Origin of the sequence: Bartonella sp. TT119HLJHH (assembly GCF_042193385.1) — a bacterium.
Lineage (GTDB): Bacteria > Pseudomonadota > Alphaproteobacteria > Rhizobiales > Rhizobiaceae > Bartonella.
The window spans coordinates 57,672-115,342 of sequence record NZ_JBHILS010000008.1; the positions used below are offsets into that span (position 1 = coordinate 57,672).

At 36.0% G+C, this 57,671-nt stretch carries 44 protein-coding genes, 1 tRNA gene and 1 other RNA gene (2 of these 46 cut by a window edge); 18 read left to right on the forward strand and 28 right to left on the reverse strand.

Annotated elements, in window-relative coordinates:
* From murG to ettA, 14 genes are all read right to left on the reverse strand, one after another.
* Positions 1-597, reverse strand: the 5' portion of a protein-coding gene (murG, locus tag ACFIJL_RS05770; protein WP_375623379.1) for an undecaprenyldiphospho-muramoylpentapeptide beta-N-acetylglucosaminyltransferase. 540 nt of this gene lie to the left of the window's left edge; 597 of the gene's 1,137 nt are visible here — the first part of the coding sequence; the start codon lies at positions 595-597; its stop codon lies off the left edge, out of view.
* Positions 590-1,744 (reverse strand): FtsW/RodA/SpoVE family cell cycle protein, encoded by a 1,155-nt coding sequence (locus ACFIJL_RS05775; RefSeq protein ID WP_375623381.1) that lies wholly within the window; start codon positions 1,742-1,744, stop codon positions 590-592. Before ACFIJL_RS05775 ends, murG begins: the two co-directional genes overlap by 8 nt.
* A gap of 142 nt (positions 1,745-1,886) precedes the next feature.
* On the reverse strand, positions 1,887-3,281 hold the full coding sequence (gene murD / locus ACFIJL_RS05780) for a UDP-N-acetylmuramoyl-L-alanine--D-glutamate ligase (RefSeq protein ID WP_375623383.1): 1,395 nt from the start codon (positions 3,279-3,281) through the stop codon (positions 1,887-1,889).
* A gap of 4 nt (positions 3,282-3,285) precedes the next feature.
* The gene (mraY, locus tag ACFIJL_RS05785) at positions 3,286-4,356 is read right to left on the reverse strand and encodes a phospho-N-acetylmuramoyl-pentapeptide-transferase (RefSeq protein ID WP_375623385.1); all 1,071 of its coding nucleotides are present in this window, start codon (positions 4,354-4,356) and stop codon (positions 3,286-3,288) included.
* Between the two features lie 22 nt (positions 4,357-4,378).
* Positions 4,379-5,800 (reverse strand): UDP-N-acetylmuramoyl-tripeptide--D-alanyl-D-alanine ligase, encoded by a 1,422-nt coding sequence (gene murF, locus ACFIJL_RS05790; protein ID WP_375623387.1) that lies wholly within the window; start codon positions 5,798-5,800, stop codon positions 4,379-4,381.
* Positions 5,797-7,248, reverse strand: coding sequence for a UDP-N-acetylmuramoyl-L-alanyl-D-glutamate--2,6-diaminopimelate ligase (locus ACFIJL_RS05795; protein ID WP_375623389.1), 1,452 nt, complete (start codon positions 7,246-7,248; stop codon positions 5,797-5,799). Before ACFIJL_RS05795 ends, murF begins: the two co-directional genes overlap by 4 nt.
* Before the next feature lie 23 nt (positions 7,249-7,271).
* The gene (locus ACFIJL_RS05800; protein WP_375623391.1) at positions 7,272-9,014 is read right to left on the reverse strand and encodes a peptidoglycan D,D-transpeptidase FtsI family protein; all 1,743 of its coding nucleotides are present in this window, start codon (positions 9,012-9,014) and stop codon (positions 7,272-7,274) included.
* Positions 9,014-9,418 carry a hypothetical protein gene (locus ACFIJL_RS05805; protein WP_375623393.1) on the reverse strand — a complete coding sequence of 135 codons (405 nt, stop codon included), beginning with the start codon at positions 9,416-9,418 and terminating at the stop codon, positions 9,014-9,016. The genes ACFIJL_RS05800 and ACFIJL_RS05805 overlap by 1 nt, the downstream gene beginning before the upstream one ends.
* Entirely contained in the window at positions 9,415-10,413 is a 999-nt protein-coding gene (rsmH, locus tag ACFIJL_RS05810; protein WP_375623395.1) for a 16S rRNA (cytosine(1402)-N(4))-methyltransferase RsmH, read from the reverse strand. Before rsmH ends, ACFIJL_RS05805 begins: the two co-directional genes overlap by 4 nt.
* Positions 10,414-10,676: 263 nt before the next feature.
* Positions 10,677-11,064, reverse strand: an RNA gene (rnpB, locus tag ACFIJL_RS05815) — RNase P RNA component class A.
* Between the two features lie 84 nt (positions 11,065-11,148).
* Positions 11,149-11,658, reverse strand: coding sequence for a lytic transglycosylase domain-containing protein (locus tag ACFIJL_RS05820; protein WP_375623397.1), 510 nt, complete (start codon positions 11,656-11,658; stop codon positions 11,149-11,151).
* A gap of 1,352 nt (positions 11,659-13,010) precedes the next feature.
* Positions 13,011-13,388: a hypothetical protein gene (locus ACFIJL_RS05825; RefSeq protein ID WP_375623399.1), complete on the reverse strand. Its 378-nt coding sequence runs from the start codon at positions 13,386-13,388 to the stop codon at positions 13,011-13,013.
* 2,594 nt (positions 13,389-15,982) lie between these two features.
* On the reverse strand, positions 15,983-16,921 hold the full coding sequence (locus ACFIJL_RS05830; RefSeq protein ID WP_375623401.1) for an ArsR/SmtB family transcription factor: 939 nt from the start codon (positions 16,919-16,921) through the stop codon (positions 15,983-15,985).
* A 665-nt stretch (positions 16,922-17,586) separates the two neighbouring features.
* Positions 17,587-19,236, reverse strand: coding sequence for an energy-dependent translational throttle protein EttA (gene ettA, locus ACFIJL_RS05835; protein ID WP_273790793.1), 1,650 nt, complete (start codon positions 19,234-19,236; stop codon positions 17,587-17,589).
* 162 nt (positions 19,237-19,398) lie between these two features.
* Between ettA and ACFIJL_RS05840 the strand changes: the two genes are divergently transcribed.
* Both ACFIJL_RS05840 and pncA read left to right on the forward strand, forming a co-directional pair.
* Positions 19,399-19,935 (forward strand): hypothetical protein, encoded by a 537-nt coding sequence (locus ACFIJL_RS05840; RefSeq protein ID WP_375623403.1) that lies wholly within the window; start codon positions 19,399-19,401, stop codon positions 19,933-19,935.
* A 46-nt stretch (positions 19,936-19,981) separates the two neighbouring features.
* Positions 19,982-20,590: a bifunctional nicotinamidase/pyrazinamidase gene (gene pncA / locus ACFIJL_RS05845; RefSeq protein ID WP_375623405.1), complete on the forward strand. Its 609-nt coding sequence runs from the start codon at positions 19,982-19,984 to the stop codon at positions 20,588-20,590.
* A gap of 446 nt (positions 20,591-21,036) precedes the next feature.
* Here the strand turns inward: pncA and ACFIJL_RS05850 are convergent, their stop codons facing one another.
* Complete coding sequence (locus ACFIJL_RS05850) at positions 21,037-22,089, reverse strand: DUF475 domain-containing protein (RefSeq protein WP_375623407.1); 1,053 nt, start codon at positions 22,087-22,089, stop codon at positions 21,037-21,039.
* A 360-nt stretch (positions 22,090-22,449) separates the two neighbouring features.
* Here ACFIJL_RS05850 and ACFIJL_RS05855 point away from each other — a divergent pair, with 360 nt between their 5' ends.
* Both ACFIJL_RS05855 and ACFIJL_RS05860 read left to right on the forward strand, forming a co-directional pair.
* Positions 22,450-22,989 carry a helix-turn-helix domain-containing protein gene (locus tag ACFIJL_RS05855; protein ID WP_375623409.1) on the forward strand — a complete coding sequence of 180 codons (540 nt, stop codon included), beginning with the start codon at positions 22,450-22,452 and terminating at the stop codon, positions 22,987-22,989.
* A gap of 390 nt (positions 22,990-23,379) precedes the next feature.
* Positions 23,380-23,559 carry a YegP family protein gene (locus tag ACFIJL_RS05860; protein WP_375623411.1) on the forward strand — a complete coding sequence of 60 codons (180 nt, stop codon included), beginning with the start codon at positions 23,380-23,382 and terminating at the stop codon, positions 23,557-23,559.
* 748 nt (positions 23,560-24,307) lie between these two features.
* Here ACFIJL_RS05860 and ACFIJL_RS05865 read toward each other — a convergent pair.
* Positions 24,308-24,619, reverse strand: coding sequence for a hypothetical protein (locus tag ACFIJL_RS05865; RefSeq protein WP_375623413.1), 312 nt, complete (start codon positions 24,617-24,619; stop codon positions 24,308-24,310).
* Between the two features lie 1,312 nt (positions 24,620-25,931).
* Here ACFIJL_RS05865 and ACFIJL_RS05870 point away from each other — a divergent pair.
* Positions 25,932-26,246, forward strand: coding sequence for a helix-turn-helix domain-containing protein (locus tag ACFIJL_RS05870; RefSeq protein WP_007347852.1), 315 nt, complete (start codon positions 25,932-25,934; stop codon positions 26,244-26,246).
* Here ACFIJL_RS05870 and ACFIJL_RS05875 read toward each other — a convergent pair.
* Positions 26,170-26,352, reverse strand: a complete 183-nt coding sequence (locus tag ACFIJL_RS05875; protein WP_273790801.1) for a hypothetical protein — start codon at positions 26,350-26,352, stop codon at positions 26,170-26,172. The two genes, ACFIJL_RS05870 and ACFIJL_RS05875, sit on opposite strands and share 77 nt — an antisense overlap.
* A gap of 1,671 nt (positions 26,353-28,023) precedes the next feature.
* Positions 28,024-28,100 (reverse strand) — tRNA-Ile (locus ACFIJL_RS05880).
* Positions 28,101-28,281: 181 nt separating this feature from the next.
* Between ACFIJL_RS05880 and ACFIJL_RS05885 the strand changes: the two genes are divergently transcribed.
* Positions 28,282-29,019 carry an SIMPL domain-containing protein gene (locus tag ACFIJL_RS05885; RefSeq protein ID WP_375623416.1) on the forward strand — a complete coding sequence of 246 codons (738 nt, stop codon included), beginning with the start codon at positions 28,282-28,284 and terminating at the stop codon, positions 29,017-29,019.
* A gap of 28 nt (positions 29,020-29,047) precedes the next feature.
* On the opposite strand, the gene ACFIJL_RS05890 is transcribed toward ACFIJL_RS05885, so the two are convergent.
* The 3 genes from ACFIJL_RS05890 to dnaG all read right to left on the reverse strand — a co-directional run bounded on the left by ACFIJL_RS05890 (position 29,048) and on the right by dnaG (position 34,455).
* Positions 29,048-29,509 (reverse strand): YcgN family cysteine cluster protein, encoded by a 462-nt coding sequence (locus tag ACFIJL_RS05890; RefSeq protein WP_375623418.1) that lies wholly within the window; start codon positions 29,507-29,509, stop codon positions 29,048-29,050.
* A 605-nt stretch (positions 29,510-30,114) separates the two neighbouring features.
* A complete protein-coding gene (gene rpoD / locus ACFIJL_RS05895) occupies positions 30,115-32,130 on the reverse strand; it encodes an RNA polymerase sigma factor RpoD (RefSeq protein WP_375623420.1) in 2,016 nt (671 codons plus the stop codon).
* A gap of 387 nt (positions 32,131-32,517) precedes the next feature.
* Positions 32,518-34,455: a DNA primase gene (gene dnaG / locus ACFIJL_RS05900; protein WP_375623422.1), complete on the reverse strand. Its 1,938-nt coding sequence runs from the start codon at positions 34,453-34,455 to the stop codon at positions 32,518-32,520.
* A gap of 134 nt (positions 34,456-34,589) precedes the next feature.
* Between dnaG and ACFIJL_RS05905 the strand changes: the two genes are divergently transcribed.
* From ACFIJL_RS05905 to ubiC, 4 genes are all read left to right on the forward strand, one after another.
* The gene (locus ACFIJL_RS05905; protein WP_375623424.1) at positions 34,590-35,807 is read left to right on the forward strand and encodes a mechanosensitive ion channel family protein; all 1,218 of its coding nucleotides are present in this window, start codon (positions 34,590-34,592) and stop codon (positions 35,805-35,807) included.
* A gap of 69 nt (positions 35,808-35,876) precedes the next feature.
* Positions 35,877-37,568 (forward strand): Na/Pi cotransporter family protein, encoded by a 1,692-nt coding sequence (locus ACFIJL_RS05910; RefSeq protein WP_375623426.1) that lies wholly within the window; start codon positions 35,877-35,879, stop codon positions 37,566-37,568.
* A gap of 857 nt (positions 37,569-38,425) precedes the next feature.
* Positions 38,426-38,677 carry a GlsB/YeaQ/YmgE family stress response membrane protein gene (locus ACFIJL_RS05915; RefSeq protein ID WP_375611967.1) on the forward strand — a complete coding sequence of 84 codons (252 nt, stop codon included), beginning with the start codon at positions 38,426-38,428 and terminating at the stop codon, positions 38,675-38,677.
* 909 nt (positions 38,678-39,586) lie between these two features.
* Positions 39,587-40,093 carry a chorismate lyase gene (ubiC, locus tag ACFIJL_RS05920; protein ID WP_375623428.1) on the forward strand — a complete coding sequence of 169 codons (507 nt, stop codon included), beginning with the start codon at positions 39,587-39,589 and terminating at the stop codon, positions 40,091-40,093.
* 676 nt (positions 40,094-40,769) lie between these two features.
* On the opposite strand, the gene ACFIJL_RS05925 is transcribed toward ubiC, so the two are convergent.
* Positions 40,770-41,222 carry a GatB/YqeY domain-containing protein gene (locus tag ACFIJL_RS05925; protein WP_375623430.1) on the reverse strand — a complete coding sequence of 151 codons (453 nt, stop codon included), beginning with the start codon at positions 41,220-41,222 and terminating at the stop codon, positions 40,770-40,772.
* Positions 41,223-41,500: 278 nt separating this feature from the next.
* On the opposite strand from ACFIJL_RS05925, the gene carA reads away from it, so the two are divergent.
* Positions 41,501-42,697, forward strand: coding sequence for a glutamine-hydrolyzing carbamoyl-phosphate synthase small subunit (gene carA / locus ACFIJL_RS05930; protein ID WP_375623432.1), 1,197 nt, complete (start codon positions 41,501-41,503; stop codon positions 42,695-42,697).
* Positions 42,698-43,568: 871 nt separating this feature from the next.
* Here the strand turns inward: carA and ACFIJL_RS05935 are convergent.
* Positions 43,569-44,789 (reverse strand): MFS transporter, encoded by a 1,221-nt coding sequence (locus ACFIJL_RS05935; protein WP_375623434.1) that lies wholly within the window; start codon positions 44,787-44,789, stop codon positions 43,569-43,571.
* Positions 44,790-45,554: 765 nt separating this feature from the next.
* Here ACFIJL_RS05935 and ACFIJL_RS05940 point away from each other — a divergent pair.
* Positions 45,555-46,394 carry a DUF1460 domain-containing protein gene (locus ACFIJL_RS05940; protein WP_375623436.1) on the forward strand — a complete coding sequence of 280 codons (840 nt, stop codon included), beginning with the start codon at positions 45,555-45,557 and terminating at the stop codon, positions 46,392-46,394.
* Positions 46,395-47,684: 1,290 nt separating this feature from the next.
* On the opposite strand, the gene ACFIJL_RS05945 is transcribed toward ACFIJL_RS05940, so the two are convergent.
* Positions 47,685-48,593 (reverse strand): cation diffusion facilitator family transporter, encoded by a 909-nt coding sequence (locus ACFIJL_RS05945; protein WP_375623438.1) that lies wholly within the window; start codon positions 48,591-48,593, stop codon positions 47,685-47,687.
* 757 nt (positions 48,594-49,350) lie between these two features.
* Here ACFIJL_RS05945 and ACFIJL_RS05950 point away from each other — a divergent pair.
* On the forward strand, positions 49,351-50,160 hold the full coding sequence (locus ACFIJL_RS05950; protein ID WP_375623440.1) for a TrmH family RNA methyltransferase: 810 nt from the start codon (positions 49,351-49,353) through the stop codon (positions 50,158-50,160).
* Between the two features lie 280 nt (positions 50,161-50,440).
* Here the strand turns inward: ACFIJL_RS05950 and mnmA are convergent, their stop codons facing one another.
* The gene (gene mnmA / locus ACFIJL_RS05955) at positions 50,441-51,664 is read right to left on the reverse strand and encodes a tRNA 2-thiouridine(34) synthase MnmA (RefSeq protein ID WP_375623442.1); all 1,224 of its coding nucleotides are present in this window, start codon (positions 51,662-51,664) and stop codon (positions 50,441-50,443) included.
* A 391-nt stretch (positions 51,665-52,055) separates the two neighbouring features.
* Here mnmA and ACFIJL_RS05960 point away from each other — a divergent pair, with 391 nt between their 5' ends.
* Entirely contained in the window at positions 52,056-52,331 is a 276-nt protein-coding gene (locus ACFIJL_RS05960) for a DUF1153 domain-containing protein (protein ID WP_273790817.1), read from the forward strand.
* A gap of 180 nt (positions 52,332-52,511) precedes the next feature.
* Here ACFIJL_RS05960 and ACFIJL_RS05965 read toward each other — a convergent pair whose 3' ends face one another.
* Positions 52,512-52,898 carry a flagellar export protein FliJ gene (locus ACFIJL_RS05965; RefSeq protein ID WP_375623444.1) on the reverse strand — a complete coding sequence of 129 codons (387 nt, stop codon included), beginning with the start codon at positions 52,896-52,898 and terminating at the stop codon, positions 52,512-52,514.
* A gap of 565 nt (positions 52,899-53,463) precedes the next feature.
* On the opposite strand from ACFIJL_RS05965, the gene ctrA reads away from it, so the two are divergent.
* Complete coding sequence (gene ctrA / locus ACFIJL_RS05970) at positions 53,464-54,165, forward strand: response regulator transcription factor CtrA (RefSeq protein ID WP_375623446.1); 702 nt, start codon at positions 53,464-53,466, stop codon at positions 54,163-54,165.
* Positions 54,166-54,388: 223 nt separating this feature from the next.
* Here ctrA and chpT read toward each other — a convergent pair whose 3' ends face one another.
* The gene (chpT, locus tag ACFIJL_RS05975; protein ID WP_375623448.1) at positions 54,389-55,027 is read right to left on the reverse strand and encodes a histidine phosphotransferase ChpT; all 639 of its coding nucleotides are present in this window, start codon (positions 55,025-55,027) and stop codon (positions 54,389-54,391) included.
* Between the two features lie 214 nt (positions 55,028-55,241).
* Here chpT and ACFIJL_RS05980 point away from each other — a divergent pair, with 214 nt between their 5' ends.
* The 3 genes from ACFIJL_RS05980 to ACFIJL_RS05990 are packed head-to-tail and all read left to right on the forward strand — an operon-like array spanning position 55,242 to position 56,508.
* On the forward strand, positions 55,242-55,838 hold the full coding sequence (locus ACFIJL_RS05980) for a DUF1134 domain-containing protein (RefSeq protein WP_375623450.1): 597 nt from the start codon (positions 55,242-55,244) through the stop codon (positions 55,836-55,838).
* Between the two features lie 27 nt (positions 55,839-55,865).
* The gene (locus ACFIJL_RS05985) at positions 55,866-56,252 is read left to right on the forward strand and encodes a hypothetical protein (RefSeq protein ID WP_375623452.1); all 387 of its coding nucleotides are present in this window, start codon (positions 55,866-55,868) and stop codon (positions 56,250-56,252) included.
* Positions 56,242-56,508 carry a hypothetical protein gene (locus ACFIJL_RS05990; RefSeq protein WP_375623454.1) on the forward strand — a complete coding sequence of 89 codons (267 nt, stop codon included), beginning with the start codon at positions 56,242-56,244 and terminating at the stop codon, positions 56,506-56,508. The genes ACFIJL_RS05985 and ACFIJL_RS05990 overlap by 11 nt, the downstream gene beginning before the upstream one ends.
* A 325-nt stretch (positions 56,509-56,833) precedes the next feature.
* Here ACFIJL_RS05990 and ACFIJL_RS05995 read toward each other — a convergent pair whose 3' ends face one another.
* A protein-coding gene (locus ACFIJL_RS05995) for a DegT/DnrJ/EryC1/StrS family aminotransferase (protein WP_375623456.1) crosses the window boundary here: on the reverse strand, positions 56,834-57,671 show its 3' portion. The gene runs 281 nt beyond the window's last position; the window shows 838 of its 1,119 coding nt (coding positions 282-1,119); its start codon lies beyond the right edge, outside the window — the gene reads right to left on this strand; the stop codon is at positions 56,834-56,836.

Here is a 57,671-nt window from a genome sequence, read left to right on the forward strand (position 1 = left end):
AAAAGCAGAAGCCCCTTGACTACCACCAAAAACCAAAAAATTAAATGGCTTTTCCCCCTCTGAAGAATGATAAGGAATTTTGGCCGCCTTCAACACAGCCTCACGGACAGGATTCCCCGTCAAAAGTATTTTATGAGCATAAGCGCCTTTTGGCGACAACAAACCACCAGCGATTGCACGCACAAAAATTGCCAACATCCGATTGGCACGCCCCATAACAGCATTTTGTTCATGAATAAATGTCACACGCCTCGTTAAAGCCGCAATAAAAAGAGGAGGAAAGCTCGGATAACCCCCAAATCCTCCAACAAGAACAGGACGTAATTTATAAAACAACGCCAACGATTGCCCCATACCCCTTAGCAAAGACCAAAACGTCTTTATCAGAGCAAAAGGATGGCGTCGTGTAAATGTTGCCGATGAAACGATATGAATATGCTCTTCATCAAAGCCCCGAACAAAAGGTCGTGCTCTTTCATCTGTTATTAAATGAACATCATATCCACGCTTCCTTAATTCAACAGAAAGGGCTTCAGCAGGAAAAAGATGTCCACCTGTACCACCAGCCACCAAAACAATAACTTTTTTATCATTCATAAGGAGTATCCAAGACAGAAGAGGAAGAAAAAGCTGAAAGACGCGCTTCTGGCCAACGACGTGTTAAACTAAGTAACATGCCCATTGAAAAGGCAATCGCTACCATCGATGAACCACCATAAGAAATAAAAGGCAATGTCATGCCTTTGGGAGGAATTAAATGAAGATTAACGGCCATATTAATAGCGGATTGAAAGCCAATCATCATTGCTATGCCAGTAATACCAAGACGTATAAAGGAATCACGTGTATTCATGGCGATATACAATGAACGCATAACGATAAAACCAAACAGCATCATAATGAATAAACAAAGAATAATACCATATTCTTCAGCAGCAACGGAAAATACAAAATCTGTATGGCTATCAGGAATGATACGTTTTACTGTTCCCTCCCCAGGACCTTGCCCAAACCAACCACCATTCAAAATAGCCTCACGTCCTACATCCACTTGAAAGGTATCTCCTTCACCTGTCAAAAACCCATTGATACGCTCACGCACATGATGCAGAAAAAGATAAGCTAAAACAATTCCTACAGCGCCTAAAATAAGAAAGAGAAAAATAATAGTAAGAGGCACACCAGCAATAAAAAACAGCCCCCCCCATGTTGCACTTATTAAAAGTGTTTGTCCAATATCAGGCTGCAAAACCAGAAGCACACAACAAATGGCATAAAGTACAATCGCTAACGTGTATCCCAGCATTCCCCTCCGCTGTATCTGTTCGGAAAAAAGCCAAGCGGACATAACCACAAAAGCTGGCTTCATAAACTCTGAAGCCTGTACAGAAAAACCAAAGAGCACAATCCATCGCCGTGCTCCCTTTAATTCTGGACCCCAAAATAAGGTTGCAACCATAAGAGCAAGCGTTACAATAAGCAAAAGAGCACATAAACGACGAATATTAGGAATTGAAAAAAAAGAAATGGTCACCATCGTAAAAAATGCTAAAATGCTGAAAATGATATGCCACCGAACAAAATAAAAACTATCAGCAATTCCGATTTTTTTTGCAATCGTGGGGCTGGCAGCAAAAGACAGCATAATGCCGATCCCCATTAAAATTAAACAAGCTGCAAAGATAGAGCGATCAATCGTCCACCACCAATTAGCAATTGGATCTCTATCTGCGCGCGTAACCATGATATCTGCCTTATCCGTTTTATAAATTGTTTCAAAGTGATATGGTTCCCCCGCCTGTTTAACAAACACTTTAAAAACTAAATTACATAAAAAAAGATTCTGGAGTCTTAACGCAAAAATATTTTTTTATAACTGATGCTTTTTATTGTAACTGCATCACAAAAGAGACAAATGCTTCGCCCCGTTCTTCATAATTTTTAAATTGGTCATAACTTGCACAAGCAGGTGACAAAAGAACCGTCACCTCTTTTGCCTTACAACCTATTGCGTCAACAGCTGCTTCACACACCGCATTTTTCAAAGTTAAGCTCATAGAAAAGGGAAAAGCAGATCCAATAGTGCGAGCAAATTCTTCCGCCGCGCTCCCAATCAAATAGGCTTTACGAATTTTAGGAAAAAATTCTCTAAGAGACTCAATTCCTCCCTTTTTTGCCTGTCCCCCAACAATCCAAAAAATATCATTAAAGGTGGAAAGCGCAGGAGCTGTTGCATCTGCATTAGTCGCCTTGCTGTCATTGATAAACAAAACTGCCCCCATTTTACGCACTTGCTGCATACGATGATCCAACCCTTTATAACTTGCTAAATGCTTGTTCATAAAGGGATCGGTTATTTTTAAAGCCTGCAACGTTGCCAGTGCCATAAGAGCGTTTTGCGCATTATGACTTCCGCGCAAAGCATCCATAGACGCGAGATCTGCAAGCATATGGCGCTGTCCTTGACGAACAGAAAAGAGTTTCGTTTCCTCTGCATAAAAACCATTTTCAACAGAATGATCTTTGGAAATTGCCTCAATTTGCTTCCCCTCATCAAGTAACTGTTGATATAAAACCCGACAAGCTGCATCATCAACGGAAATAAAAGCCTGTGAAGCCTGAGCAACCAGCTGCCTTTTGGTTTGCACATAACAAGCAAAACTTCCATGTCGATCAATATGATCAGGTGTGAGATTTAATAAAAGTCCAATGGTCGGCTGAAGAGAGGGAGTAAGATCAATTTGAAACGATGAACATTCAATCACATAGATACGTTTTTTAACAAAGGGCTTAAGCGTCAATATTGCCTTTCCAATATTTCCCCCCATCTGCACATCATAGCCCATTTTTTCCAACAAATGCGCAAGTAAAGATGTTGTGGTTGACTTCCCATTCGTCCCCGTAATTGCAATGAAAGGAACATCTTGGTCACACAAACCATAATGCTGTAAAAAATGATGGCGCGCACGAACAAACAACTCAATATCACCGATAATTTCTATATTTTTTTTTCGTGCTTTTTCAACAACCCAATGGGGTTGAGGATAATTTAAAGAAACTCCAGGAGCTACAATCAATGCAACAAATTCTGACCAGTCCTCATCGTGAAGGTCTCTTGTTGGAATATTTTGCCGAAAAGCTGCTTGCACACTCATAGGATTATCATCCCACGCCACCACTTCCGCACCGCCACTGATCAATGCTTGTGCCGCCGCCAATCCCGACGTCCCTAATCCAAACAGAGCAACTTTTTGACCTTTATAACACGCAACAGAAATCAAAATCTCACCGTAATTTAAGTGTTGAAAGACCAATAAGAGCAAGAACAATTGAAATAATCCAAAAGCGTATCACCACTTGGCTTTCAGTCCAGCCTTTTTTCTCAAAATGATGATGTATCGGTGCCATAAGAAACACGCGTTTTCTTGTTAATTTGAAATAACCAACCTGAATAACGACCGAAAAAGCTTCCACAACAAAAAGCCCACCAATAAGAGCCAAAACAATTTCGTGCTTCGTAGCGACCGCAACAGTCCCCAAGAGTCCTCCAAGAGCCAACGAACCAGTATCTCCCATAAAAATAGCAGCTGGTGGTGCATTAAACCACAAAAAGCCAAGCCCAGCCCCAACAACAGCTCCCAATAAAACAGCCAGTTCACCTGTTCCCGATACATAATGGATTTGGAGATAATCAGCAAAATTCATATTACCAGAAAGATAAGCGATCAGAGCAAAAGATAAGGCTGCAACCATCACAGGAACGATAGCAAGCCCATCAAGTCCATCCGTCAAATTAACCGCATTACCCGTCGCAACAATGACAAAAGCAGAAAAAGGAATAAAAAACCAGCCCAAATTGATAAGATAATCTTTTAAAAAAGGCAAAGCTAATCCAGATGAGCCAATTTGCAGAATGGCAAAAGCCGCAATGGCCGCAACACAAAACTCCAAGCTTAACCGTGCTTTCCCAGAAAATCCTTTGTCTGTTTGTTTTGTGACCTTAAGATAATCGTCATAAAATCCAATTCCCCCAAAAGAAAGCATAACCAATAGCGATACCCAAAAGTAAATATTCGATAAATTACCCCATAAAAATGCCGATACCACAATGCCGGTTAAAATCATCAATCCACCCATTGTAGGTGTTCCAGCCTTTTTAAAATGTGTTTGAGGACCATCAGCACGAATCGGTTGCCCCTTACCCTGCCGCAATTTAAGAGAAGCAATGATGCTAGGTCCAAACAAAAAGACGATAAGCCCCGAAGTAAGCATAGCCGCTATCGTGCGAAAAGTAATATAACGAAATACATTCACACCTGGAAGCCAATCACTAAACGAAGAAAAAAATAGCATCATGGAATAAAAAAACCTCTTAAAACTATGAAGAAACCGCTTTATAGCGATCAAGCAATGCAGTCACAATATTTGATGAACAAAGGCTATTGGATGATTTAACCATAAGCAGATCCCCAGAAGAAATTTCTGCTAAAAGAAGCGATAAAATTTTCTCAATATTTTCAGCATAATGAACCTTAACACCAGCAGACAAATCACTGACTAAAGATTTCATCGCCTCACCAAATAGAAAAACCGGATTAGCACCAGAAAGACGTATTGGTTTTATTAAATCACGATGAAGCTTTTCACTATACTCCCCTAACTCTAGCATATCCCCTAAAATAGCAATTCGCCGCCCCCCTTTCCCTACAGGTCCTGTAGCAAGAAGCTCAAGTGCAGCACGCATAGAAGCAGGATTTGCATTATAGCTTTCATCAATGAGATAAAATTCACCCCCATTTGATAAAGACAGTCGATAACGAACACCTCGCCCCTTTTGAGAAGAAAAATGGCGAAAAGAAAGAAAAACAGGCTCTAACTCAACCCCCATAGCATCACAAGCAGCAATAATCCCTAAACTATTTTGCACAATATGGCGCCCAGGAGCACCAATTTGGACCTCCCTATCCTGCCCCCCCATACGCACAATCATAGAAGAACTATCGGTTAGAAGACGTATATCATGCGCTTGATAATCAGCATCTTTAGTCTCACCAAAGCTTAAGATCTTTTTTACACCGCATTTCTTTGCTTTTTGAACGAGATAAGAAAAAAAATCACTATCCGCATTTAAAATAGCAATGCCTTCCTCATCCAATCCTTCAAAAATTTCAGCTTTTGCCTCTGCTATTTCTTCAAGATCTTTGAAAAAACCCATATGTCCTGCACAAATATGTGTAATGAGAGCAATATGCGGACAAACCAGTTTGACCAGAGGGCGAATTTCATCTTTATGATTCATGCCAATTTCAAAAATACCATAATCACTCTCCATAGGCATCCGCGCTAAAGTGAGTGGAACCCCCCAACAATTGTTTAAAGAAGCGAGATTCGCATGAACATTCCCAGCCGTTGCAAGTGCTTGTTTCAAAGCTTCTTTTGTCGTTGTTTTTCCCACTGATCCTGTTACCGCGATAATCTTAGCTCTTGAACGTTTGCGTGCTGCTTGTGCAAGTTTTTCTAAAGCTTGCAAAACATCAGGAACAACGATGAGTGGAGCAGCTATCTTTTCCATATCTCTCAAACGGTGTTCCGCAACGATAAGAACGCCTGCACCTCGTGCATAAGCTTGCGCAGCAAAATCATGACCATCAAGATGATTCCCCTTAATGCAGAAAAAAACATCACCTTCCGCAAGAGTACGACTATCAATGGAAACCCCAGAAAAAGTTTCTGGCAGACTTCCCATTACAACACCATTAACTGCAGCAACAAGTTCTTGCTTATCCCATAAAGCTGTCATTTCTTTCGGTCCTCTAGAGCTTCTATCGCTTTCAGACGATCTGAAAAAGGATAAGTTGTCTGCCCTATAATTTGGCCATCCTCATGACCTTTCCCAGCAATGATGAGTGTATCACCAGCTTTCAAAAGTTCCACCGCATAAGAAATAGCCTCACCGCGATCTGCTATCTCTATTGCTGTTGGCACAGCCTGTAAAATATCCTTGCGTATTTTTTCTGGCATTTCTGTGCGAGGATTATCATCCGTTACAATAACAATATCCGCTTTATCCGCTGCAATTTTGCCCATCAAAGGTCTTTTTCCTTGATCACGATCTCCTCCACAACCAAAAACAACAACCAAACGCCCTTGCGTAAAAGGACGAACAGAAAGCAAAACCTGCTCCAAAGCTTCTGGTTTATGGGCATAATCAATATAAACAGGCGCATTATTTTCTGTCTTTCCCACAAACTCTAACCGCCCAGGTGCCCCCTGCAAAGTTTCAAGCGCAGAAAAAACCTTACGAGGTGAAGCACCCGTTGCAATTGCTAACCCCGCTGCCATCAGCGCATTGGCTACCTGAAAATCTCCAGCTAAAGGCAAATCAAATGTATAGATATTGTTTTCCACACGACACTCAATACACTGTTTTAAGCGTTGATGTTCAACACGATTAATCGTGATAAATTGCCCCTTACGACCAATTGTCAAGACACGGCGGCGCGCTTGTGTAACAACATCAATAACCCTTTGTGAATAGACATCATCAGCAAAAATCAAAGCAGGAGCAGATTCAGGCAAAAGTGTATCAAACAACCTCATTTTAGCCCGCAAATAATCCTCCACACACCGGTGATAGTCCATGTGATCTCGCCCTAAATTGGTAAAGGCACCAGCCGTTAAACGGACTCCATCAAGACGTCTTTGATCAAGCCCATGCGAAGAAGCTTCAAGAGCTGCATGAGTCACACCTTCATGAGAAATTTCAGAAAGTAACCGTTGCAAAACGACCGGATCAGGTGTTGTGAGAGAACCATAAACATTCCGTTTAGGAGAAACAACACCAACTGTTCCTATACTCGCAGCACAAAATCCAACATGAGTCCAAATTTGCCGAAGAAAAGAGACAACAGATGTTTTACCACTTGTACCAGTTACAGCAACGACCGTTTCAGGCTGAGAACCGTAAAAACGTGCAGCTGCCAACGCTAAACTATGACGAACATTAGAAACACGTAAAATGGGAACAGATAAATCCTCAAGAACAGCATGACAATCTGTAACGATTGCTCGTGCGCCACGCTTTATCGCATCATTTATATAGTGTCTTCCATCACTTTTTTTTCCTTGAACAGCGACAAAAACATAGCCTGGCAAAACTTGTCGAGAATCGGCACTAATTCCTGTTATTTTCATTGCGGAAAGATTCTGATCTTCAAGACATTCTGTAAAAACTGTTCCAAACAACATAACGATGCACCTTTATATTCATTTTACCGTTGTTTAACGAAACTTGAATGGCTCTTTTTACTTAAAAGAGGCTCATATTCTTTTTTAAAATCTGGTTTTACACCAAGAAGACTAGCCGTGCGACGAACAATATTAGCAAGCATTGGTCCAGCATTCATTGCCGCTGTTGCTGAACGTGTTCCCTCCTCTGGCTTTGGTTCATCGATAATTGTTAAAATAACATAGGCAGGATCATCAATAGGAAAAGCAGCTAGAAAACTATTGAAATTTTTTGTTTTAGAATATTTTCCATTTTCAACTTTCTCAGCAGTTCCTGTTTTACCACCTACACGATAACCTTCTACTTTTGCATTACGTCCAGAACCAATATCACTATTTAATTGATAAAGGTAACGCATATTTTGGCTTGTTTTAGCTTGCAAAACCCGTTTTGCATGGTGCAAAGTTTGTTCTTTTGTACGTTTTAAAAATGTCGGTGGAATTAACCAACCACCATTCATTAAAGCTGCCGCCGCAACGGCTGTTTGCAAAGGTGTTGTTGCCATACCATGCCCAAAAGAAATTGTCATAGAATGGATCTCCTTCCAATGATGTGGCACAATAGGATGAGCAACTTCAGGCAACTCTGTTACGAGTCGATCCAGTAACCCAAGTTTTTGCAAAAAATCACGATGTTTATCAATCCCTATCGCCAATGCCTCTTTAGCAGAACCAATATTGGAAGAATAAACAAAAACCTCCCATAACGTTAAGGGACGATTTTTTCCGTGAAAATCATGAATCATATATCCACTACTTGCCTTTATTGGCTTTGAAGCATCAATAATACTGTTTAAATGAAAAATATTGGAATCAAGTGCCATGGCGGTCGTAAAACTTTTAATAATCGATCCCATTTCAAATGTTCCGGCCGTCATCCGATTGAGACGATCACTTTTTAAAGCTTCAATAGGGTTTCCAGGATCAAAATCTGGTAGTGATGCCAAAGCCAAAACTTCTCCCGTATGTATATTTAAAATAACAGCTCCTGCAGCAATTGCCTTATAACGCTTCATAGCCTCAATAAGTTCATCATGGACAATTGCCTGAAGTCGCACATCAATCGAAAGCTGAACTTGTTTTAATGATTCTTCCATGGCAAGACCAGCAGCACGCAGAGCACTCAAACCCGCATCATCAATATATTTTTCCATACCTGCAATGCCTTGATTATCAACATTCACCATGCCGAGAATATGGGAAGTTACAGGTCCATCGGGATAAAAACGACGAATTTCAGTCCGAAAACCAATTCCTGGAATACCAAGGGCCATAATTTGTGTCTTCTGCATTGGTGTTAACCCACGCTGTATCCAAGAAAAACCAGATTTTCTTTTTAAGCGCTTATAGGTTTCCTGCCAATTAAGATCAGGCAAAACTGTTGAGAGCAATTCAATTGTTTCATCCACATCAATAATACGTCGTGGCTCAGCAAAAAGTGAATAAGTTTTAATATCTGTTGCCAATAAACGACCATTACGATCAACAATATCAGGCCGTGCCATCAATTGAAGAACTCCTGGCCCCTTTGCTTCTTCAATCTGTCCACCTTCCAACCCATAAGAAATAAGGCAAGCCACCATGATGCCATATAAAATTAAAAAGCAGAACAACGAAAAAAGCAAACGTGGACGACTGGAATAGGAACGACGAACAGAAACATTATGATTATTCAACGAATTCTTAAAGTGCTTTTTCTTCTGTAAGAATAAAAAAGTCGACTTCATCACTGCACGCCTTTTTGGACAACACCATTCATCTGAAAATCTCGCCGATTTGCCAAAATATCTTGATTATCTTCCAAAATATTTTGTTTAATCAATTCTTCAATTGGATCATGTACCCGTACCGGAATGTCCTTCAATTCTACGATTTGACGCGGCTGTATAACTTCTAATCCAAGTTCTTTTTGATAACGTTTCGCAAGTTTTTGCATGCGCGAAGGCTTGATCATCACAGCCCACTCAGCATGAAGCAAACTCACCGTATTTTTTGCTGCAGCAATTTCATGCTCAAGATGACGAATTTCGTTCATTCGTTTTTGAACATCATATTTTACCTTATAAGTAAGACCTGCCATACAAATCATAATCATCACTAAAATCATATCAAATGTACGAAAAACTGTCATTTCTTGCTGCCTTCAAAACTGACAATCTCTGCTAAACCAAATAATTTCATATCTTCTGCAAGAGCCTCTGCCTCAGTCCGTACACCAATACGCAACCGCGCAGAACGTGAACGAGGGTTTTTTTGTAACTCCTCTTTGGTTGCCGTTATCCCACCTTTAAACAACGGAAAAAATGTTGCTGGAGCAGCCTTTATTTCAGGCAAATAGCGTGATCTCCCACATTCTCCAGAACGAGCCGAAAAAAATCTTTTGACCATACGATCTTCAAGAGAATGAAAACTGACAACCCCCAAACGGCCTCCAGCTTTTAAAACGCGTTCAGCAGCAAATAAACCACGCGCCAATTCACCAATTTCATCATTAACATAGATACGAAGAGCCTGAAATACACGTGTTGCAGGATGAATACGCTCTCCCGGCTTACGCCCTACCAACGCTTCGATAGCATACGCCAAATCACCCGTACGTAAAAAAGGCTGAACAACACGACGCTTTTCAATCATCCGTGCAATTCGTCCCGCATAACGCTCTTCTCCTAATATCTTAAAAATACGCGCTAAATCCCTTGCCTTTAAATGATTGACAACATCACTGGCTGTAAAACCAGTCTGAGCCATTCGCATATCTAAGGGACCATCTTTTTGAAAAGAAAAGCCTCTTTCTGCTTCATCAAGCTGCATTGAAGAGACACCAATATCCAAAATAACCGCATCCACCTTCTCTTCAACGACACGATCGAGCTGTGAAAATGTCATGTGTACCAAACGAAGGCGTGGAAAAAATTCATCAACAAGCGATTGTCCCGCACTAATAGCATAAGGATCACGATCAAGAGCAATCACCTGTGCCCCTGCCTTTAATAAAGCGCGCGTATAACCACCAGCACCAAAGGTGCCATCAATCACTTTTGCTCCAACCAATGGCATAAGCCCAGCCAAAACTGGCTGCAACAACACTGGAATATGGCGTTCAGCTCTTTGATCCTGCTTTATCAAAATAATCCGTCTTGAAGTTATGCTGTTTCAAATCAACAGCTCTCTCATGGTAATTGATATCAGAATAACTCAACTTTCAACTTTCACATCAATCACAATGAACAAAAAGCTAAAGTTATCCCGATACGCATCCTAACGCATTATGCTTAAAGAAATGTTATAATTTTTTTAAATATTCTTTGTTCAAAGATACATTTCAAACACACCAACTCCATGAAAGCCCATATGGAATCGATCTTATAAAATACCGCGTATAATCATGAAATATCAGTCGGCCTATAAGCCGGGTTCTGTATAGTAAAGCTTACACTTTACATGGCAACCATTCATCTGGGACGGATGTTACCATCCGCCTCGTGCAACCTACCCGAATGACTCGCCCGGAAATCGGCTGCAAATTAATTGCACGTCATTTCTATTTGGTCTTGCTCCCGGTGGGGTTTACCTTGCCACATTCATTACTGAATGCGCGGTGGGCTCTTACTCCACCCTTTCACCCTTACCTATAAAAATAGGCGGTTTACTTTCTGTGGCACTTTCCCTAGGGTCACCCCTGCCGGGTGTTACCCGGCACCGTTTTTCCATGGAGCCCGGACTTTCCTCACCTGCCGCATTTCAGCATTGGACAAGCGCGGCTGCCCAGCCGACTGACATCCTAGGTTTATAAAACATTTTTTGCTCAGTGGAAATAGCATCTTAAAATATTTTATGACAAACCTCTCTCAACAGATGTTTTTATTTTAATGAAGCCAGATAAGTTTTTACTTTTGTGCAATATTTCGCTGAAATGGAATTCATTTTTTTTGCCGCATGGCCTGCGTTATATTTCAGGATTGTACCACACGTACTTCCACCACTGAGTTTATATGCCCGTGCCAAATAACGCATACCATATTCAAGATTGGTCGCAGGATCGTACAAATCTTGTACAGAACCACTAAAGCCCAACCCTCGTGCAGTAGAGGGTTTAATTTGCATCAAACCTATTTCGCCAGCAGCCCCCTTTATACGTGCCTTATAATTACTTTCAACTTTTACAACAGCATGTGCTAAATTAACGGGAACATTATATTTATTTGCAAGTTTCTGAATAAGAAACTCATAAGGACGAGCAGAAATCTGAGAAGCAACACTCCCTAAGCCTTCTCTTGTTTCTGCAACATTTAAAACACTATGAGCCAAACTTATATCAAACACAAAAAATACAGCATACGCTGTATTTAACAAGATTTTCAAAAATTGCATTTTCTTTCTCTCACTCAAAAATTCTCAAATTCTAACCGCAAATAATTTCCAAATGTATTGTACAAAAAAAGAAAGCAAGAAAACGGCTTGAAAAGGGAAATATTAAGACAATTTCAAGATAAAATTCTTTATAAAAAGAAAAACTCTTTATACATAAATTATAGATTTCTCTATATCATCAAATAAAAAAACTAAAAGACTATAACTCAACTTATATCATATTAACTAAAATGATATATTTTATCAAGTTCTGCTATATCTATTGTATCAATCGATTTTTATATTATAAAATAGCACTTTAAAGAGATATGATATTTTTTACATACGATGATTAAATTTTTTATTGAGATCAATTCCACAAAGCAATAGAGACGAAACCATCTTTATCGAAGATCCTCGATATCAAAAAAATTTCACAAAAAATATAAACCGTTATCAACACTTCTTTCTGGTTAATAAACACCCACTACACTCTTTATGTCCGATAAAACCTCAACAAATCCCCCCATCATTGCGCATAAAAAATTCATAAATATACTAAAACCATTATACTCTTTACCAATTCAAAATATTGCAATAGACTTTTAGCTCTCAAGATGTCTCAAAGAAGCTTTTTAATTCCTTTTTTAAAGAGCTTTTATCCACACAAGCCTCCTACTTGTGGTGTACAAGAAACTGATTTTAATTTTTTCACCATGGATAAATTTAAAATGAGAGAATTTTACAATTCTTAAGATTCTTACTCAAGATGAAAATGATAAATTATCATTATAGAACAATATACTAAAAAATATATCTGTCTTTTTCCCTACAACAAAGCTTAACAATGATTTTTGTCTGTTTTTTGAAAAATGTTAGAAAGCTCAATACCCCCAAAGCCTTTTAAAATAAAAATAGACCTCTCATCTTCATTCAAATATTTTTTATTTGTTACAGACTATCATCTTATTAGCCTTGCACCTCATTTTCAGAAATAATACAAGTGGATAAATATCCTAAAATCCGTAGAACAAAGGAAGCTTAAATCCTTTAAAAATTTTTTATTTTCTCATATCAAATAAAAAATAACTGACATATAAAATGCAGTTAATGTGTTTTATTATAGTCAATACCGCTTTTGCTTTTGTCATTGTAGCGCTTGATAATGCAATTAACTTGACCAATACCCTTAATAGACTTTCTATCTCTCCTGTAATAATTGCAACATTACCATTATACTCCGATTGCTTACCTTTTGAGTAAGATAAATTTGTTAATTATCTTAAAAATTGATTATCTCCTCGCACTTTTCAAGATTTCATGAAAAGCTCTTGCTCCTTAAAATAAAACCCAAAAGCGCGATTAAAAAATAGCTAAAAATAAGTATTAGCAATGGAAGGACGAGAAATCGCTTTCGAGAGAGCCATAGCAACAGTTTCACCAGATTTTTGAGCCTGTTCACGACTCTGACCACTTTTAACAGCAAGCGCAGTTACATCACGACGCAGCTGCGCAATAAACAACTCTTGCTGTTGAGGGGTCATCTTAGAAAGATGCTTGATAATATCTGGAAAAGATACGGATAATCTCTCTAATAACTCCTCCTCTGTTACATCAAGCTGCTGAGAAGAAAAAGAAGAGCGACTGGAAAAAAACTGATAAACAACACTACTTCGAGAAGCAAAAAAGACAGCGCCAAAAATAAAAAATACAAATAAAACAAAAATAATACGATGCGAAAAAGATTCCATTATCTCTTACCTAAAGATCACAGAATACAAACATAGATTCCTTTTATGATTTCCCTTATAGCATTCAACAATGCCTCAATAAAGAAAAATCAAATTATTCAAAATGAATACGCTAACACTATCCGCCTAACAAAACTTTAGGTACTATAGGCGAAACAATAACAGATCTTACACTTCCCCCCTATAAAACCTTACACATCCCCTAAAACAATTATAAAAAGCCTGACTGAGGAAATCCTCAGTCAGGCCAGACAATCTAGGGGATCCACGCGGGGGGGGGGGAGGAGGTTCCCCGATCGTCCTCTCACATCAACCACTAAGATAGCCGATGCAATATTCTTGCTATGGAATAAAATTCTTTAAACAACAAGAAATTCTTATCATCTTCTACGCAAAAAAACATAAAAGAATTATAAATTATTTAAAAATGTTTAAATTTAGGCAAAAAAAGTTCAAAATGACCCAATTTGAAGCAATTTTATTTCTAGAAGCACCAATTAGAATCTACGATCATTATAACTTTTAAATAGTTTCTTTCATAACTCTGATGATCATAATTAAAAAAACAGTAATTTCTACGTATCCACCCTATAAAAATCAAACTACGTAAAAGTAGAATCATTTTTCCAACAGCAATCACCACAAAAAGAAAAACGTAGATTTTTAAAATCTTACACAAATAACCGTAAAAAATGAAAAACTTTTTCTTGCAAGAAATCTATGAATTATTCATATAAAACAATAAATTATAGAAATAAAATCTTATCTATTTTTATAAAAAATTTCTGTAAATGATCATTAAAATATTGTTACATCCCTCATGTAACAATCAATGAAAAATTTAAACAGCTTAATCTTATGAAAAAATGAGAGCTCTAACGGTATTTGCTTCGAATCACGCCCTACAGTCATTGCAAATCACGATAAATCATTTTACAATAACCAACAGTCTCTAACGCATCTTAACATAACAAACCGAGATCAATGCAGACATTTTTGCTTAATCTCTATCATTTAAATGATCCCGTAAAATAATACACATAGTAATTTCTATGCTCAAAAATTGTTATAGTCTGTTCTTCTAACGTAAACAATTCATTGATTTGCAATCATAACTCATCATTTTACAATTTACATGAGAGATCTCAAGAACGTAAGGTTCCCTTATTTTCAATCTTCGTCTATTGAATCAATGAATAGCCATACTATCGCACATCACAAACAAGAAGAAGCATATGGATAAAAAACATAAAACGATAATGCCGGCTTACAACTTTCATTTAAACTAAAGACGATGGTGCCCTATCAATTTTACGCTATACCCACGGACTGCGTCATAAGATGAGCGGCAAACATAAAAAGAAAGAAAATACGTTTGGCAAGAACAATGGACTTATTTAATAACCTTCATAACTTCTCATGATAAAGAGATACGAAACTTTAGTGTAATATCACGCTTTTCTTTCCTACTTTCAGCCACGAACTATCCATAGATCATCGCCGATCTTATTTTTATGAATATAATGCAAAACACATAGATGAATGCTTATAGGAAGAAATAAACGTAAAGCCAGATGCGTTATTATAACCGTTGTTGTACAAAATGTTTTTAAAATTCAGAATATCACTCCAATCATTACCAATTTATGAGTAATTTTATGGCATCATCTACCAAGCTTTTACTTTTTCTATTACTTGTAAATCAACACCTGCTCTAAACATAGCAATATGTTTGAAATAAAGATTAGAGCAAATGAGAGCCATGTGAAAAGTTCTAGCTTTTATATGCCCAATTAGAGTAAAAATATTTACATCTGTTTGAGAAATCTTAAAAAGCCATCATTCATTTTGGAAGAAACATAAAAGCCCAAAGATAAAAAACTATTGCTATCTTTACCATCCCTTTCATTTGCCTTTACGACTTTCAAACACGCTCATAACGCTGTATTTTAAATAATGAAAATCATGCATTGTCTCACCTTTTTACTTTTTCGTCTTTTTAGAGCATCTTTTTGCACTCCTCACTAAAAATTCTAAGGTACTTCTTATCTAAAAATCTGTTTTAAAGAGACATTTTAAAATCTATTGGGCACCACCATCTTTGACATTTATGAAGGTATGAGCCATCACTATATTATATTGTGCGGCATTATATCATATTGCAGCCGCTCTCACATTTAGAAAATGTATGAAAGATGTATTTTCTTTTACAAACGGTATCATTAAGATAAATACCTTCTTTTGTAACAGACAAACAGACTCTTTTGGATTCTGAAACAGGAAATTTGAAATGAAAAAATATTCCTGTATTCAAACCTCTCATTGAGTCTAAAAAAATCAATGATCTTTTAAAATCAATATATTGGCTAATAAAATATAATATCAAGACACCTTAAATAATGATCCTCATAGGCTTAACTCTATAGAAGGTGCTTCATTATACAGCCTACACGCCCTTATAAAACACCAATACTCCCATATAAAAACATAATACAAATGTAAAAAACAATAGCTTATCAATGATTGAAGAAAGTTTTATCTTTACGCTATTCCTTGAGAAAAATCAGAGAATAAAGCACATTAACAAACGCGATTTATGCAAAATCTACTTGTTTATCTTTGATATCGTCAACCAATAAACGCGGATCACGAGCAAGCCAAAGCGTAACCATACCCTCCTCATTGTTTTCATTTTGTATAGGAGTAAGACAAACCGTTTGTTCTAGAACAAATCCCGAATTTTTAAGCCATTGTTCTATTTGTAAAGCCGAAAATCCAAGACGCATATGCACTTGATCAGAATATGAAGGCTCAATTTCATGATAACCAAAATCCACAATCAATAAACGGCCATGAGGACGCAAAACGCTTGATATCTCATGAAGAAATATTTCAGGATTTTCAAGAAAATGTAAAACCCAATGAAGAATAACTAAATCAAAAGTTGTATCTCCAACAGACAAGTGAAAAACATTGCTATCAAGCACGACTTGAACCGCATGCGTATAAAGATTAGAAAACAATTTTAAGATAGAGTCTCCACCTCTTCCAATATTCAGCATCGTCTGAAATGGTTTATCGCCAATGGTTTCAAGTAAAGCGTTTTCTACACCATGATCTGCCATATAGGATGACCGTAATACATCCCATTGCAATGCATTTTGTAAGAAATGCTTCTTCCTCGTTTTTTGACGCTGCTTTTTAACATCCTTCAAACGTTCTAAATCATGCGCTAACAACACATCATTCTTTGGCAAAGCCGAAAGAACACCCATCACAATGTCTTTACCCCAAAAATCATGACAAAGCTTAAAATAAAGGCTATCCCCCTTCTGATAACGCTCAATCAATCGTGCTTCGTACAATAAACGTAAATATCGTGATATACACGCTTGCGACTGATCAAGAATAAAAATAAAATCAGGAATTGTTAAATCTTCATGATGTAAGAGCCTAAGAACACGTAAATGGCTTACTTCTGCGACCGCTTTCAACAGCACAATCATTGCATCTAAACTTGCACTTTTTTTCATAAATACCCCCTAAACATTCCTATAAACATTTGTTTATAGGAAAAAAAGTCAAGCATAAGGCGCATATTCTCATCTATTTTGTTCTTGTCATTTTATCATACTATGAAAAAAATAGGCTAATGTAAAAAACCAACAGATCTTATCTCCCTGCTTCTCGTTATAATGAGAATACATTGATTTATAATAATAATTCATTCATTTTTAACTTGAATAAAAAACCGGAATACCGTAAATTTTTCTCATTTCAAATCTATTCATGATAAATCAATCCAAATCATTCTCTTACAGCTCATAAACGGAGGGGACAGATGGATAAAAATACCTTTTATGCCCACCTCAAAACAAGAACTGCATACTATTGAGAAAAAATAACATAATAATGCCAGCTTGCATTTTTATTAAGTAAAGATGATAATGCTCAATGACCAGAGCATTCGTAGAAATAGTACTATACTCTTCATCCCCTCTTTTTCATTGCAGTTTTACAAAAAATAACCGGTTATATATCATGAGTAGAATAACCCTATTTAGGTCATAATTTCATAAAGTGTCTCTTACTCTTTTCAATGAATAAAAACTCCCACAGAGTACACACACTTTATTTATGAAATAACAAACGCAATAAAATACACTATTATTCCAACAAAGTTGAGATAAAAAAAATTCTAGCGTGTAAGAGGTTTATAATTTGCATGCTTAGGATTAAGAGATTCCGCCCCAAGACGACGAACTTTATCAGCCTCATATTCAGCAAAATTACCTTCAAACCATTCTACATGACCATCACCTTCAAAGGCTAAAATATGTGTTGCCAATCGATCAAGAAACATACGATCATGCGATATGATAACTGCACAACCAGCGAAATTTTCCAATGCATCTTCCAATGCACCCAATGTTTCAGTGTCAAGATCATTTGTCGGTTCATCAAGAAGAAGCACATTCCCCCCCTCTTTTAGAAGTTTCGCCAAATGTACGCGATTGCGCTGCCCTCCTGATAAATTTGCCACCTTCTGCTGCTGATCTGCCCCCTTGAAATTAAAAGCCCCGCAATAAGCGCGGCTATTCATCTCATATTTGCCTAATTTAATAATGTCATTTCCACCAGAAATTTCCTCCCAAACAGTTTTATCCCCCACCAAGGAATCGCGACTCTGATCTACATAACTCATGTGAACTGTTTCACCGATACGTATTTGACCTGAATCAGGCTGTTCCTGTCCCGTCAACATTTTAAACAAGGTCGACTTTCCCATACCATTGGCTCCAATAACGCCAACAATACCCCCAGCAGGAAGTTTAAAAGAAAGAGAATCAATCAACACACGTTCGCCATAAGCTTTAGAGAGATTATCAACTTCAATAACAACTTGTCCTAATCTTTCTCCAATAGGAATAATGATTTGCGCCTCTCCAGGACGGCGCTCACGTGCTGCTTGAACCAACTCATCATAAGCCTTAATCCGAGCTTTTGACTTTGCTTGTCGCCCCTTTGGACTAGAAGCGATCCATTCTTGCTCACGGGATAACGCACGTTGACGCGCCGCCTCTTCACGACCTTCTTGAGCCAAACGCTTGGCTTTAGCCCCCAAATAAGCAGAATAGTTCCCTTCATAAGGGATACCTCTACCGCGATCTAACTCTAAAATCCAACCCGTGACATTGTCGAGAAAATAACGATCATGGGTTATCAAAAGCACGGCCCCTGGATATTCACGTAGATGCCTCTCAAGCCAAGCCGTCGTTTCAGCATCTAAATGGTTTGTCGGTTCATCCAAAAGTAATAAATCAGGTTTTGACAAAAGCAATTTACAAAGTGCAACACGCCGCTTCTCACCACCCGAAAGTTTTGTTACATCCCCATCGGCTGGCGGACAACCAAGAGCAGCCATAGCCATTTCCACTTGACTTTCTAAATCCCAAAGATTCTGACTGTCAATAATGTCCTGAAGCTGTGCACTTTCATCAGCCGTTTCCTCGCTATAATTCATCATCAATTCGTTATAACGCTCAAGAATTTCCTGTTTATCTGCAACACCTTCCATCACATTACCACGTACATCTTTGCTCGCATCAAGCAAAGGTTCTTGTGGTAGATAACCACAGCGTGCTCCTTCAGAAATCCATGCTTCTCCCGTATATTCTTTATCTAGCCCAGCCATAATACGTAAAATAGTTGACTTCCCTGCACCATTCGGCCCTAAAATACCGATCTTCGCATCTGGATAAAAAGACAAATGAATATTTTCTAGAACTTTTTTATTGCCGTAAGACTTGTTAAGCCCAGCCATATGATAGATAAATTGACGTGCCATAAATTTCTCTTTATATTATGCGATATTAAAGATTAGGATTTTGAAAAAAACTGCTTTTGCTTTTTGAAACAGTACAGTAAATAGCACTTACATCGTATCAAAAGCTTTTCGCTTTATATTGGTACATTTTTTCTAATCTCACAAGCCCCAGTATGGTCCTGAATGCAAAAAAACATCCCCCTAAAGAGCAAAAAGCAAATCTTTTTAGCTGTCCCTGAAACCTGTTATCAAACCTTGCCTCTCTTTTCCATACCAGATATAACATTGTATTTTTATCGTATTAAACCGACTTATCAATGTAATATGGTACCACAAAGAAAAGCAATTCTCTATGCGCCTTCTTTTCTCGCTTTATGGGCTTTATATTACGCAGTAAAAAATCCTTCTCTTTTTTCATCGATTTTTTGCTACGGAAAGCAATGGACCTCACCCCTTGCCTTGATATGGCTTAAATTACGTTTACAAAACGACCGCCGCCTTATGGGATCTGACGTCCCAAGCCCAATGATCATGAAAGCTCTGCATCAACACATAGCAACAAATGAATACAGTGCACTTCCCATTGGTACGTGGTTACAATTCGTAAAAAACTATAAAACCAATTGTAAAAACTTATCCATCCCCCTCTTTTGGCTTGATAATTATAAAAATAATATCAATATCCAGCAACTCATTTCAAAACTTCAAGACGACATATAGCTTTTTAAAAATACGATAAAAGCTCATCTCGTATAGGAATATATTTATGGAAAAAAAAGCCTTAATCGTCATTGATGTTCAAAATGACTTCTTATTAGGTGGAGCACTTGCCGTACCACAAGGTGATGCTATTTTACCCGCCGTCAATAATCTCATAAATCATTTTGACCACGTTATCTTAACCCAAGACTGGCATCCCAAAAACCATTGCAGCTTTGCTTCCTGCTATCCTGAAAAAAAGCCCTATGATACAGTCATTCTTGACTATGGTCCTCAAATACTTTGGCCTGATCATTGCATACGAGGAACACAAGGAGCAGAGTTCCATCCATCTCTTAGAGTAGAAAAGGCACAACTTATCCTTAGAAAAGGCTATAATCAAAAAATGGATAGCTATTCTGCTTTTCTTGAAAATGATCAAAAAACACCAACAGGTTTACAAGTTTATCTCAAAGAACATGGCTTTACTAAGCTCATTATGTGTGGCTTAGCAACTGATTTTTGTGTCGGATTTTCTGCTCTTCACGCTATGCAATACGGTTTTAAAGTCAGTGTTTCATTAAATGCCTGTGCTGGTATTGATGTAAACGGATCACTAAACACTATGCTTAAAACAATGAACGAAGCTGGTATAGAACTTTTAATGGTTTCTTAAAATATCCTTCTCTAATCTACCATTATAATACACTGATTTATAAAGGATAAATTATTTTGCACATATTTAAGTAAGAGTCCAGAGTATCGTAAATTCTCTCATTTCAAACCTATTTTAAAATCATTCTCTTACACGTTACAAATAGAATCAATGTATGAATAGAAATCATTCAAAAAAACAGTAAGGCCTCTTATGAACCATTAATGCAAGAACTTGTCATAATATTGAAAGCGGGTAAAAGTATAGCATCATCTTTCTGCCTTATATTTAGGTCAAAAAGTATCCTAGGGATTATACATTATTGGCTTCATGAATATATCATGCAATGAATTCAACTTTTTAAAAACGCAAATAAGCAATAAAATAGTATTTTATTTTGCATGAAAGACCTCTTTTTATTCAAAGATATGCGATAAACAAAAGCGTGAAAAAGGAAGAAATCTCCATTACTTAGATACAACATGTTTATCCAATTGATGATGCTTATAACGAATCGAAGAATATAATGCCATTCCAATAATACAGATTCCCACCAGTCCTGTTAAAACTTCAGGAACCGATATAATCGTTTGCAGATACATAATCACTGCAAGAACTAGAATTGCATAAAAAGCACCATGCTCTAAATAACGATAATGCAATAATGTTCCTGATTCAACCAACATAATTGTCATAGAACGAACGTAAAATGCACCAATACCAAGACCTATCGCAATAATAAAAAGGTTGTGTGAAAAGGCAAAAGCACCAACCACGCCATCGAAAGAAAAACTAGCATCAAGAACTTCTAAATAAAGAAACGCCCCTACCCCCCCGTGAGCTACTGTTGTTAAAGTCTTTTGAGGAGTATCCAAGAGATGACCAACAACTTCAACACCGATAAAGGTCAAAAGTCCATAAAGAGCTGCCAATAAAAAAGTTATTTTATTTTCTGCGTCAATCTGACCTGAAACAAATAAGATCAAAATCAAAACAATGGCAATATCAATTCCAACAAGCGCCCCAAACTTTTGAGCAGGTCTCTCTATAACATTAAGCCAATGCACCTCTTTTTCAGAATCAAAAAAATATTTTAAGCCAACCATCATAAGGAAAGTTCCTCCAAAAGCAGCAATCCCCATATGCGCATCGGTTAAAACTTCAGCATATCGATGTGGTTCCCATATCGCTAATTTGACTGCGGCAATTGGATTAATCCCAACAGCAACGACAACCACCAATAATGGAAAAACAATTCGCATCCCAAATACAGCTATCAAAATGCCCCATATAAGAAAACGACGACGCCACAATGGACTCATTCTACTAAGAACACGGGCATTGATAATAGAATTATCAAAAGATAAAGAAATTTCCAAAATTCCTAAAACAACGCAAATAAAAAAATATTTAAGAAAACCAGTAATACTTTCCGTTTCAAACCAACCAATAACCCCTCCTAAAAAGACACCAATAATCGTGAAAAAAAAAGCAAACCCAAAATAGCGTAATAGGGCCATGATCATTCCTCAAAGTTTATTTTCTACTTCATCTAAAGCACACCCAGTACAAATCCAAAGTTTGCATCTCTTTAAAGTTGCATCTATTAATGCAGAGGTGTATAGAATATATATGGTAAAGTTACATGAAAATTCTCTCAAAAAAAGCAAGAGACAAATGTAGCAAACAAGGAATTTTGTTTTGAAGTGAATATCAATTGTCAATACAATAAGTGAAAGATTGCTTTCTATCCACGAAAATAAAAAAATAAAAAGAAATTAAAGCTATAATATTGACATTATATCATAGATTATTAATACATAGTGTGCTTTTATTATTTGATGATTTATACCATGATGATTTACCGAGGGAGATAATTCGTGGCACGTCCTGAAACTGAATCAAAAACTATATTTGGAAAACGTTTACGTTATGTACGTCTTGCTTTAGGCGATCCATCACGTGAAACCTTAGCTAAAAGTTTTAGCATGACAAAAAATTCCATTGCTTTTTATGAGCGTGGAGAAAGAGAACCTAATCTTAGTGTCTTACAAACATACCGCACGTTATATGGTGTCAATATTAATTGGCTTTTAACTGGACAAGGGAAAATGTTTGACACCGAATATACTAAAGGTGATTTTGACTGGAATTATTTTATTAAAAAAATTGAAGGTCTTGAAGAAACACTTGCCAACAGTGATCGTAATGAAAAACTAAATCAAGAAAAAATCGATAGCTCTTATGAAAAATTGCAGCAATATTTATCAAGGCAAGGTTCATCAAACGGTCTTAGCCCTAAAACTGCAACCTCTTTGATCGATATGAAAGCTAAAATGGCCAATTCTTATACCCTTAGCTTATTCATTGATTTACTCATTCGAAGCGTATCCCAAAAAGAGGTTATAGCTAATCAATAAACGTCTATTTCAAAAGAAAAAACAAGAAGTGATTAAACTCTGCCAGTATGGAGAAAAGTATTTTTTACTCTATCCGTGCTGGTGGGGTTTTGTATAATTTATAAAATTTATTTCTATAATGACAATAAAAATATTTGCGTTGTAAATGAAAGTATAGTGTCTTTAAATTAAAAAATAATTTTATAGTATAAAATTCTCATTCATATCTTATTGACAAGAAATTTTTTCTTGTTAAAAGAATAATAGCTCTCATAGAAATTATTTTTTAAGGTCAGAAAATTTAAGGGGAATATATTGACGGCTTCCTATAGAGACATACATTAATGTTCACAAACGGATTAGTTAAATATTTATCCTAAAAATTATCAGCTATTTTATGAGGTGGGAAACATGTATTTTGAGGTGTTTCAAGGAGTTCACAATCAATGGTACTGGCGTTTAATCTCAGGAGATGCACAAAAAGTTGCTTTTTCTAGTAAAGGTTATCCAACAAAACAAGATATCCTAATCAATATTGAACAAATCAAAGAAATTACACATAAGGCTCTTGTTAGAGAACTACAATCCTAACATTCTTTACCATTAAAATAAGCGTTCATTTTGTATAATGGTATGTTGAGTTACTTTTGTGACAAATGAAAGATGGCTGTTTTTCCCTCAATGAGAGGAAGTTTTTGTGTTATTTCTAACACTCACAAATAACATCCATATTCTTGTAGATTATATGTTTATTTTCAATCATACTCAAATCTCTATAGCATTTATCAAAAAGAAAATCTCTTAAGTCTTGTATTTTTCATAAAAATAAACGCACATGAAGAGAAGATAAATCATCAATGATGAAATATAATTACTCTACAAGATATTAATATCTTTTAATATTTCTTTTCTGTATCTAATAATCATAACTGATTTATCCATTTCATCTTCATAAAAAACAAATATCTCGTTCTTTCTATTATCATGCAATTTTTTATACCTATTAGCTGAAACTATCGTAGCATTTACACCTTACATCTAAAAGGAACATGCAAAATTGTTCCAGCAATAATATAAAATTTCTGGATTATATAGACGCGCTTTTTAATAACTAGCATACCTATAAATTGGTTTATCATCATAAACTCTTATTTTATGACCAACGACGCTCTGTCATATAAACTTAAATGTTTTCATAAAATCAGAGTAAACTTGAATATTCTCTTTCAATACAATCTCTCCATCAGTATCATAATTGGCTTCATTAAAGTTTATCTCTCTCTTCATTCCAATCTTCCTAACACATTTCCATGCCCTTTAATGCAAAATATGAATACAATCACTCTTTATCATCTTCAAATTTAAGCATTTTTTTATATTTCTTTTCATTCTTTTCATATTGCTTAATTTGTTTTTTCAGTTTTTCAATTGCTTGGTCACGTCTTTTAATCACCATACTTTGCTCTCTAATAGCTCTATCTCGTTCTTCAGTCATCTTCATAGAATCTCTTAAAAACTCATGCTTTATTCTTCTAGATTCCTCTTTTAAAATTTTCACTTGACTGCGATAATATAAAGAAAATCGAAATATAGCCCCGCTGCACAACAAAACAACAACCATTGCTCCCAATAAAATTTCGTTTACACTCATTTGGATCTCCCTTAATTGTCGCTCAAGTGATCATCTTGACCAATTTGTTTCATCCTCAATTAAAAAAAAGAATGCAATAAATTGCATGTTCCAAGTGTGAACAATCACTCTCGGCATTCTTATCTTCTCCATTAAAGCATTGATAAATGACGCAAATAAATCTCTGAAAGCGGCTAAATCTACACTCACACCAATTATTTGCGACACATTTATTGACACAAAATACAAAAAATAAGGAACGTCAAAAAAACTAACGACGCAATGCAATCATACAAGCCTTGCCCAAATCGTTCCTATCTTCTTTTTTTACACCATGTGGAATGCAGCTATATATGAAAGTTTTTTATCATTACAAAAATCTTCAGTGTCACAAAGCACAGCATTTCTGTAAAATTTTGCCTTCCCACAAATCTTTACATCATCACAAACTAAAGCATCATTATAAACTCGAGCCTTTCTACAATCACGAGTATCACCATAAAATTCAATACATTGAGCTTTCAAAACTTGATCAAAAAAGACCGCATTAGCGTAAACATATGCATCTCCACTCATATTCAAATAACGATAAAGTTCTTATTTTTCATAAACATGCGAACTCTTACGAATGACTACACAACCATATGTTAATGCATTGTTATAAATAACAATATCATTATAAACACAGACTTCATTATAAACCGCAGCATCATCAAAATATATTCATCCCCATAAGGGCATTGATCGAATGTACAATTCTACCAAACAAGCACCTTTGTAGCTCAGATTACCTTCCCGTTTAATAAAATATCCAAGATCACTTTTTTGATATTTCCCAATTTTTTAATACATATATACGATATACCATCTGATAGTGATCTAATTTATTACAATAAAGGAGAAATCAGTATTCTTTGCCTATGAATTTACATTTTTTCTACAGTCACTATCCTATCTCTTAAAGCTCTAAAGCCTCGTTATATTCACACACTACCTCAACGCAGAATTTTTTTTTACAAATTCTGATGTTGGGGTATATCTTGATTTATAATGCTGCTACGTATACTATCATAGTGAAATCTCATAAACATACGAGTGTGTATCGCCCTTTCTGGTATACACATTTACTTTTTCACAACCGTGGAACTAAGCAACCATTTTTATTGATTCGAATCTGAAAGTGTATGGGGACATTTTGTTATTAGTTAAAAACAACTCTATATGCTTCCTTAGCGAAGAGCTACACATGGATATTTTCACGCTCCTTGTATCATATATTCTGGATTCGCAACGCAATATTAACGCTATAGCGTAAATATGTAAAGGTCTAAAAATGACAAAGACTGAAAAAGATTGGTTCCAACGCTTAGTTGAATTAATAAAAAGTGACGGACGAACAATGATTGAAATAAGCAGAGCTGCAGGCTGTGGACAAAATTACGTCCAACAAATGATAAATGGGGGAAAGAGGCCTTCTGTAGATAAACTCATGGCTATTTTGAACACACTGGGAAATGCTAGTGCCATATATGTAATAACTGGTTTCAACATCTCCGATGAAGATTTAAAACTCATAACTTTGATTTCGTCTGGAGATAAAAAGAAGATTGAAGCCTTAAATGTTCTGTTGAATGAGCAGAATCTGTAGAATTTTCTACTTTATCTAATATCGCTTGCTTTTGAGACGTTGATAAAGACTCCCATTTCACAATAATATCAGATAAAGTTGTTTCAAATTTTTTATCATTCTTCATAGTCATACTCCGTGTAGTCAAACTATATAACGCTAAAGCGTTTAAATATATCTCATACCTTAGAAAAAAATATTTGCAATAGGCAGTATGGAAGCAATTGTGTACAAACTTATTTTACAAAATCAGATGAAGTTCTATTAGTCATGTACCATGGTGAAACAGAAAACATCACACGATCCAGACCTTCTTATGAAAATTGGTATAATCTATCAAAAACGCGAATAATGTTACGCAAATCTTGCGATTCGGACCAATAAAAACTAATGTGAAAATATCCCTGAAGACACTCCTGAACTCTATATAAGAGAACACGAAAAAGCTTTTTTGAAAAAAATACATCACAATTTTATTCTACATAGCACCATCTATGTTTTTTTAACAATATTGCAAAGCAAGAATATAACAATGTTATAGGAATAAATTCTTATAAACAGAGCCACACTACCTAAAACTCTGTAACACGTTTACAGGTAACCTCCCCTCTAAACGCACCTCGTAAATACTAATATAAGTCTCTATCATAAGCAAAAATGATACTATTAAAAAATAAAACGAATCACCACGCACAATTTTTGTACGTAAATTGTATACAGATTTACAACAAGAGAGAAATTTCCTTATGCAAATGAAGAATTATCTTTTCAAAGTATGACTTTGAAGAAGAAGTATACTTCTTCCAAAAAAACACTCTCCCTGCCAATAATTTTTCATAAGAGCAAAAAACTCATAACAAAGATAAAACTCTCTACATGATCAATACGAAAAAATGTTAACAATACAAAAAAGTGCTAGGTTTACCGCAATTTTGCCAATTCCTTATGAGAGTAAAATCAAAAAAAGACGTTTGCTCTTCAATAATAATGCGAATCACACGAAAACTCTATAATTTAAACATCAAGCAAAAAATACACAAAGACAGAAAACGGCATTTTAACGAATTTTCCAATATCATAGAAAACATTTCTTACAGAATAATAAAATGCTTATTACAATAGAATCTGGATGATGCAAAGCGATAGAAACAATCACTCAATTAACTGTTCAAAGAACAATTAATGAAATTCTTTTCAGAGAACACGCCACCGTCACTATGAACAATATTTCTCAAAAATAAAATATCAACAAATGTTATCATCGTTGTCCCCATGATACATATAAATGTCTATAAATCAGATTCTCTTATATACTAACCTTTCATCACGATGATGCTATTCAAACATCTAAAAGACATTAACATCACTTAGAAAAAAGCAAATTTACACTAAATGTTTTTTGAGCCATTTGTTCTGAACAGGTACAATCTTTAAAATTGGTTTTATTGAGATCTGTTTATTTGCAGAACAAGTATAAATAAACTTATCCAATAAAGCTTTTAGCCTTCTATTTTATGAAGAACACCATACAGAAAAAGTACAAAACAGTAGTATGAATTAAGAAAGTAAATAGCGACACATATCAGTTAATCCAAATGCTACAATGTTGCAAATGAGAGAATTTCTTTGATGAGAATAAGAAACCATACCATCATATTAAAGCGACTGAGAGAAAAAACTGCAACAAACAACGACTAAAGGCTTCTAGAACAAACAGTAAAATAAATAAAAAACGAAAAAGGTAGAATCTCAAAACTTTTATATAAGCTATCCATTTTTCTATTGGACATTTCCCTATTGGTGGGCCCGGAGGGACTCGAACCCCCAACCAAGCGGTTATGAGCCGCTGGCTCTAACCAATTGAGCTACAGGCCCCAAATAGGTTGTTTCTCTCTAAACTAAAATGCCTTATGATACAAGAGCTGACCCAGATTATAACCCATCTTTTTCTCTTTTTTTCTCTTTTCTATTGGTTTTTTTTCTAGTGCTCTAATTTCTTTACAAAAACTCTCAAAAATGAGAAAGTAATAAACTGATAAATATTAAAGGAATAGATATGATAAAAAAGAAAGTTCAACCACTGAAGGGGTCTCTGGTTAAAACAGCTATATTAGCATTCACACTCTTAACCACTTCATTGACTGTACATGCTGAAGCAAACAAAATAAAAAATGCAACAATCACAGTGACTGCAACCGGAGAAAGTCAAGCAGCACCGGATATGGCCATTATTAATCTAGCCGTTGTTACCTATGACAAAACTGCCCAAAAGGCATTAGCTTCCAATAATCAATCCATCAATGATATTATAAAAGCTTTTAAAAACAATGGCATCCAAGCAAATGATTTGCAAACATCAGGCTTATCCATTTATCAGTCAACTCCTGATAAACACCACGAAAAAAAGAATAATGAAAAACTCTATCATGTTTCAAATTCTTTAACCGTGCGCATTCGTGATCTTACCAATGCTGGTAAAATCTTTGATCAAGCGATGACACTAGGTGTTAATTCAGTTAACGGCATTACTTTTACCAACGCAGATACAAAGCCATTTTATCAAGAAGCACGTAAAAAAGCCATTACTGAAGCCATTGAAAAAGCGCAAACGATAGCACAAGCTGCCGATTTAAAATTAGGAAAAATTATTGAAATCAATGAAAAGGATGATTACTACCATCCAGCACCACGTCTCATGAGTAGAGCAGCAGATGCAAGCTACGCAAATACAAATTTTGCAGGTGGTGAATTAAATTATAATGTGAGCGTCACTGTAGTCTTTGCAATCGACTAAGTCACCAACTGTTGTATAAAAAATCACATTACTGGCCTTCACGTAGAAGAGCAGTAATGTGATAAAGATAATCTTCCTCAGATAATAATTCGTCTTCGTAAACCTCTATCTGTTCGCGTGCAGAAATACGCGCGGTATGTACCGTCTGACAATCTCCTGATACCAATGGATGCCACCAATGAAGATCTTTTCCCTCATAAATTAATCTATAAGCACAACTTTCTGGAAGCCAACGGGCTGTTTTAACTGTCGGAATGTCTAGCGATATACAATCTGGTACAATTGATTTACGATGAGCATAATCTCGACACCTGCAGGTTTCCCCATCTAAAAGACGACAAGCAATACTGGTTGCATAAAGGTCACCCGTATCGTCGTCCTCAACTTTATGGAGACAACAACGGCCACAGCCATCACAAAGGCTCTCCCACTCAGAAATGGAAATCTCTTCTAATTTTTTTACTTTCCAAAAGGGGAGTTCTCCACTCATAAACTCAGACACACCTTTTTTAATTAAGACGATCTATAAAAAATGAAACATTTAATTTCTATAATTTCATCTATTTTTGTCTCTTAAAAAGATTTAACTCAATGTATACTTTACACCATGTTCTTAAAATCTATCTGAATAAAAGAGAATATTCAAAAAATAGCGTATATAAATGAACGTAACCTATTGAAACATCTCTTTATAAACTGACAAAGAGTAAAATGCGTCACCTAAAATGATAGAAAAATTCCGCAAAGAATACCCATTTTTCATCAAAAATTCCGTATGTTGCAATATAAGTTTATTCCTAATAGATTCTATTTCTTAAAAAACGAACCGCGCTACACACAAGAGAATGTTTTTATCATTCATTTCTTGAAAGCCTCTCTCTACTTCATAACCACCCTTTGCCCTATATCTATTCTTTTGAGACAGAGAAGTACAAAGCCCCAAAGCTAAGAGAACCATTAAACATCGCAAACTTTCTAGATTGTTCAAATTCTTCCTATGTTTTTCTCAAGAAAGCATCCAAGTACAACGTGACGCACCTCCCCCTTCATTAAGAAGAAGGAGGAAGTTATTAAAATGCACACGAATTCCTTTATTTAAGAATCGAGAAAACTGCGCAATTTTCGTGAACGGCTAGGATGTTTCAATTTACGAAGTGCCTTTGCTTCAATCTGACGAATACGCTCTCTTGTAACTGAGAACTGCTGTCCCACTTCTTCCAATGTGTGATCGGTATTCATCCCTATTCCAAAACGCATCCGCAAAACACGTTCTTCCCGCGGTGTTAATGAAGCAAGAACGCGTGTTGTCGTATCTCGCAGATTAGCTTGGATAGCAGCATCAATTGGTAATAACGCATTCCTATCCTCAATAAAATCACCCAAATGGGAATCATCTTCATCACCAACAGGCGTTTCGAGAGAAATAGGTTCTTTTGCAATTTTAAGAACTTTTCGTACTTTTTCTAACGGCATAGAAAGCTTGCTAGATAATTCTTCTGGTGTTGGTTCTCGTCCAATTTCATGGAGAATCTGACGCGAGGTACGAACAATTTTGTTAATTGTTTCAATCATATGAACAGGGATACGAATAGTGCGTGCCTGATCAGCAATTGAACGCGTAATGGCCTGACGAATCCACCATGTTGCATAAGTTGAAAACTTGTAGCCGCGCCGGTATTCAAACTTATCCACAGCCTTCATCAAACCGATATTGCCCTCTTGAATAAGATCAAGAAACTGCAAGCCACGATTAGTGTATTTTTTTGCAATTGAAATGACAAGACGTAAATTAGATTCCACCATCTCTTTTTTTGCAATTGTTGATTCGCGTTCACCTTTCTGCACCTGCATAACAATCCGACGAAATTCACCAATCGAAATAGCCGTTTCTTGCGCAAGATTTTGTATCTCACTCCGCAATTTTTGGATTTCTTTTGCTTCACGCACCGAAAACTCTTTCCAACCAGGTGTAGGCAAAGCAGCAATATAATTCATCCAATCTGCATCCAATTCACGTCCTTGGTATTCTTTTAAAAAATCCTCATGGCCAATGCCATAGCTATTGGCAATCCGTTTCAGCTTACCTTCATTATGAATCAATCTCTTATTGATGTCATAAAGCTGTTCAACCAAAGCTTCGATACGATTTTGGTTTAAAGAAAGAGATTTTACTGCTTGAATCAACTCACCCTTTAATTGCATATATTTCTTCTTCTGAGAAGAAGTAAGAGCCCCTTCTTTACGCTCTGCCAAACTGCTTTCAACATGCTGATCTTGTAATTTTCGTAATTTCACATAGGTCTGAGCAATGAAATCCAATGTTTCCATAACTTGAGGACAAAGTTCATTTTCCATTGCAGCAAGCGATAAATTAACATCGTCATCATCTTCTTCATCATCATCTTCAATGTTTCTCTCTCCTGCGCTCTCCCCCATATTACGTATACCAGAAGACATTTTTTCTTCTTCTGTCTTACCAACTTTACTTCGCTCAATAACAGGAGCCTGCTTTGCTTCTGGACCAGCATAAGTCGTTTCAAGGTCAATAATTTCACGAAGAAGAATACGCTGCTCTTTTAACTCGTCACGCCAGATAATAAGAGCCTGAAAAGTCAAAGGACTCTCACAAAGTCCTGCAATCATTGTCTCACGCCCTGCTTCAATACGCTTAGCAATGGCAATTTCGCCCTCCCGCGAAAGAAGCTCAACAGCTCCCATCTCACGCAAATACATACGCACCGGATCATCCGTACGATCTGTTACTTCGCGTTTATTCGTTGTCGTTGCAATTGCGTGGCTAGAGGCTTCTACTAAATCCCCCCCCTCTACCGTAACTTCTTCTTCATAATTTTCAGACTCAACTTCATCCTCATCATCCACAACATTAACCCCCATCTCAGAGAACATCGCCAAGATATCTTCAATTTGTTCGGATGTAACCTCGTCAGAAGGAAGAACTGCGTTGAGTTCATCCATTGTTACGTAACCATTTTTTTTGGCAAGTTTAATCATTTTCTTGATGGCATCATCAGAAAAATCAAGAAGAGGACTATCCAAACTCGCTAGGCTTGTTACTTCTGCATTATCTTTCTGTTTAACCTTTGTTGCCATACCATAACTCCACTCGATCACCTCACAGTTTCCATGTAACCATAGTTTCCATGTGACCAGTTTGTTTGTTCTCACTAAAATACCAATAGTTACTCATATATACTTCCTTTTAAGAGATTACCATTGGAAAGAATACATTTTGTATACGCCCTGACATCTAGACAAACTTGACATCCAGACAAAAACGCGGGAAAACTCCAGAAGTTTCCCCGACACCTCTCAGCCCTTCTGAGATAATCTCTGTACCCTATCGTAAGAACCAATTTCCCGCTTTTCCTAAAATTTACCCGCTTTTTCTAAAATTGAATTGTCATCTTTATAAAATGTCACTCCACATAAACTTCCTCATCTAAAATTTAAGTGACTGATTCGCATTAAAAAAGCGAATCATTTTATCGTATCTTGTGTATTCCCGTCTATTTTTTCATCCAACCAACTTCCAAACCCTTCAATTAACGCTTCTGTTGCCTGCATCTGCTCCAACTCATTTTTTACCTCACGAAGCAGATCAAAAACCTCACTCTTAGGATTTTCTACAAGTTGCTCTTCAATATCCTGTAACCTCTTATGTAGGTGGTGTTCTTGAAGATGCAAGTAGACAGCTTGTTTTAATATAGCACGCGCATCTTCTAAAGGGGCTCCACCAAGGATAATACGCATACCAATATTTTGTACAAGATGTTTCATACGCTCTAACAGAGCCTTTTGTTCTCTTTTCTCTAAGAATGCAACCATCGTCTCTTTATCATGAAGCTGTTGATTCCCAAGAATTTCCAACATAGCTTGATGAAAAATGATCAATTGCGTATTTTTTAATTCTAACTCAGAAAGAATTTCAAAATTTTCATACCACAACTCAGGATAGTAAGCTAAAGTGAGTAAAATCACTGCTTCACGCAAAGGAATAGATTGCGAAGAATTTCGTACTATTTCAGAATTTGCTAACAGAGAAAAGGTTTGATCTTTAAAGGTCCTATTTGGTGAAGATTGACCATATCGCCCTTCCCCCCTTTTTTTCGAAAAAGAGTGACGAAAAAAATCAAAAAGGCGTTTTTTTACATCTTGCAAATAATAACGACGGACATCTTCATCCTTAATCGTAAAAATTTGTTGTTTTAGTTGTTTTTCTAGCGCTGCTCGTGTCTCTGGAATTTCAAAATGCTTTCCATAGGTAGCACGCCACCATAAAAGCTCACTCAAAGGAATAGCTTTTTGCAAAAAAGAAGAAAAAAGCTGTGCTCCACCAGCACAAACAATTTCATCAGGATCTTTCCCTTGTGGCAACAAAACAAAGCGTACACAAACCCCAGCCTTTAAAAGAGGCAACACACGATCAGCAACACGAAAAGCAGCTTTTAAACCAGCATCATCACCATCAAAACACAAAATAGGCTCCTTCCCCATCTGCCATAAAAGCTCAATTTGCGCTTCCGTTAATGCTGTCCCTAAGGGCGCTACAACTCCTTCAAAACCAGCTTTAGTCAATGCAATGACATCCATATACCCCTCAACAACAAGGAGTGAATGAATTTTTTCATCGCCAACAAAGCGACTGTTTTTGCGAGCTGCTGCCGCGTTATAAAGTATATTTCCTTTATGAAACAGCACTGTTTCAGGGCTATTGAGATATTTTGCTCGTGTCTCTTTCTCTAATGCACGCCCTCCGAAAGCCACCACACGTCCACGCAAATCTTCGATAGGAAACATAATGCGATTTCTAAATCGGTCATAAGAATCCGCGCTCTCCTCATGCACTGAGAGAAGCCCACATTCTTCCATTTGCTTTATTGAAATGCCCCGTGCACCCAAAGCTTCTTTCAAAGCTGTACGCCTTACCGGTGCAAAACCAATGCGGAAACGCTCTACAAGCTCTGGTGTAACACCACGTGCATCCAGATAACGACGTGCTTGCATACCTCCTTTATCGCGTAAATTATATTGAAAAAAATCTGTAGCAATTTTCATCACATCATAAAGGTCAGCTTTTTCCAGTTGACGTTTATGACTTTGTGAATCCAAAATAGGGAGTTTCATTCCCGCAAAATCAGCTAAACGCTCTACACTTTCTGAAAAGTGCAGTCCATCAAGCTCACACAAAAAGGTAAAAATATCTCCACTTACACCACAACCAAAACAATAATAGCGCCCTTTATGATCATCACAATGAAAACTTGGCGTTTTTTCACCATGAAATGGACAACAACACCAAAAGTCTCCCCGTGAAGGCTTACTTTTTCGAGGATCAAAATCCACCCGTTGCCCAATCACTGTTGAAATTGGGAGTCTCGTACGCAGTTCATTAAGGAAATCGGGCGGAAAACGCATTATCTCTCACAGAGTTTGAAAATTCTTTTTTGCATATTTAACGACTTTAGAGCATAATTCCAATACTTCCTCTTAAGCAGTTGTAAAATTTTAAACCCTCAACTGCATATATTTTTAGAAATGGAGAATAAAAAGTGATCGAATTTATTGCTCAATATCCGTGGTTAGAGGCTATTTCTTGGCTTGTTATTCTTACTATAGCTGCCCTTTTAGTGAACTTTCTAGGACGAAAATTACTTATTCACGGAGCAAAAAAACTCTCTTCTTTTCTCCCCAAAAATACAACGATCGATATTAATAATGCTATTCAATACATGGCAAATATCACTTCAGCTTTTATTCTTTCAGTTGGTGTTAATTTTATCCCAACATTACCCGATGCCTTTAGCACTGTCATCGGTAATGTTGCCAACGCCTTCATTATCTTCTTTGTTGTCCTGACAATTTCTTCCTGTCTCAATGTCATTAACATCCTTTACGAACAACGACCAACAGCACGACTAAAACCAATAAAAGGTTATATTCAAATTGCTAAAATTGCACTTTTTGCTGTTGCAACAATTTTAATGGTCGCTACATTGATTGACCGCTCCCCTCTTATTCTCTTCTCCGGTCTTGGTGCAATGGCCGCGGTTCTCATGTTAATTTTTCAAGATACGCTTCTTTCTCTCGTTGCCGGTATTCAAATTTCATCCACTGATATGGTTCGCGTTGGTGATTGGATTGAAATCCCCAATCTCGGTGCCGATGGTGATGTTATTGAAATTGCCTTGCATACTGTTAAAGTTCAAAATTTCGACAACACCATCACCTCAGTTCCTATCCGTAAACTTGTGACCGACCCTTTTAAAAATTGGCGTGGAATGCAAGAATCGGGTGGAAGACGCATCAAACGCTCCCTTTTTATTGATCAATCAAGTATCCATTTTCTCACAAAAGAAGAACAAAAATATCTTTCCCGATTTAATTTATTAGAAAATTATTTCACGCAAAAAGTAGCAGAAATTGATGAATGGAATGCTCAATTAGATAAAAATCATGATGTCTTAGCCAATACGCGCCGTTTAACCAACATTGGCACTTTTCGTGCTTATGTTTTTGCTTATCTGAAACAGCATCTAAACATCAATCCTAATATGACCCTCATGGCACGACAATTACCTCCTACAGAAAATGGTTTACCCTTAGAAATCTATTGCTTTACGAATACCACCGTTTGGATAGACTATGAACAAATTCAAGGCGATATCTTTGATCACCTTTATTCTATTCTGCCCTGTTTCGGTCTAAAGGTTTTTCAAAATCCAAGCGGTTATGATTTTAATCAAGTATTAAAAGCAAAAGTGAAATAAAAACAATAAACTTCAATTTATTAATTTGAGGCAACAACATTCACAATAACAAAGAAAGAATAAAGTATCATGAATGGTTCGTTGGTATTCCTTCATCTTGCCGGCGCTATTTCTTTACTTCTCTGGGCCACACGCATGGTGCGCACAGGAATTGAACGCGCCTATGGTGACAGACTAAAATATAAAATGTGCCACGTCATTTCAAAACCATTGTTTGCTGTAAGTTTTGGGCTTTTTACAGCAATGATTTTACAAAGCTCTACAGCAATAACACTCCTGGTTGGCTCTTTCGTTGAAGCTGGTTTTGTCTCTGGAGTAGCAGGACTTATGGCTGTACGCGGAGGAGAATTAGGATCAGCAATCGTTGTAAAAATTCTCACCTACGACCTCACTCTTGTTGTACCCCTGTGTCTTTTAATTGGCACTTGTATCTTCATGACAACAGAAAAACGTGAATGGCGTCAAATAGGACGTATTATCATCGGTATTGGTCTTTTAATTTTGTCTTTAGAAATGATAAGTACAGCGACAGAGCCTTTACGTGAAAGCGAAATTTTGCCTAGCATCATTCGTTATCTTTCAACTGATCCTGTTTCCACTTTTTTGTTGGCTGCTGGCTTAACCTACCTCTTACATTCATCTATTGCAGGAATTATTTTGCTGGTCAATTTTGCCAATTACGACCTTATCCATACGCAACTCTGTGTTATCATGGTTCTTGGTGTCAACTTTGGCTCTTCTCTTATAGCACCACTTTTAACGCGCAACGCCTCTCCCAATACTCGCCTCGTTCCCTTAGGAAATTTACTCATGCGTGGGGCCGGTTCAATCCTTATACTTATCTTATTTCTCTCCTTTCATCCTCCCATCACATGGCTTGGCAATAATGCCCCTACTCAAGTGATCAACGCCCATATCATTTTTAATGTTTTCATTCTCCTTGCTGGAATACCGCTTTCAAAATGGATTTTAAAGTTAACCACTCAGATCGTGAATATAAGTGCAAAAAAAATACAAGCCGACAAAACGCTCAATTTATCCGATCAAACAGCTCTTGATGACAGTGTTCTTGATCGCCCAACGCTCGCCCTCTCGAATGTCATGCGTGAAGTCATTCATATTTGTGATCTTGTAGACATCATGCTAGAAAAAATTATGGGACTTTATGAAAAGCCTGATCCCAATATTATTCGTGAACTCAACCAACTCAACACCATATTGGACAAAAAACATATCGCCATCAAACTTTATCTTGCCCGATTAGCGGGACAAAAATTATCTGACGAAGAAGCTTTTCAAACACAAGAACTTCTAGGCGCCTGTATAAAATTAGACCAAGCAGGCGATGTCATTATTCATAATATGCTGATGCTGGTTAAAAAGAAACAACAGAAAGGTTTACAGTTCAGCAGCGAGGGCTGGAGTGATCTCCTTCGTTTCCACGCCATTGTACTAGCCAACGCGCATATAGCATTTAACGTTCTCGTCTCACGTGATACACACACTGCACACCTATTGGTACAAAAAAAAGATCAGCTACGAAACTTAGAAAAAGAGATGAGTTTAAAACATTTTAAACGTCTGCGTGAAGGGGATCTCAAAAATATAGAATCATCCAGTCTTCACCTCGACACTGTGCGCGACCTCAAACAAATCAACTCTCTTTTGACCTCAATGATCTACCCCATTTTAGAAGAACAGGGACTTCTTCAAAGTTCTCGTCTACGCAACCCTGCTGAAGAACAAGCAGAAAAAACTTAAACTTTTCAAATAACTTGAATAAAACACACATCACATCGATTATTCAATTTTGAATATAGTCAAGATATTGATTTAATCAAAATATCTTATTATTCGACAATTTAAATGAGCTTTCTTCATCGTAAGTTTCTTTCATTTAAAATCTATTCATGATGAATTGCTCAAAGTCATTTTCTTGCACATTACAAACAAAGCAGCATGTAGAATAGAACTCTTGAAGAAAGACGTAAAAATGCCTAACCATCTCAAAGCCAAAACTGTTAAACACACAAAGAATAGGTCAAGAGTATGATAGTTCCAACCTAAACCCGCCTTGTAAAAAGGGAACCGCTTCACAGTAGCAGCGAAACAGAAATACTCTATAAGGAATACAAAACCCCACAAAAATACAACGTTTATATCAAGATTGGTAGAGGTTCAACCTATACAGCCATGCTATAACGTGTCAACGAAACAGTTTTCATTTCAAACATCATTGATATCAATTGGCAAGCTCAAAACTTTTAAATATCCATTTTACTTATTGCTTTAATCACAATTATTTTTTTAAATTTAAGAGAGAGATTAAAAAAGCTTATAAATACACTTTATAAGATCTTAAAACATTTTCACTAATATTTTCTTATTTTATTCGTATTTCTCAAATAATTAATTTGTTTATAAATTAAAATGTATTATATATTTATACTTATTAAGTATTATTATGATATAAAGGTGAATATTATTTTAATATAAAGGAAAGTAATAAGTAAAATCTCTAAAAGAAATATCCTTTCCACTGGGTAAAAAAGGAATAAACCTTGATTTTTACAAAGTTTACTCTAGTTACAATTTAAATTCAGGCAAAGGAGGGTATCATGGAAAATGCAAACATCGGTTGGATTGCAGCTATTATTATCGGCGGGATTGCAGGTTGGGCTGCACAGTATATTATGAAAAGCCAAACAGGAATATTGTTAAATATTATCTTAGGGATTATTGGCGCTGCGCTAGCAAGCTTTCTTTTTAGTCTTTTAGGTGTAAGTTTTGCTGGTTGGCTTGGCTATCTTATTTCAGGTTTTATAGGAGCCTGTATTCTTATATGGATAGGACAAAAAATTCGATCATAGCGTATTTATTTTTTACACCTTTTGGGATTCAATACAAAACTAGGAAACAACGAGCAGAGTTTGAAATATTCCCCTGTAACTTGTTACCAATTTTGATATGATGGTGAGATGCTTAAGCTGCGATTTTAGGCATACACCATCACCGTATTATAAAACGAAATGCAGTAAAAAACTTCATAACGCACCATTTTATACCTATATAAACTTACGCATATCAGGAGAGATATGTTGCGTTATTTTAACGAAATACGAACTGATTTTTGTACCACGTGCGCAAATCCAGCTTATCTCACTGTAATAACAATTCATAAGATTACAAAAATCACTAACGATGATTAAAGATTTTACCGTGTAATGCTTAACACCTATACACTCTATCAACAATACCCTTTTTACCGAAAAACTCGAAGAGCTCTTTTACATTCTTAAGAATAAAGAGAGACGGTAAGCACGAAATGATAAAGAATACGATCTCCTTTACATCTCAATTCAAAAGTTTTGAATATCTCTTCAATTTCTAAAGTATAAAATAAAGTTTTGTTCCTCTTAAAACTTCCTCTTTATATCATCTTGCATAGATGAATTTTTAGCTCTTCTTTATATGCGTTACAAACGAATTTTAAAGCACGAAACATTTTTCCCATTACTCTCATGCGATAAAGAAATTTCCGTAACGCATTGTGAAAGCGCTTTGAACAAAACATAATACTTTATTTTGCTTTTTTAATGAAAATAATCCTATAATATATACTTCCTGCATATCTTCTTTTAAAGACCTTTGCTTTCGATTTTCCCTTTGATATCTTCCTGTTAAAATCTTGCTGCTTTTACACTCCTTGTATTACAATAGAGCTATCTATTTAACCCAACATAACATATGGAATAAGACTTTAGCTGTAGAGTAAACCGATGTCTGATCTTGAAGATTCCATCTTACCACCCCTAAAGTGGTTTTCTGATCAAAATCCTCCAATACCAGAAAACGTTCGCGATTGGCTCATGGAATCGGGCTCAATGACGCTTCGATTAAAAAAATATTGTACCTGCCTCCAAGTTCAACCACAACGCGAATGTTTCATTACGCGAGATAAATTAAAAGAAGAAGCAGAACATCTACCCAAAAGTACGCGTTATTGGCTACGCGAAGTCATATTGATAGGAGATAATAAACCTTGGCTCCTTGGACGCACTGTAATTCCACAAGAAACCCTCCTACACAATCAAGCCTTGATGCATTTGGGAACTGTACCTTTAGGACATTATTTATTTAACAATGACAAATTAACCCGCGATTACATTCATATTGGTCAACAAGGTGCGCTATGGGCACGCCGTTCCCGTTTGCGATTAACGGGTAAGCCATTGTTGTTAACTGAACTATTTTTAACAGATTCACCATTGTATCCCCACAAATAGAGGCTACTCATTTTATTCTGCATAATTTATAGATTTTATATAGCTTATAAGGGATTTAATCAGAGAAAAGAATTTCAAAATTATCTCAAGAACACATTACAAACAAAGACTTCTTTTCAAAAGATCTTTTTATTTCATAAACTCAACTTAAAAATCTCTTCCCTAGAAAAAACGTTTTAAAGTTTTGATTTTCTTATCATTAAAACCAGCACTTGAATTAAAAAGATACACGCCATATTGATAAAGCCATCTATATTTAAATTTCTTACCGAATAATCACTACTCTAAAAATATGGTAACTCTTTATCAAACAAATGCTTTGAAACAGCAAAAAAGACAATAATACACTCCCCAAAATTGGAAATCTGTATCAATTAACTTAATCATCCTGTTTTAAAATTTTTAACAGTGCTGACAATAGATCTTTTTTAAAGTAAGAACTCTATAAATACTTTTGTTTTTTAATGGTCTAACAGCTTTGAAAAACAGAAAATATAATCCATAAAAGATGTTTTATTGCTCTATGAGAGCCCCAAAAGTTTAGTTGATATCAAAAAATTATTTTTTTGATAATCGTATGTATGTACAAAATAAATGAAATTTATCAACATCCTACTAACTTACAAAGGCGAGGCACAATAAAAAATATTTTCCCATACCCTTGAATTAATAAGATCTATTGTAATTTTTTACGAAGACGATTACACACTTTAGAAAAATTCATTTGCCCCGCATACCGTTCCTTAAGCCATGCCATCACCTTACCGATATCGCGTAATTTTTCAGCCTTTGTTTGTACCAAAGCTTCACAAAGAACCTGTTCTACTTCCATCTCCTTAAGTTGATAGGGAAGAAATTCACGAATAACTTCTATTTCTGCTTGTCCTCTCTCTGCCAATTCCAAGCAACCAGACTCTTTATAGACTCGTATCAATTCTTCACGCTGTTGAAGCATTTTAGTGAAAACAGATTGTATCTGCTGATCATCCACTTCTAGCTTCCCTTCCTTATAATAAAGAATATCACGATCCCGAACTGCAGCATTCATTAAACGAAGTGTAGCAAGACGCGCACTATCTTGCACTTTCAAAGCAGCCCTAAGAGCCCCATCAATCTGGTTACGCAACATAAATTTATCCAATTTTGTTCAAGAAGAAGATGCCTTTTAACCAATCTTTATCCATCTTGCAATGGAGGATAAAAAATAATTAAGGACTTGATCTTCGAAAAACTAAAACAAGACTTTACCTCTTCATGGAATGTACTTATACTGCCTATTTCAAGAGAAACGTTACCAGAATAATATACACAGCATCTGTTAAAGGTATGATTTTTGTGTAAAGTTGGTCATTATACCTTTCAGAGAATAAGCCATCATACCTTTAGAATAAATTGTGGATACATACTATGATACAAGCGACTTCACCCAGCCACCCTTGGAGTATCAAAAAACCGACAGCCCTCTTAGTCTTAGCAGATGGGACCGTTATTGAAGGCAAAGGAGCAGGTGCTACAGGTATTGCTGAAGCTGAAGTGTGTTTTAACACCGCCATCACAGGCTATGAAGAAATCCTCACAGACCCGTCATACGCACAACAAATCGTTAATTTTACTTTTCCTCATATAGGAAATGTAGGGGCCAATGACGAAGATATTGAAGCTCTCTCTCCTCTCAATTGTCATGGTGCTGTTGGCGCTATTTTCAAAGCAGACATTACACATCCCTCAAATTATCGAGCCAATGAAAATCTTCATCAATGGCTTAAAACGCGTAAAATTATTGCACTTTGTGGTATTGATACACGTGCACTCACAATTCTTATTCGTGAAAAAGGTGCACAAAATGCTGTCATTGCACATGATGCTAATGGAAACTTTGATATTCCTTCTTTAAAGAAACGTGCGCAAAAATGGCACGGTCTCGTCAATCTTGACCTTACGAAAGACGTGACATCTCAATCATCAATGCAATGGAATGAAAAACCATGGAGTTGGAATAAAGGATACGGTACAAACAATGTGCACAATCTTCATATCATTGCAATTGACTACGGTATTAAACGTAATATTCTTCGCCTTATGGCAACACAAAAAGCCCGCATTACTGTTGTGCCTGCCCACACAACTGCAAAAGAAATTCTGGCAATGAACCCTGATGGCATTTTTCTTTCTAATGGACCAGGAGACCCCGCAGCTACAGCTCAATATGCCATTCCAACAATTAAAACATTAATTGATCATAATTTGCCAATTTTTGGAATATGTCTTGGTCATCAACTTCTCGCTCTTACGGTTGGTGCAAAAACCGTGAAAATGCACCAAGGACATCATGGTGCCAACCACCCAGTTAAAGACCTTAACACTGGAAAAGTTGAGATTGTATCGATGAATCACGGTTTTGCCGTAGATTCTTCCTCTTTACCACAACATGTTCAAGAAACACATATTTCTCTCTTTGATGGTTCAAACTGTGGTATTCGAATCATTGGAAAACCTGTTTTTTCTGTTCAATATCACCCCGAAGCTTCTCCTGGACCACAAGATAGCCACTACCTCTTTCAGCATTTTTGTGATCTCATTATGAATTATAAAAAAATATCTTAAAATAAAAAGCCTCACCTTTTAACTTCTCTCCTTTAAATTATATCATCTTCCTACGCACAATTATATTATTTTTATACCTACAACTTATTGAAGTTGTATTATTATTTATCATTCTGAAACTAAAAAGAGCGCACTGAATAGCTTAAATTTTTCTCCTTCCTCTTCTCTTAAGGTCGTATCCATCAAAATCATTGGCTTCTCCCCCCAAGCAAGATAAGTGTATCGATAAAAACTATTTTTAAAAAAAGTAAAGTGCCTAACCTTCAAATAAGCATTGGATTCACAATACAATTTTAAGCATTCTATTGTGCATGAGAAGCATAATTCCTCCTAAAGAATAAAAAAATTAAAGTGTGAGACAATGCAACAAATCTCTACTTTTTAAAAGATATTGCCGTAGATGGTTTTGAAAACTGTAAAGCCGAATAAAAAAGTAATAGCAAAACAGAAAACATCTTTTCAATTTTACAACTTTATATTCTTTCAAAATGAGGTTTTCTTTCGATTCCAGAAGTTATGCCAACAAATATAAGCAATATTTTACTTCCAATTTGCCATATAAAATTTGGAATTGTTCATACAATACTGATACATCTAACGTAGATACGTTTTAATCTTTTGTTTTCAATATGCTGCTGCATTAGTACTGGATATTAATTTGCAAGCAATAGAAAAAATACGGACTCCCCTATACAAACAATATCACAAAATAAAAAAAATTATTTGCACTAAATGAGAAGGATATATCGATATTTTATACAATACTTTGTTAAACAAATATCACAAAAAACTTTCTGCCTATAAAATGATACATTTTGTTTATCTTGTGCATTCTCTAGCAAAATAGTACGTACCGGCCTCTCTCAACAAATTAACGTACCCGCAAGGCAAAAATAACTGTCGCAACGACAAGAAGAAAAAAGCCTCCAACAAAAGGAGCACCTGAAAAATAAAACAGTGCATTTTTATCTGTAAAACATTCAAAAAGAAACACATAAAAAACAGAACCAAATGTTAAACTCAACGAAATAACAGATGTCATCGCTCCTTGCAGTTCTCCTTGTACATTTGTCGGTACCTGCGCTGAAGCAATTGCACGTATAGGTGCATGAACAAGATATTCAAGCATTGTACACATACAAACCATATAAACCATCCACCCCTGCGTCGCGAATGTATAGCCCAGCATAGCAACAGAGGCAAACAAAAGCCCCACTATAACAATATGCCAATCACTCCATCGTTTAGAAAAATAAGGCAAAAAGAGAGCGACTACAATAAATTGGCCTATCCCAAAAACACTATAGGAGAGTCCAATAGAAAAAGAACTCCAATCATAGCGTTCTTTTGCAATGAAAGCCCAAATGCTTAACCATACAGATTCCGCAAACCAATAAAGAAAAAAGACCAATAACACCCAAAGAACCATCGGATATTGTTTCAGGTGCCAAAAAGCACCTAAGGGATTTGCCCGCTTAATATCAAAAAAGCGCCTATTCCATAAAGAAAGGGTTTCTGGAAGCATAACCCAAGAAAAAATAAAATTAATGAGTGAAAAACCAACAGCAAAATAAAACGGAATACGCGGACCAAACTGACCTAAAAAACCACCAATAAACGATCCTAAAATAACCCCCAATGCGGATGCAATGCCTAACAAACCAAAATTGCGTGTACGGGTTTTATCATCGGATATATCCGCAAGATAAGCTGTACAAGTTGCAAAACTAGCACCACTTATCCCTGACAAAAGACGCCCGATAAATAACATAGAATAGCTCCATGCTATAGCACATATGAGATTATCAAGAGCAAAGCAGATAATAGAGAGAAGCAAAATAGGACGACGACCATAACGATCAGAGAGATTGCCAATAACAGGAGCAAACAAAAACTGCATCACTGAATAAGCTGCAAGTAATTTTCCTCTTTCTACAAAAGATGTACTGACCTCTTTTCCAGTTAATTGAGAAAAATATTCAGGCAAAACAGGACAAATGATCGCAATACAAAGAATATCTAACAATAAAGTGATGAACACTAAAACGAGCCCACGCTGAACAAATTTCGGATTGAGCATTTGGTCTTGCATAACATACACACTATTTTACGCATACAATTACTTCCCCGCTATATTTTAACTCCCTTTTCCTTTTAAAAGTATTCTATACCGTATACTTTTCAAATACAAAATAATAACAAAGTAAAAAATTAAGTAAGAGTCAAGATAAAACTATAAAATTACGTTTTAATTGGTATATATTTAATTGCTATCTCATTGTCAAAGAATAAATTTTTTTGCATTATACGAACAAAATATTTGTGCAACAAACTCATGAACAAAATTTCATGAAACACAAAGTATTTCCAATAGTTTTAGAGACATTATGATGAATTTCATCCGACATCATTTCCCCCTCTCATCCCACCGTTTTCAGGAATCTCAATTCCATTAGATACGTTAGATATCCTACAGTAATTGAAACCTTTTAAAAGATAAGCTCTTAAAAAATTTTCTTACCCTCAGAATATGCTATAAGGTTAAAGCAACATCACCCGAATAGCTTAACAACGTAAAAAGCTCATCATATTTTTAAAAGTATTTATTTGACAATAATTTTGATTAAAAAATAAGTATATTATAGAGAAAGTTCTTTAATTCTATAATCTTAGAAAATATTCATATCGCTTGCAATTTGTGTAACTTTAAAAACCCTGATTGTATCTTTATATTCATTGATACTCTTAATGATTGTATGCTAGCATTAAATCTAACGATGAACATGATAAGCATTTAAAAAATAGCACTTTTAGAAATAGTTCGTCATGAATTTTTAATTCAAAAATGGTGTATAAAATGCGAAAAATATCCCTATTAATTCTCATATTAATGTTGGTAACAGGATGTGATGTTCAGGATTCTGATTCACAAGAGAGTACTGTAGAAAATAAAATAAAAACACAACAAACAACCAACGTAAACCTAGATCCCTATACTCTAAATAAATTAAATGCTCTTCTCAAAAAACGTTCAGAAACAAATTATCAGGAAAAAGGGGCACTAATTGACTTTCTTTCTGAAGCTTTTTTAGGGACACCTTACCAAGCAAATATGTTACATGGCTCAGAAAATACACCAGAAAAACTGATTATTGATTTTAGAGGCTTAGATTGCTTCACTTACCTAGATTATGTTGAAGCATTGCGCAAATCAACATCTCAAACAGAATTCATAAATAACGTCATAAAAACGCGTTATATTAACGGTAATGTTCATTTTTTAAATCGGAAACATTTTTTTACGGATTGGGCTTATAGAGAATATAAACTCGCCACTGATATTACCGCTGAAATAAGTCCCCATGCGGTAAAAATAGAAAAATATCTCAACAAAAAAGCTGATGGTGGAAGCTATCTACCTGGGTTGCCAGTTGTGAAACGCACGATAACGTATATTCCAAGTAACTTTATTAATGAGGAGGTTATAGGTCGTTTACAGTCTGGTGATTTCATTGGTATTTATACGAAACTTGCTGGATTGGATGTAACACATGTGGGCTTCTTTATCATGACAGATAAAGGGCCAATGTTAAGAAATGCTTCTTCACGAAAAGAAAACGAAAAAGTCGTTGATTCTCCTTTTATGAATTATGTTGAAAAAACACCAGGAATCATTGTTTTAAGAGCTCTTGAATAACATGCGATATGAAATATCTTCTCTATTCTTAAAATATATACTGTCGTTATTCAGGTAAACATCTAACTTCGTTCAAGCTATACGGATACAATATATTTGTTTACAGTTTTAAGAGAAAAAAGTCGTTTTGATCTAACTTTGTTTATAGGTATGACAAAATCATTTTTGGAGAAATCACGGATTTATAATCACTTTATACTGGTTGAACGATAAAGACAGAAAAAAGTCTACTATAGTATCACGCTTTCCTTTCATATTCTCAACCAAGAGCTATCTATAGATTACAGCTAATCTGATCTTTACAAATATAACGCAAAAGACACAAACGAATGTTTGTAAAAATAAGTAAAAGTAAAGCCAGATATGTTTGGTTATTGTTTATAAAGTATTCTATAAAAATTCGATCTACCTCTCTAATTTATTGCATATAAATTTTTGACTTTATAGCTTTGTTTTCCTTATAAAGTCTTTGCTTTTTGTTATTATCTATAAATTAAAATAGCCCTAATGTAGCAGCATATTTATGATTAGGATGCACCAGTACTGTACGAGTCCTTGTAAAATTTTGATGCCAGATTGGAATGAAAATATGAAGGCATCAATTAAAAACCAGTTTCTATCTTTAGCATCATTCTTTCGCTCAGCTTTACGATTTTCTACAGCAACGACAATAATATCCTTTAAAGAGTAGAGATATGAGCATTATTTTTGGTTTTTTCATTCTTTAATGAGTCCCCATCTTTCATGCAATAAAGAACACTCTAAACAGAATCCATTGTATCGATAAAACAATACATTTATTAGCAACAATAATGATGATTAATCTATGATCACAAACTTTAAAATTCTATTCATAACTTTTATATAAAATTTACAATTAAATCTCATTAAACTTATTACGAAGGCTTCACTCCTCTTCGCCCTAAGCAACGAAACATCTACTCCCGACAGTCTGTAAACAATCCGTTTTCTTAAATGGATTTAAGCTGCTAACCATTTCATGAGATTCACTTACAAAAGAATACACCGGCAAGTCCTATTTTGAATATTTACTCCATACTCTAGAAACACTTAATAGATCAAACTTATATGCCTTATCTCACCACACCTTAAATGACAGTGTTTTAACGAAATAGAATAAATCTTGCCTTAAATACTCTGTTTAATCTTGTATACTTGATTGATGCAAAAATTAAATCAACGAAAGAGCATCATTGTATTTTCGAGAGGTATGAATCACCCCATCATAAAAAAACAGTCTAACATAACAGACAATTTGAAAAAAACTTTTTATATAAAAGGGATTACCGTTGTACCGGGAGGCAATTTTGCCTCATCTTCAGGCTCGACATGAATAGAAATACGCACATTATCAAATTCTTTTTGAAGAACAGCTTCGATTTTATCACAAATTTTATGTGCTTCTCCTACCTGCATTATAGCAGGCACAACCAAATGAAACTCTATAAAAGTAACCCTCCCAGCAACACGCGTCCGCAAATCATGGACCTCAAGCGCACCCGATGCATTTGCAGAAATTAGCTCCCGAATCCGCATGCTTTCATTCAATTCAACGCCAACATCCATTAATCCCTGAACAGCATTTCTAATAACCTTCCAGCCCTGTAAGAGAATATTAACGGCAACGATTATCGCTAAAATTGGATCTAAAGCTCCCCATCCTCCGACAAAACCGGCAATCAAACCAATTAAAATTGCAAGCGACGTAAAAACATCTGTTATAAAATGCACTCCATCAGCTTTAAGAGCCGGTGAGCGATGGAGTTTTCCCTGCCCAATAAGAACCATTCCCCACATACAATTTATGACAGTTGCAATAAGATGAATAACAAGCCATATTCCAGGTTTCTGCAACAATTTAACGGTAGAAAGAGCTATCCATGCTTCTCTTAAAATAACAATTGCTGCAATAATAATGAGTATCCCTTCAAGAATTGCGGAAAAATATTCCGCTTTATGATGCCCAAAGGGATGATCATGATCCGCTGGCTTCATACTCACTTTAACAGCCCACCATGCTGCTAATGACGCAAGAATATTAACGATTGATTCCAATGCATCAGAATAAAGTGCAACCGAACCTGTGATGTGATATGCCCAATATTTCAAAGCAAAAACAATACACGCAATAAAAATAGAGTATAAAGTTAAGCTTTGTATATTGATTTTTACATCCATGAACCTCATCCTTTTCTTCACGAAATAGGGAATTAATATTTTTAACCATATCATGATACTTTTGGCATAACGACGATCTTTCCTCAATATTACAGAAGCTTCATCATACAATAAACGCCTCAGCTCACCATTATTATCGTAAAAACTGCTCAGTTACATGAACAGCATCAATAAATAAAGAAGAGAGAAAATAATAGAAAAAAGAGCTTTCCCAAGAGCAATCAAACACATCACCTTCATTATTAATCGTTTTCTGAATAACTTAAAGCCATCTCACGTCTCATAAACGAAAAACTTGTTTGTGCTCAAATCTATCATGATCATGCATTATTTTTTAATCTTATGATGTGCATTATAAGCCATCTTTGCACCTTAGAAAAAATATCTTAGCACTCTACTGTAACTTTACAGGTCAACTGGATTTTAAAAGATGATTTATTAAAAAATTTAGATATAAAAAGAAGAACAATGATTACCCTCAAAAAAAAAGAATCTGGGCATTGGGGACCCAGATTCTTTTCCCTTAGAAATTAAGGGCATACAGAACTTGGGAAATAGCGGGGACCCAAGACACTGCACCCGATACGAGAAAAAATATATGATTCCGTATCAGTATTTTTACATTATACCTATGGTTGCATATTGTCAACACAAATTCTACCATAAGTTTTAAAATAATGTTTTTTTATCTCTTTTTTTTAAATAAAACAAATTCTAACATCTGGAAATCATAAGAAAAAAGCACTAAAAATCTCGCATGCATTTGAATATCACAACAATCAATGAAACAGATGATCCACGCCTAAAAGCCTATCATAATATCCGTGAAAAAGATCTTGTTGGACGGCAACATCAATTTATTGCTGAAGGCAAAGTAACATTGTCCGCATTACTACACTCGAAAGAGTTTTCTGCCATCTCACTGCTCATCGTAGCAAACCGTCTCTCTGGACTTCTACCGCTTTTAGAAAAAACACAACCTCTATGTCCCATTTATTGCGTTCCACAAAAAGTTATGGATAATATCACCGGCTTCCATGTTCATCGTGGTGTTCTGGGTATTGGTAAACGTAAAATACTGCCATCCTTACAAAGTTTTTTAAAACATCTTCCAGAAAAAGCTTTGATTCTTGTTTTATGTGGTATCTCGAATCACGATAATATGGGATCAATTTTTCGTAATGCAGCAGCCTTTGCCTGTAATGGCATTATTGTCGACAAAACCTCATGCGATCCACTTTATCGCAAATCAATAAGAGTGTCTGCCGGCGCTGCTTTAAAAGTACCCTATACGCAAAACGCTGATATAGATGACATTATAGCTGCTCTAAACGATGAAAACTTTCATCTTTATGCACTCTCCCCTTCTGCCTCACACACTCTCAAACAAGCCAACAAAAGCAAAAGAATGGCACTTATTTTTGGAACAGAAGGCGATGGCTTACCACCCCATATACTACAACAATCAAAAACCTTACGTATTCCCATGACTGAGGGTTTTGACAGCCTTAATGTTGCCACAGCCTCAGGTATCGCACTTGCTCATTTTACCAACTTTGACCACTAAAAATGATAACACTTCAAGTTATAGAACATACCGATGTTGTATGTTATCTATCAGTCTCCAATAATATTGCCGTCCCCTAGCCTTTGAAAGCATTGATAAAAAACATTTTTACATTTTCTTTATCAATGTTTTCCACACCCTAACCCCACTTATGACGTGCAAAAGATATAATTTTGATGGATTCAATCATAAAACAAACTTTCAATGAAAAAATCCTCCGGCATTCTCTCATTCAAGTTTAAGATTAAAAAAATATCATTATAAATCAACTTACTATGTTTTATGAAGCTGTTGTTTTTAGTTCAGATGAAACAGAATCTTTTGTTTCGAGATTGCATAAAACGCGCTCTAACATCATTTCAGTATCGGCTGCACGTTCTGAATGTGTTACAAATCCTCCCCCAAGAATACGCGCCTCATGACCATTTCCATCATAAAGAACGCAAGCTTGCCCTGGTGCCACACCATTTTCACATTCCAATAAATCAACGGAAAAAATACCTCCTTTATAATGTAAGCGTGCAAGATGAGGAGGACGCGTTGAACGCACCTTTACAGCCACCTCAATACCTTGAGAAGGGAATTTATCCAAGGGCTCATCACCAAGCCAATTCACATCACGTAAAAAAAGCTTATGCGTTTCGAGCATTTCACGCGGACCAACAATAACACGTGCATTTTCCACATCGAGATAAACCACATAAAGCGCTTCACCCGTTGACACCCCAATACCACGACGTTGACCAACCGTATAATTAACAATACCCGAATGTTTACCTAAAATCTTTCCATCAATATGAACAATAACGCCAGGATTAGCTGCTTCTGGACGCAGTTTTGCGATAACATCTGAATATTTTCCTTGTGGAACAAAACAAATATCCTGACTATCATGCTTATTGGCAACCACAAAGCCCATTTCTGCTGCCATTTCACGAACGCGGGCTTTTGGAAGGTCACCAAGTGGAAAACGCAAATAATCAATCTGTTCTTGTGTCGTTGCAAAGAGAAAATAACTCTGATCACGATCATTATCGAGAGGACGAAAGAGTGCTCGATGCGCTCCGTTGGAACGCGAACGAATATAATGTCCAGTAGCCAAAGCATCTGCCCCCAATTCGCGTGCCGTTGCTAATAAATCAGCAAACTTAACCGTTTGATTACATGCAATACATGGAACTGGGGTCTCTCCATGAGCATAGCTTTCTGCAAAAGGATCAATAACAGCTTCGCGAAAGCGCTTTTCATAATCAAGAACATAATGCGGTATTCCTAATGTTTCTGCAACGCGGCGTGCATCCTCAATATCTTGTCCTGCACAACACGCCCCCACCCGATGCGTTGCTGCCCCATGATCATAAAGCTGCAACGTAATGCCAATAACATTATACCCTTCCTTTTTCAAAAGACCTGCAACAACCGATGAATCAACCCCCCCCGACATTGCAACAACAATGCGAGAATCCTCAGGTTGTCCTGGTAAATCAAGACTGTTTAAAAACATGTATTCATTCTCTATTTAATGTTCTTTTTAATGGCTACCCATATGTTAACATTCTGATGCACGCTCTTCAGCACTTTTACACGATTGATTGTCTTTATATTATTTTTTTATCCTTTCCACAACCATAGGCATTACTTTCTTAAGAGCTGCTGCAAACAAAAAAAGAATGATGGAAATAAGGCATAATGGCAATCGTTTAGGAGAAATCCTTTTTTGCTCTTTTGAAAAATGGGGTAAAATATTGCAAGAATCTCTTTTACACACTTCAACTTGAGCTTCTTTTTACATGCCCAATCACTTTATTAATTTTTTCTTTCAGCGCTTTTAGCTCTTTTTTAAATTTCATGCTCTATAAACGAATCAAGTCCTTGACTCAAGGTAGAGGATACGAATGAGCAACTTGATAAAAACACAAATGAAATATGTTATTGGGCCAGATGGAAGTCCGCTTACAATTGCCGACCTACCGCCGCAAACAACACGGCGCTGGGTGATTCGTCGCAAAGCTGAAGTTGTTGCGGCTGTCAGAGGTGGATTGTTAAGTCTTGACGAAGCGTGCCACCGTTATACTTTGACTGTAGAAGAATTTCTTTCATGGCAAAGTTTAATCGATGAACACGGTTTAGCGGGATTACGAACGACCAAGATTCAACACTACAGGCATTAAGTTGCCATTAATTACGATTTGATAACATAAAGCAATTTATAAAATAGCCAAATTTAATAAAAATTTGGCTATTTTATACTATATCCAAAAGATAAATCTGAAAGAATGGATTTTTTAATAATTGCTTTAATTGCTTTAATTGCTTTTATCATCCAGCCATTAAATTAACCAACCACTGAATTAGCCAACCATTGAATTAGATTGAATCAAAATATTCTTATCATCCGCAGAAATCTTCTTTTCTCGGGCTTCCAAAAGCTGTGCACGTTGCAGCTCTGTATTAGCTTCATGGAGAGCAATTTCAGCGTTTGTTTTTTGAAGTTCTAAATCACGAATTGAATTGACCAGATTATCACGTCTTTGCCGCGCTGCACGCGCAAAAGCAGAATAAGCAAAATGGTGAACATCATTGTTTCCAGATTTACGTTCTTCATGAGAAATCTGTGCTTCCAACTCTAACACCATTCTTTCAAATTCTGCGATCATCATCTCAAGCTGTGCAATTTCACGGCGCTTTCCACGCACTTGAAACATCCTCAATCGCACCATATTTTCTCGTGGCTTCATACTCACTACTCCTTGATTGCGCAACTCAAAACTCGCATTCACACCCAATAAATATCTTTTATTTATATGTCTATCCGACAAAAACAGTCTATTAACTTGAAATTATAATAATTTTTGCCTTTCATTAAAGCATCTGAAAATACAATCTGCTTTAAAGAGCAATAACTATTTCTTTAACTTCCCCCCCCATTATAAAATGAAGAGGTTTAAAGCTCAGTAAATAAACACTGAAATTGTAAAAAAGTAATTTATAAAGCTCTTTTACAAATTTTTTTTAAATTAAAGTTTATAGAAAAAGCCCTCCTTTGTTTATTATGTTAAAAAATATGGGATTTTTCTAAAATAATTTTGTAGCCTCTTTCAAAAATAAAAATATTTTGTTAACCACTATCATGGATAGTGGGGAATTTAGTAGTGATTGTTACGCGTACTACTGAAATGTTCATAAACACTTTGTTATAAGTGTTTAATTTAATGAATTGTTTTTATAACAGTGGTTTTGCTAACTGATATAAAATAGAAATGCTCCTTATGATTCGTGAAGGAGCAAAATGAGGGATCTAAAATGCGCGTATTATTAATTGAAGATGATAGAGCAGTTACTCAAAGCATTGAGTTGATGTTAAAGTCGGCTAACTTTAATGTTTATATCACTGATCTGGGTGAAGAAGGTATCGATTTAGGAAAACTCTATGATTATGATATCATTTTGCTTGATCTGAATTTGCCTGACATGTCAGGGTATGATGTCTTGCGGACTCTAAGGTTGGCAAAAATAAAAACTCCTGTCCTAATCCTTTCTGGTATGAATGCCATTGAAGACAAGGTTCGTGGTTTTGGCTTTGGAGCAGACGACTATATGACGAAACCTTTTCATAAGGATGAGCTCATTGCACGTATCCATGCAGTTGTTCGTCGTTCTAAAGGACATGCACAATCTGTTATTGTTACCGGAGATCTCACCGTTAACCTTGACACAAAAACCGTCGAAGTTGCAGGGCGCCCTGTTCATTTAACCGGTAAAGAATACCAAATGCTAGAGCTTCTCTCTTTACGCAAAGGTACCACCCTTACCAAGGAAATGTTTCTCAATCATCTCTATGGTGGAATGGATGAACCAGAACTAAAGATTATCGATGTTTTTATCTGTAAATTGCGGAAAAAATTGGAAGCAATCTCTTCCAGTGTAAATTACATTGATACAGTTTGGGGACGTGGCTATGTATTACGTGATCCAGTTGAAGAGAACGTACGAAAAACCGCTTAAGCAGTGAACATGCATATTGTAAAATCTCGGAGTGTAGCGGGCCGAGATTTTTTCCCGAGATCTTTTCTCTATTAAAAGTAGAGAACTCGCACACCAAAAATCTCATATAGAAAGCGCTTAAAGCTTAAGAAGTAACCACACCAAATTTACACATATAACCTTATCGCTTATAAGTTCAATCGAAGCCACTTTTCCCAACATGGCTTAAGCGCTTCTTTCTTGTTCAAAGCTTTTTTACACTTTCTAAAACAATACAATCATCACTTTCATCAATATTTATTTTCATCTCTGTCATCTGAGCAAGTAACATTGTGTAATAAAATTGGATGACATGTGCATCAACAAGCTCTTCTTGAATTTCTCCACGCAATAAAGCAAGAAAATGAGGGGGTATACGGAAAGTTCTACCGAAAATCTCAAAACGAAAAGAACGTTTATTTTCTTCTTGCAAAATCATAACAACAATTTCACCCCCACGAGAAACTGTTGCGTTTGCAATCAATAATAAATTAAGCAAAAGTTTAACTTCATCTTTTGCTAACAATAAAGAAGAAGCTTGCCATTTTAAAGTTGCTTTTTCTTCTTTCATATATTGTTGAGCAACCTGCTCTGCAGCCCGTGTATCTATTTGTCCTCCACTTGCACCAGCAAAACCAAAAGCCAATCGCGCAAATTGTAGACGTGCAGAAGCACTCGCAACGGATAAACGCACTAATTGTAAAGCATCTTCTTCAGCTCCTCCTTCATCATAAAGCTCCATTGCATTTTGAATAGCCCCCACAGGTGAAATCAAATCATGGCAAATACGACTACAAAGCAAAGCAGCAAGATCCGTAGACTTCAAAGAGATATTTAACATCATAATGATTGAAAACTCCTAGATTAAAAAAACAAACTTTATTTTAAAGAAAAACTCTTAACATCTGATGCATAATAGGAAACATTAACAATTATGCTAAAAAAATTTCAGAAATAAATTCAAGAATTTAAATAAGCTTACATCTTATTTTTTATTTGAATAGAATGAAAATTCTAATATTATCTTTTGTTTATCACTAATAAAAGGAGAAAACTCCATGGCTCACTCTCTTATAAGATACTGGTACAAAAATATTATATCTTTAATCTTCCTTTTATTCGTCACTATAAATACTGCACATGCTCAACTAAAACCAATAAGGCAAAATGAACCTCATTATTCACTCCAAGAAATTATTGATTCCGGTCATATTTTTTTTGGAAAAACAGCGAGTGGTCTGGCTGTTGCAATTCAAAATATTTTTTCACAATACGGTTATCCCAATGCCTATATTTTAGGAGAAGAAGCTTCTGGAGCCTTTTTTGCTGGATTAACCTATGGCGAAGGAATGGTTTTTACCAAAAGCTACGGTCAACATAAAGTTTTTTGGCAAGGCCCCTCAGTAGGATGGGATTTTGGCGGCCAAGGCTCCCGTTTAATGATCTTAGTTTACAATCTTAATGGCATAAATAATTTATGGAAACGCTATGGTGGTATTTCAGGTTCGGCCTATTTAATAGCAGGTGTTGGTTTTCATGTCCTCAAATACCATAATACCTTGTTAATCCCAATACGTACAGGAGTCGGCGCACGGCTTGGTATAAATATAGGATATTTAAAATTAACACCTAGGCCAACTTGGAATCCGTTTTAAACGGTTTCTTATTTGAAAAGGGGTATTATGCTTATTCAATCATTTCTTTTTTTTATACTTGGAGTTGCTTTCACTTCTTGGTTACTGGTGCTTTTATCTCCTTTTATTTGGCGTAAAGCCGTTCATTTTGCGTATAAAGATGTTTGTGCGCAAATGCCATTATCACTCGCGGAAATAGAAGCAAACCAAGATTTTCTTCGTGCACAACATGCTGTAGAATTAGCAAACAACCAACAAAAGTACGAATTTTTGCAAAAAAAATATGCCCAACAAAAAATACAACTGAGCCAAGTAACAGAACAGTTTTATCGGCTATGCCTCCCCACAAAAGATACTCTCACCAAAGAAGCAATAGCAATCAAACAAAATATCGCCACACTATACACTTCCAAAGGAAAGACAAATGATTCGTGAAAAAATTGCACACTATCAGCAACGTTTACGAAAAATCCAAACTCATGAGCTTGACACGACTACTAACCACCAATTGCTGGAAGAACTCCGTGAAGAAACAAAAGAACTTGCAGCAACATTAGCAGCTCAAATAGCGCTACAAGAGGGGGATACATCACCCATCAACACATTGATTCAAAAATCCAAAAGCAAAAATGACCTAGCATCACGTATTCGCAAAAAAATAACGTTTCTCTCCAAAAGCCCCGTTAAATAAGTTATCTTTTAAAACACCTTAAAATGGAGAGTAAAATCAACAAAGGTTCATTGTAACTTTCATAACCCAAATCCTTTTTATTAAACGTGACTTTCTAGCTAAGCTAAAGGACAACGTTTTTTAACCCATAGCGTTCTGTAAAAAAACATCTTCTTGTCTAACAGATTCACTTTCTAATCATATCACCGCCCTAAAGGATAACATTTCATAGTCCCTAGAAAGGAAATAACACCAAAATATTGGTTACACACTCTAACAAAAAATACCTTCTAAGATGGATCACCAATAGAGCTTTGACCATAATTTTAAGGATAAACACACGCTCTCAAGAGTGATAAAAATCTCTTATTTTTTTGATAATCATATCCTGATCCGTTTGTGTCAAGTAAGGATGCATTGGTAAACTTAAAACACACTCTCCCAAAGACTCTGAAACAGCAAGGGAATCTTTTACATAAGGGAAGTGTTTATAAGCAGGCTGTTGATGTAAAGGAATTTTATAATAAATCATTGTAGGGATAGAATTTTTTTGTAAAAAATCTTTTAATTTATCACGTTCTTTTACCTTAATCGTATATTGTGCATAAGCAGAACGAATATTTTCTCCCATTTCTGGAACTGTAACAATATCTCTTAAGCCATTGGAATAACGTTGAGCAATTTCTACACGCTTTTCCATTTCATCTTCAAAGATCACAAACTTTTCTAGTAAAATTGCAGCCTGAATACTATCTAGGCGCGAATTCATACCAATACGTACATTGTCATATTGCGTTTCACCTTTACCATGAAACAAAATAGAACGTAAAAGTTCTGCCAAATGATCATCATTGGTCATCATAGCGCCTCCATCGCCATAACATCCTAATGGTTTTGCAGGATAAAAACTTGTGGCAGCCACATCACCAAAAGCACCGCACATAATATTACCGCTTCTTCCGCCCATAGATTGAGCAGCATCTTCAATCACAAAAAGGTTTTCCTTTGCTGCCACTTGAGCAATTTGCACATAATCAGCAGGCAGCCCAAACAAATCAACAGCAATAATAGCCTTTGGCTTTAAACGTCCCTCTTTTTTTACCATTTTGATTGCGTGAGAAAGTTTTTCAACATCAATATTGAAGGTATCAGGTAAAACATCAACAAAAACAGGTTCAGCCCCC

Excerpts from the sequence above, each read along its gene's own strand:
- ACFIJL_RS05775 (WP_375623381.1), bottom strand. The coding sequence starts at position 1,744 with ATGGTTACGCGCGCAGATAGAGATCCAATTGCTAATTGGTGGTGGACG.
- mraY (WP_375623385.1), bottom strand. The coding sequence starts at position 4,356 with ATGATGCTATTTTTTTCTTCGTTTAGTGATTGGCTTCCAGGTGTGAAT.
- murF (WP_375623387.1), bottom strand. The coding sequence starts at position 5,800 with ATGACAGCTTTATGGGATAAGCAAGAACTTGTTGCTGCAGTTAATGGT.
- ACFIJL_RS05795 (WP_375623389.1), bottom strand. The coding sequence starts at position 7,248 with ATGTTGTTTGGAACAGTTTTTACAGAATGTCTTGAAGATCAGAATCTT.
- ACFIJL_RS05800 (WP_375623391.1), bottom strand. The coding sequence starts at position 9,014 with ATGAAGTCGACTTTTTTATTCTTACAGAAGAAAAAGCACTTTAAGAAT.
- ACFIJL_RS05805 (WP_375623393.1), bottom strand. The coding sequence starts at position 9,418 with ATGACAGTTTTTCGTACATTTGATATGATTTTAGTGATGATTATGATT.
- ACFIJL_RS05820 (WP_375623397.1), bottom strand. The coding sequence starts at position 11,658 with ATGCAATTTTTGAAAATCTTGTTAAATACAGCGTATGCTGTATTTTTT.
- ACFIJL_RS05825 (WP_375623399.1), bottom strand. The coding sequence starts at position 13,388 with ATGGAATCTTTTTCGCATCGTATTATTTTTGTTTTATTTGTATTTTTT.
- ACFIJL_RS05830 (WP_375623401.1), bottom strand. The coding sequence starts at position 16,921 with ATGAAAAAAAGTGCAAGTTTAGATGCAATGATTGTGCTGTTGAAAGCG.
- ettA (WP_273790793.1), bottom strand. The coding sequence starts at position 19,236 with ATGGCACGTCAATTTATCTATCATATGGCTGGGCTTAACAAGTCTTAC.
- ACFIJL_RS05840 (WP_375623403.1), top strand. The coding sequence starts at position 19,399 with ATGCAAAAAAACATCCCCCTAAAGAGCAAAAAGCAAATCTTTTTAGCT.
- pncA (WP_375623405.1), top strand. The coding sequence starts at position 19,982 with ATGGAAAAAAAAGCCTTAATCGTCATTGATGTTCAAAATGACTTCTTA.
- ACFIJL_RS05850 (WP_375623407.1), bottom strand. The coding sequence starts at position 22,089 with ATGGCCCTATTACGCTATTTTGGGTTTGCTTTTTTTTTCACGATTATT.
- ACFIJL_RS05860 (WP_375623411.1), top strand. The coding sequence starts at position 23,380 with ATGTATTTTGAGGTGTTTCAAGGAGTTCACAATCAATGGTACTGGCGT.
- ACFIJL_RS05865 (WP_375623413.1), bottom strand. The coding sequence starts at position 24,619 with ATGAGTGTAAACGAAATTTTATTGGGAGCAATGGTTGTTGTTTTGTTG.
- ACFIJL_RS05870 (WP_007347852.1), top strand. The coding sequence starts at position 25,932 with ATGACAAAGACTGAAAAAGATTGGTTCCAACGCTTAGTTGAATTAATA.
- ACFIJL_RS05875 (WP_273790801.1), bottom strand. The coding sequence starts at position 26,352 with ATGAAGAATGATAAAAAATTTGAAACAACTTTATCTGATATTATTGTG.
- ACFIJL_RS05885 (WP_375623416.1), top strand. The coding sequence starts at position 28,282 with ATGATAAAAAAGAAAGTTCAACCACTGAAGGGGTCTCTGGTTAAAACA.
- ACFIJL_RS05890 (WP_375623418.1), bottom strand. The coding sequence starts at position 29,509 with ATGAGTGGAGAACTCCCCTTTTGGAAAGTAAAAAAATTAGAAGAGATT.
- rpoD (WP_375623420.1), bottom strand. The coding sequence starts at position 32,130 with ATGGCAACAAAGGTTAAACAGAAAGATAATGCAGAAGTAACAAGCCTA.
- dnaG (WP_375623422.1), bottom strand. The coding sequence starts at position 34,455 with ATGCGTTTTCCGCCCGATTTCCTTAATGAACTGCGTACGAGACTCCCA.
- ACFIJL_RS05910 (WP_375623426.1), top strand. The coding sequence starts at position 35,877 with ATGAATGGTTCGTTGGTATTCCTTCATCTTGCCGGCGCTATTTCTTTA.
- ACFIJL_RS05915 (WP_375611967.1), top strand. The coding sequence starts at position 38,426 with ATGGAAAATGCAAACATCGGTTGGATTGCAGCTATTATTATCGGCGGG.
- ubiC (WP_375623428.1), top strand. The coding sequence starts at position 39,587 with ATGTCTGATCTTGAAGATTCCATCTTACCACCCCTAAAGTGGTTTTCT.
- ACFIJL_RS05925 (WP_375623430.1), bottom strand. The coding sequence starts at position 41,222 with ATGTTGCGTAACCAGATTGATGGGGCTCTTAGGGCTGCTTTGAAAGTG.
- carA (WP_375623432.1), top strand. The coding sequence starts at position 41,501 with ATGATACAAGCGACTTCACCCAGCCACCCTTGGAGTATCAAAAAACCG.
- ACFIJL_RS05935 (WP_375623434.1), bottom strand. The coding sequence starts at position 44,789 with ATGCAAGACCAAATGCTCAATCCGAAATTTGTTCAGCGTGGGCTCGTT.
- ACFIJL_RS05940 (WP_375623436.1), top strand. The coding sequence starts at position 45,555 with ATGCGAAAAATATCCCTATTAATTCTCATATTAATGTTGGTAACAGGA.
- ACFIJL_RS05945 (WP_375623438.1), bottom strand. The coding sequence starts at position 48,593 with ATGGATGTAAAAATCAATATACAAAGCTTAACTTTATACTCTATTTTT.
- ACFIJL_RS05950 (WP_375623440.1), top strand. The coding sequence starts at position 49,351 with ATGCATTTGAATATCACAACAATCAATGAAACAGATGATCCACGCCTA.
- mnmA (WP_375623442.1), bottom strand. The coding sequence starts at position 51,664 with ATGTTTTTAAACAGTCTTGATTTACCAGGACAACCTGAGGATTCTCGC.
- ACFIJL_RS05960 (WP_273790817.1), top strand. The coding sequence starts at position 52,056 with ATGAGCAACTTGATAAAAACACAAATGAAATATGTTATTGGGCCAGAT.
- ACFIJL_RS05965 (WP_375623444.1), bottom strand. The coding sequence starts at position 52,898 with ATGAAGCCACGAGAAAATATGGTGCGATTGAGGATGTTTCAAGTGCGT.
- ctrA (WP_375623446.1), top strand. The coding sequence starts at position 53,464 with ATGCGCGTATTATTAATTGAAGATGATAGAGCAGTTACTCAAAGCATT.
- chpT (WP_375623448.1), bottom strand. The coding sequence starts at position 55,027 with ATGATGTTAAATATCTCTTTGAAGTCTACGGATCTTGCTGCTTTGCTT.
- ACFIJL_RS05980 (WP_375623450.1), top strand. The coding sequence starts at position 55,242 with ATGGCTCACTCTCTTATAAGATACTGGTACAAAAATATTATATCTTTA.
- ACFIJL_RS05985 (WP_375623452.1), top strand. The coding sequence starts at position 55,866 with ATGCTTATTCAATCATTTCTTTTTTTTATACTTGGAGTTGCTTTCACT.
- ACFIJL_RS05990 (WP_375623454.1), top strand. The coding sequence starts at position 56,242 with ATGATTCGTGAAAAAATTGCACACTATCAGCAACGTTTACGAAAAATC.